Genomic DNA, 56,845 nt, shown 5'->3' with positions numbered 1-56,845 from the left:
AATTGCGTGTAGCCGAGGCGCTTCATCAGCACGGTCCATGCCCCCGCGATGCGGGTGGGGTCCCAACCGGTGGTGGTCGGCTTGCCCGAAAAGCCGTACCCTGGCATCGACGGGATCACGACATGGAAGGCGTCCGACGCGCTGCCGCCATGGGCGGTGGGATTAGTCAGTGGATCGACGATCTTCAGCTGCTCGACGATCGATCCAGGCCAGCCGTGCGTGACGATGATCGGCAGCGCATTTCCATGCTTCGAACGCACGTGAATGAAGTGAATATCCAGCCCGTCGATCTCGGTCAGGAAGTTCGGCAAGGCGGCCAGCTGCGCCTCACACCTCCTCCAGTCGTAATCTGTCGCCCAATAGCGCGCGAGTTTCTGAATGGTCGCGAGCTGTACACCCTGCGAGTCATCCGTGACGGTTTCCCGTTCGGGCCACCGGGTAGCGGCGACTCGCCGGCGAAGCTCGGTGATCGCGTCCGGCGTGAAGCTGACGGCGAAGGGGCGGATGGAATCGCCAGCGCCCGCAGCGCTCAGCGTCCCTGGCATCAGGCTGAGCGCTCCGACCACGGCCGTGGCTGCAATCAGTTCGCGCCGTGTAGTCGATAGAGATGTTGCTGGCATGACATTCTCCGCTAGTTTCAGATCTTTGAATGCGAACACCAAGCTCTACCTTCATGCGTAGACAATCGATTGGACCATGGTATTGACGATACCTTTGCATTGGTTTGCATGATTAGCGATTAACCCCATTCCGGCCCGATAAGGAGCCGTGCACGAAGAAGAATAGAACCCTTCGCGCACGGCGCGGGTCGAACTCGCGACGAAACCGCTTGATTTGCTCTTTGTCGACGACAATTCGCCCAGGCTTGGCCTACGGTGGACGTCTTCAAGGTACCTCTCGAATACAACTTCCCGCTACGATCTGGCTTCTCGTCGCTAAACCGACGCCAAAGTATTGAGGATACCTTCGTCCAATAGATTTGCCTGCTCGCTTGATCGATTCTGGGCATTGCATCCGACTAGCCAGATGTGCGGAGTGACAGGAAAGCGTCATGAAAACACATCGCCGGCCGGTGGTCTCGCCTTCGCCGGTCAGCTTATCGAGACTTCCCGAAGAAGTTTCCCGATGGAGAGAGGACATGATAGAAGAACGGCATCGGACATCGCGGTATCGAAGCATCGACGAGGACACTCCTGCGGTGGCGGGTACTGATCCGCGAATACTGCTCGCCTCGATCGTCCACGATTTCAACAATCTCCTCACCCCGATCGTCACGATCATGGAGGAACTGCAACGTCTGAAGGCAGGCTCGCCGAGGCAGCTCAGACGCATAGATGGAGCGATATTCTGCGCCTTCCGCGCCAAAACACTGGCACGACAACTGCTCGATTTTGCGAACCCTCGGAAACTCCAGCTAGCGGCGGTGGATATCAGCCAGCTTCTGGAAACCCTGGAGCCGGTCCTTGCGAGCGTGTTGCCTACCGCTATCATCATTCGATTCGATATTGCCAACGATCTTCCGCCGGCCTTCATCGACCGGCAGCTAATAGAGCGGACATTGCTCAATCTGGTGCTCAACGCCCGCGATGCGATGCCGGACGGCGGGGAGGTCGTCGTAGCCGCCGCCATGGCTCGCCAGCCTGGCAACCGCACCGCCACGCGCGAACCGATGGTCCGTCTCTCGGTTGCCGATACCGGTATCGGCATGGACCTGGCGACGCTGCGAAGTGCGGGGGTCCCCTACTTTTCGACGAAAACTAACGGTACAGGGCTCGGCCTCGCGATGGTGAGCCAACTGATGGAAAGACAAGGCGGTGGGCTGTCGGTCACAAGCACGCCATACTACGGCACTGCGATTGACCTATGGCTGCGTGTAGTGCCCAGCGCCGCAGCGAGCTGTGGCCTGAAAAAGTCGAGAACTAGGTGCTAGCGGTCGCCTCACGCGCCTCGCACCGCAAGATCGTGATGGCGGTGAGGCGCAAGCTGGCGCCGATCATAGCGGGGGCGTTATTCTGCATGCGAGTCGGCCGTGCGAAAAACGCACTGGTTTTGCGCTGTGAACGGCGGTCCCCGACGGGCCGTGAGAAAGATGCACGGCGACGGCTCCGCCTCAACGCAGCGAGCACGGAGATCTGCTCGTCAGGCGCGCACTGGTCGCTTCCGGGCGCCGTATTCGCTAACGACTCTGCTGCATCGCACCGATCACAGTTGGTATAAGCTCCGAGACCGTTGGATGGATCGGCACGGCCCATTGAAGGTCTCGATATGGCGTGCCCACGTTGATGGCGTCGAGTATACCGTGGATTGCCTCGTCGCCGCCCGGCCCGAGGATAGCGCCGCCGAGGATCTTACCCGTTTCTGCATTGGCGACGACCTTCATGAATCCGAGCGTCTCGCCCTTCTCAATAGCGCGGCCGACACGCGTCATTGGCCGCGAGCCGATCAGGACGGTTAGACCGGCCTTCCGCCCTTCCGCCTCGGTCATCCCGGCGCGTCCCAGCGGCGGGTCGATGTAGAGCGCATAGCCGGGCACGCGGTCACTGACTTTGCGGCTTTCCCCGTCGAGCAGATTGGCGGCAACGATTTCGAAGTCGTTGTAGGCCGTGTGGGTGAAGGCACCGCGGCCGTTGCATTCGCCGAGCGCGAAGACACCCTCGACATTAGTCGCGAGACGGTCGTCGACAGTAATGTAGCCGCGGGCGTCCCGTGCGATTTCTGCCAGGTCCAAACCCAGATCATCGGTGTTGGGGCGGCGTCCGACAGCGAGTAGCACGTGGCTGCCGACCACGTCGCGAGGGTCGCGCGCGCAGTTAAGGCCGACACGGATTTCATCGCCGTGTGGCTCAAAGCGGATGCATTCGGCGTCAAGCCTAATTGCAATACCTTCACGCTCGAGAATGTCCTTAATCGATGCGGAAACATCTTCATCCTCGCGCGAGACCAGCCGAGGTCCCTTCTCCACGACGGTCACTTCGGCCCCGAAGCGGCGGAACATCTGTGCGAATTCGAGCCCGACATAGCTGCCACCGACCACGATGAGGTGGCGAGGCGCCTGGTCGAGCGTGACCATGTCGGTGTTGTCCAGGACCTTGACTTGGTCGATACCGGGCATATCGGGTCTTGCCGCCCGGCCGCCGACATTGATGAAGATACTCGGCGCCGAGAGTAATTCGCCGCCAACCTCGATCTTGTGCGGGCCGACGAACCGGGCATGACCGCGGAGCACGGTGCAGTTCTCCATGCCGGTCAGCCATCTCTCGAGGCCCGAACGCGCGTCGAGCGTTACCTTGGCCGCGCGCGCGTGTACCTTCTTCATGTCAACTGCGATCCCGCCACTGACCGAGACGCCGAAGTCGCCCGCGCGCCGGGCGAAATGCGCGGCATAGGCGCTGGCGACCATGGCCTTCGTGGGCATGCAGCCGGTGTTGACGCAGGTTCCGCCGACGAACTTGCGTTCGATCAGCGCGACCTTCATGCCGGCCGCTGTGAAGCGCCCGACGAGTGAGGGTCCCGCCTGCCCGGCGCCGATGATGATCGCGTCGAAGCTACGGTTCATGACCCGGTCCCGATGATTAGAGCTGCTGCTGTCGCCATGATACGAACCGTTTTCACGAGAACCTCCATTCGTCGCTCAGATGGAATGCGGGGTTGATCAGGAGTGCCGATTGAATGGATCCAGGCGGCCGCAAGGGCGCCCGCACGGAAACCACTCGCAATTCGGTTATAGGCACACAGATAGACTGATATCCGCAGCAAATCTATTGCACGATGGTGTTGCCGATACTTTTGGTTCGGCCCCCGTGCTGAGTACGCGCTGCGATAATGCCGACGCGGAAGCTGTCTTCGTGGCGGCCGCTTGCGATCAGGACTGAGGTTGATGTGGCGCTAGTCGCGCACACTGATGCCAAAGTATTGGCAACACCATCGTGCAATAGATTCGTCTCCACACTTGTACGAATGTGTACGTGCCATTCGTCTGTGCAGACGTGCTTAGTGGAAAGGAAATCACGTCATGAAACTCTTGTCCCTCATCATACAGCCTCTATCAGCGTTTCGCGAATTCGTCGCAACCCGCTACCGGCCGGAGCTTTACTACATGCGCGGCCCTGGACCAGCCTCGCGCCGCATGGTCACGGTCGACGCGAGGCGCGCAATGCCGAGACGATGCGGCGGATGATGCAGTGCCTCGGCGACGAAATGAGCGCCCCGGAATGTGCCGTTTAAGGCGTGAAAGAGTCGAACTTCCACAGCTCGCAACCGCTCTGTGCCGATCTGTTAGAGCGAGCAACGCCAAGTACAGGAGTTCCCCTATGAGACCGAAACAGGCAGTCCGCTGCAGTCTCTACCCGCTCTGCCGCTGTGATGTCGGCTGTGTCGTTGACGACGGCAGCAGGCCCGCACCCAGCAATGACTTCGCAGGCAGAGCGCTTCTGGGCCTGGTCGGGGCTGTTCTGGTCGGCACAGGGGTGCTCCTCATAGCAGCGCAGGCCAGGGCGCATGACGCGTTACCAACCGCTACGCGGCCACAGGGGTGGACTTATCCCTTCTCCTGCTGCTCTGGCTACGACTGCCGTGACGTTGCGTACAATGCCATCGGAGAGCGGCCCGAAGGCTATGTTATAAAGGGCACCGGGGAGGTAATTACATACACAGACAGCCGCATCAAGAACAGTCCCGATGGCGTGTTTCATTGGTGTTCGGTGGCCGGCGCGAATGACGGGCACACCATCTGCCTGTTTGTACCGCCGCGCGGATTCTGAGGGCAAGGTGCGTTTGTCGGGCGGCCCTGGTGAAGAATTCCCGTGGCGCGGCGAAGGTTCGTGTAGATCTGAATGAGGGCCTGCCGCGGCTTCACCATCGTTGACGAAACGCGAAGCGCCCATAGGCTTTCGCTCCACTAGCCCGTCACCATCAGGCTAAAGCCATCGTCCGCCATGCTCGGCCGCAAGGGGTCATCCGGCCCGCGTGTGAGTACGACGCTTGGTTTGCAGACGAGCGCAACGACTACACAGTTCATTTTGAGGCCAATATAGTTCGGGCGTCCTGCTCGTCCGCGTCATGCCATTTCCCATTCAAACAGGTCGCTGCAAGACAGCTTGGTCCACGGGCATCTGTCGCAGGCGCTTACCCGTAGCCGCGAAGATCGCATTGCTCACGGCAGGAACGATGCAGGAAGTCCCGGCCTCGCCCATTCCGCCCGGGGCCTCGGAACTCTGGACGATGTGCACCTCGACAGCTGGCGCCTGGTCCATCCGCAGAATCTGGTAGGTGTCGAAGTTCGTCTGCTTGACTCGGCCGTCCTTCAGCGTGATCTCACCATGGAGCGCGGCGGTGGTTCCGAACATGACTGCACTCTGGATCTGCGCCTGGACAGTGTCGGGATTGACGACCATGCCGCAATCGACTGCGCAGACGACGCGCCGAACGCGAACGGTGCCGTCTTTCGCCACTTCAACTTCGGCAACCTGCGCCATATAGCTCCCAAACGCGTTCTGGATTGAGACACCGCGGCCGACCCATTGGGGGAGCTCTTGTCCCCAACCGGCTTTGTCGGCGGCGAGCTCGAGGACAGCCTTGGCTCGGGGCGATTTACCGAGGAGCGCGAGCCGGTAGACAACCGGATCCTGCTCGGCCGCCACCGCCAGTTCGTCCATGAAACTTTCAGTCACAAAGACATTGTGTGACGGGCCGACGCTACGCCAGAAGGCAGTCGGAATGCCGGGCGGTTCCACCCGCACGTATTCAACATTCAGATTCGGAAGGTCGTAGACAAGGTTGATGGCGCCCTCGGTCGTGTCGGGGTCGAGACCGTTGTTGAACGCGGGCGGTAGCCACCTTGCTATGATGGAGGATCCGGCAAAACGATTGTTCCAGGCGACAGGCATCCCCTTTGTGTCGAGACCGGCCGAGACCCGGTCGAAGAACATGGGACGATACATGTCATGCTGAATATCCTCCTCGCGGGTCCACACGACCTTGACCGGCCCGTCTACATGCTTCGCAATCTCGACGGCGCGAATGACACCGTCTGCCTCGAGCCTTCGCCCGAAACCACCGCCAATCAGATGATTGTGCACGACGACCTTGTCCAACGACAAACCAGCGGTCTCCGCCGCGGCCGCCTGGGCGCGTGCGAGCGCTTGGTTTCCAACCCAGATTTCGCAGCCGTCCTCACGCAAATGAACCGTGCAGTTCATCGGTTCCATGGACGCGTGCGCAAGAAACGGAACCCGGTAGGTCGCTTCGACCTTGGTGACGGCGTCCGCCATCCCACGCTCGATATTCCCGATGCTCTGCGCAACTGCGCCCGGATTGAGCGTTGCCCGTTCGAGCTCGCCGAGGACTGTGCCCGTGTCGAGTTTGGCGTGTGGACCGTCGTCCCATTCAATCACCAGGGCCTCTAGCCCTTTTTTGGCAGCTCCCATGTGATCGGCCACGACGGCCACAGCGTCGTGAAGCCGCACAATCTGGCGCACGCCATTGACGGCTCTGGCAGCCGCATCGTCGACGCGCTTGACGCGACCGCCAAACACCGGCGACTGCGCAAGCGTCGCGATCTTCACGCCTGGCGGGCGTGCGTCGATACCGTAGACCGCCGTCCCATTGACCTTCGCCGGCGTGTCGAGACGCTTCGCCGGGGTGCCAATGAGCGTGAAATCCTGCGGTCGTTTGAGCTCGACGCTTGCGGGAACCGGCATCCGAGCCGCATCGGCGGCAAGTTCGCCGTACCTGATACGTTGGCCGGTGGTCGCATGAACAACTTCTCCGCGTTCGGCGCGGCAGGCCCCCGGATCGACTTTCCAGCGTTTCGCGGCAGCGGCCACCAGCATGATCCGCGCGGTCGCACCGGCATGGCGCAGCGGCTCCCATGCTCCTCGGATCGCGTTCGAATTGCCCGTCGCCTGCACGCCCAGCAAGGGGTTAGCGTAGAGCTTTTCATCGGGCGGGGCGTGCTGCAATTCGACCTGTTTGAGATCCACCTCGAGCTCTTCGGCGATCAGCATCGGGATCGCCGTGTATGTGCCCTGCCCCATTTCGACGTAAGGCATGGTCAGGACGATCTTGCCGTCACTGCCGATGCGAACGAACGCGTTTGGCGCAAAGATATCGTCGGTGCTCGCTTCCGCTCCATCAGCCGGGAACGGCAGGCTGAGACTGAGCAGCAGGCCGCCGCTGGCAGCCACACCTGCCTGCAGAAAGGACCGCCGGGAGAGAGCGTTCACCGCTGGCAGTTGATGCCGGTCGGAAGTCCGGGTCGCCTGTTGGTCGATTCTCATGGTTGCCTCCCTCTCAGCTCGCCGCAGCCTGCTTGATGGCCTCGCGAATGCGGGCATAAGTCCCGCAGCGGCAAATGTTACCCGACATCGCGTTGTCGATGTCAGCATCCGTCGGATTGGGGTTGGTGGCGAGGAGTTCCGCCGCGGACATGATCTGCCCCGACTGGCAGTAGCCGCACTGAACGACCTCCCGATCTAGCCAGGCCTTCTGGATCTTGGCGCCCACCGTCGTCGCACCTATCGTCTCGATCGTGACAATTTCGGACGGGCCGATGCTGTCGACAGGCGTGACGCAGGAACGCGTCGCGACGCCGTCGACATGCACCGTGCAGGCGCCGCAGAGCGCCAAGCCACATCCGAATTTCGTGCCCGTCATGCCAAGCACGTCACGCAGCACCCACAAAAGAGGAGTATCGTTGTCGACATCCACGCTATGCGTCTGACCATTGACTTTAATGGAAAAGGCCATGGTGTATCTCCCTTTGACCATCGTGGTCGGCAACGCTACCGCACGATGGAGCCGAGTCCATTGCACGATGGTATCGCCGATACCTTGGGATTGGTGGGTGCAACGTGCGCGAATGCCGACTGTCTCGGCGCCGGTAGCTGAGGCTCTCTCACCAGGGACCGTGTCCGGATCGCCGTCAAATGCCATCAACATCGATCACCGCCTGAGCGAAGGCGTGTGGCGCTTCTTGCGGCAAATTGTGACCGATGTTGCCTGGGATCATCCGGTGCTGATACTTGCCCACGAACTTCTTTGCATATGCACTGGGATTCGGATGCGGCGCGCCGTTGGCGTCGCCCTCGAGTGTGATCGTGGGCACCCTGATGAGAGGACCTTGCGCGAGCTGCTGCTCCAGCTCATCGTACTGCTGCTCGCCTCCAGCCAACCCGAGTCGCCAGCGGTAATTGTGGATCACGATCGCCACATGATCAGGATTGTCGAAGGCCGCAGCGCTGCGCTCGAAGGTGGCGTCGTCGAAGCTCCATAAGGGCGAAGCGAGCTGCCAGATCAGCCTGGCAAAATCGTTCCTGTATTTCTCGTAGCCGTCACGGCCGCGGTCCGTGGCGAAATAGTATTGGTACCACCACTGCAGCTCGGCCTTCGGCGGCAGCGGCACCATGCCGAGCTGCTGATTCCCGATGAGATAGCCGCTCACCGAGACCATCGCCTTGCAGCGTTCCGGCCACAGGGCGGCGATGATGTTCGCCGTGCGGGCGCCCCAGTCGCAGCCGGCGACAATAGCTCTTTCGATGCCCAGCGCATCCATCAGGGCGATCGTGTCTGCAGCGAACGCCGACTGCTGACCGTTGCGCATCGTGTCGTCCGACAGGAAACGCGTGGTGCCGTATCCACGCAGGTAGGGCACGATCACACGATGTCGCTTCGCTGCAAGCAGGGGTGCGACGTCGATGAAGGTGTGGATGTCGTACGGCCAGCCATGAAGCAAAATGACAGGCGCGCCGTCGGCAGGCCCCAGCTCGGCATATCCGACATCCAGCACGCCTGCATTGATCTGTTTGAGCGATCCGAACGAGTTCGGCCCCCCGCCCGAGGTGGGCGCGTTGGCCTGAATTGTAACCCCAGCGGGGTCCTCTGCCCGCCCATTTGCGGTGAGTTCCGCGGCTGCAACTGCCATTGCCGCGGCGCCCACCAAGAGGCGGCGACGATGAATCTTCTCGGGATTCTTGATCTTGTCCATGACAGGCCTTTCCTCTCGCGATGACTGTGCACGTAGCGACACGGCGTCGGCCAGTATCTCAAGCCGCCGCGGCTTCACTCCGCGTGAATTCAGCAGCGTGCAGTTTTACGAAGTCGGACATGCTCGTCGGCGTCTTGCCGGTGAGCTTGAACAGGTCATCCGTCATGCGGTCATAGCGTCCCTGCACGTGCAGCTCGGCCATCGCGACGAGGTGGTTGACGAGGTGCGCCGGCACTCCAAGCTCTCGCATACTGTCCGTCCACGCGGAGAGCGGTACGTTGCGATAGCCGATCGTTCGGCCGAGAACCTCGGAGAAGACCCGCGCGTAATGGTCCAGATCGGCCGACTCAAATCCGGTCAGATTGTAGACATGACCAATGTGGGAGGCAGGGTCGACGAGGATCACGCAAACCGCGCGCGCCACATCAACAGCCGAGATAGGCGAGGTCCTGCTGTTTCCCAGCGGCAGCGCCAGTTCGTCGTTGTCTCGGACGCCAGCCGCGGCGAGACGCAGGAAAAAGCTTTCGAGGAAGACCGTCGGCCGCACGGTGACGACCGGCAGCCCCGACCAGGCCAATGACTGTTCCGCAAGCCAGTGCAGCTTGTGCTGCGGGCTGTCAGTGGTCTCGGTGATGCTCATCTGCGTTACCGTCATCTGCGACATGTTCACGAATGCCTCGACACCATGGTGGCGCGCCACCGCGGCGAGGTTCACAGTCGCTTCGAGATAAGCCGCCGAGACTGACATTCCGAAATAGATGCGTGCGCAACCTTCCACGGCACGGTGAACCGAGACAAGATCGGTCAGATCGCCCTGCACGACCTCGGCCCCGAGCATTCGCAAGGCCTCAGCCCTTGCATCTTCCCGCCGCACCAGGGCGCGCACGTTATGCCCCTTGGCGAGGAGCATTGCGGTGAGATGGCGGCCGATAGCACCGATGTCACCCGCTGCTCCAGTCACGAGGATCGAACCGCCATTTGCTGATGTCATCGTCATTCTCATTGCGTTCAGCGGGAGGCGGAGCGGCAGGCCGTTCTGCGGTTGATCTCATCCCGATCGACGAAGCGAGCGGAACGCGGCCCTGATCTCGGCGGAAAAGAGTTCGGGCTGCTCCCAGGCAGCGAAGTGGCCGCCCTTGTCGACCTCGTTCCAGTAGATGAGATTGCCGAAACTCTGCTCGCCCCACCGCCGAGGCGCGCGGTAGATCTCGGCTGGGAACACGCTAACCGCGACCGGGACAGCCGGGATGTCGAACGCGTTGAACGGGCCGCCGCCTGCCCGGGCGCCTTCCCAGTAGGACCGAGACGATGATGTCCCGGTATTGGTCAGCCAGTAGAGAGAGATGGCGTCCAACATCTCGTCGTACGTCAGGACTTTCTCTGGTTCTCCGCCGCTGTCGGTCCACTCCGCGAATTTGTCGTAGTAATATGCCGCCATGGCGACCGGCGAATCCGCGAGGGCGTAGCCTATCGTCTGCGGGCTCTGATTCATCATCGCCGCGTAGCCGAAGCCGTCGCGGTAGAAATGCAGGAGCCGGTCGTAGGCGACCATCTCGCTCTCCGAGAAATCCGCGGGTACGGCATCGAAATTGCGTAGGTGCCGGAGGACGTCCGGCGGCACAGTGCCGGGCATATTGACGTGGATGCCGAGGAGACCCTCCGGCGCTTGCACCGCGAGCAGCTCAGAGATGATCGCGCCCCAGTCGCCTCCTTGGGAGACGTACTGCTGGTAGCCAAGCCGGAGCATCAGCTCGTGGAACGCGCTCGCCATCCGAGCAGGGCTCCAGCCGGTCGTCTTTGGATGGCCAGAGAAGCCGTAGCCAGGCATTGTGGGAAGGACGAGGTGAAAGGCATCCTCGGCGCTACCGCCATGGGCCGTGGGATTGGTGAGTGGATCGATGACCTTGAGCAGCTCGATAATGGAGCCCGGCCAACCGTGCGTCATAAGCAGCGGCATGGCGTTGTTATGGGGCGAGCGGATGTGAGCGAATTGGATTTCCAACCCGTCGATCTCGGTGATGAACTGGGGGATCTGGTTGAGCTTCGCTTCGACCTTGTGCCAGTCATAGAGGGTACCCCAGTACTCTACGAGCGGCTTTAGCTTCGCCAATTGGACACCTTGGGTACGGTCACTGACGGTTTCCATGTCGGGCCACCGTGTCGCCGCGATGCGCCTGCGAAGATCTACGAGCGCCTCTTCGGAAACACTGATGCGGAAGGGACGAATTGAATTGTCAGCGGCCTCTGCGCGAAGCACCGATGGCATCAGGCTGAGGGTCCCGACCGCGGCCGTGGCGGCAAGCAGATCGCGGCGCGTGGGCGATAGTGATGTTGCAGACATGGACGACCTCCTCTGTGTTCCCATCTGTCGGATACGATACTCAAATCGGCAATCGGCTGTTATGCAGAGCAAATCTATTGCACGATGGTATCGCCAATACCTTTGGGTTGATGGGCGCGGCAAGCAGGGGTGTCTGGTGATCGACCGAAGGAACGCACGATTGCAGTCTCGAACCGTCGGGGCTGAACGGAGCAGCTTGCAATCGTGCGCAGTCACCTATTGAAGCCGCCGCAACGGCTGCTTAAAGCGGTAGCGGCTTGCCCGACTGCTCCGCCACCATGTATTCGGCGTACCAATCCGGCCAGTTCTCATCTCGCTGGCCGCCGTTCCGCTTCTCGTGCTCGCCGTGAGCGGCCGACGCACGCCGCAAGGCGCTCGCCAGATCCGATGCCGAGGCGAAGCTCGTCGTGTTCGAGTCAATCCGGCCCGGGAATCGGGTGGTGACTTCCTGGAGGAGCCATTCATTGCCATCCGGGTCGCGGAACGTGGCGTAGGTAAAGTAACTGCGCCGTTCCGGGTCCGGGCCGGTGACGGCCGGTTTTCCCGGACCGGCACGGTGGAACACTTCACTCACTTCGACACCACGACCTAAGAGCTCGGCACGAGCCGCCACGATGTCCGACACAACGAGATAGAGTCGATTTGCCGGTCCTGGCGCCGCGGACGGCGTCTCCTTACCGAATTGGATCGAGGCAGGAGAGCCGGGAGGTGTGAATTGTACGCCCCGAAATTCGTCCCCGACGACGAAGTCTGCGTCGAGCCGCCAGCCCAAGTCACCATAAAAGCGCTTGGCGCGATCGACATCCGATACAGAGATGACGACGACCTCGAGCTTCAGGTCGACCGTTCCTGCGGAGTGTGCGACGGCTCTTTTGGACAGAATCTGGTTCATGGTGGTCTCCTTTTCTCCTCTAGTGTTGTTTTGCTGCGCTCTGCTTTCGGCTAACCAGCGGGCCGCCTCAATGGGCGGATGGAGCCGCTAGCACCCGCCGCCCGCAGCGTTCCCGGGAGCAGGCTGAGAGCGCCCACAGCGGCTGTGGCGGCAAGTAGTTCGCGCCGTGTGGGCGAGATCGGTAATGCTGACATGATATGCCCCTCGGTCTAATTGGTCCGTTTGGATGCGAGTTACACATCGACTGTTAGCCGAGGCAAATCTATTGCACGATGGTGTCGGCGATACCTTTGTATTGATAGCAGCGAGAGAACACTGGACGTCTGAAAACCGACAAAGATACAATGGGACGGTCCGCATTGTCGTAGCGCAGCTTATCACTCGCGAAAGATGGCAATGGAGATCCATCTCGGTCGGGTGGCGGAAGTGTTGCCGACCATCGCGTGGACCGCGGGCCTGACGGCAGATCTAGTTTGTCAACCGAGCCCAGCCCGAATATACGGCCTTCGGCTCGACGAAGCTCATGGCTGCAATGAAGCTACTCAATCCGGAAACTTGCTGCGGCTGCTCGAATGCTGGCGATCGATCCTGCGTCCGGCGAGCCCGGCGACGCGCGACGATTCGAAGTGATCACAAATGTGCGCGACTTCGAGGCCTCACACTATGCCGACGGAGCGTATTGGTGCCTAACGCGAATTGAAATATTGAGCCCCGTTGGGGGCGTTGGGCAAGCCCAGAGCATGCCGTCGTGGGCTTGAACGGCAGATCGGAAGGACAGGGCCATTCCTATCCGCGAGAGGGCGGTAGAGAGCGGATCGAATACTCTCTGCGCAGGTCCTGCGCGTCGATCCTCATGCCTTTGTTCAGCTACCAAAATCACTATCATCGCGAAGATTGGAACTGACGGCGAGATCACGTGTCCATCAAGGCGCATCGGGGCAGCGTAATGCGCAAGATGTAAGCGAAAACTCTTCCCGACCTAGGGAACATTGCCGCGAGGCTCGGCCTCGCGCGCTGACTCCCGCATGTCGCGGGCCTAAGTCCGCTCAGTAGCCCATCCTTCAGCGGCGGTCCTAACGCGGTATAGCGCCGCGCCACCATTGCGGAGTCCGATCCACCCCGAATAGCTCGACACTGATCCACTAATCCCAAGGTATCGATGACACCTTCGTACTATCGATTTCGCATCCTTCCTCCTGCATTTTGTCTATTGCGTTGTGCAGAACTGGGTACAGGGAAGTCGAAAAGGTGAATTACTGTGGGTGACGAACGGAAAGTAGCAGTCGTTACCGGCGCGTCGCGCGGTATTGGCGCTGCACTTGCAAGGGCGTACCGGGACCGGAACTACTGTGTGGTCGCAACAGCGCGTTCAATGGAGTGGTCGGGTGACAACGACATTCTGGTGGTGGCCGGTGACATCTCCGATCCCAAGACGGCCGAGCGCGTTATCGCCACAGGAGTGGATCGGTTCGGGCGGATAGACACGCTCGTCAACAACGCGGGCATCTTTATCTCCAAGCCGTTCAACCTCTACACCGAGGAGGACTTCATGGCGGTCCTAGGTGTCAACATCGCTGGTTTCTTTCACATCACGCAACTCGCCGCTCGCGAAATGGAAAAGAAGTACAGCGGCCATATCGTGCAGGTCACAACGAGTCTGGTCGCACATCCAAATACGGCCGTGCCAGCGGCGCTCGTTGCGTTGACTAAGGGCGGCTTGAACGCCGCGACCAGATCGCTTGCTATCGAGTATGCAAGCCGCGGGATCCGGGTGAACGCGGTCTCGCCCGGTGTCATCAAGACGACCATCCATCCGGTCCAGACGCACGAAGCGCTTAGCGCCCTTCACCCCGTCGGACGCATGGGCGAAATCGCCGATGTTGTCGAGGCAATTCTCTACCTGGAATCGGCTGCCTTCGTAACCGGAGAGATCCTGCACGTAGATGGCGGCCAAAGTGCCGGCCATTAAGGAAATTCGTATTGAGCATCCAATTCGCCGAGGAAACAACATGCCTATTGTTACCATTCAAGTGACCCGCGAGGGCACCAAGTCAGGAACAACGTCGGTCACTGCGGAGGAGAAGGCGGCCCTAATCAAGGGCGCGAGCCAGCTCCTGCGCGATGTCCTTAACAAGTCTCTAGACTCGACTTTTGTCATCATCGAGGAGGTCGACACAGACAACTGGGGCTGGGGCGGCTTGCCTACACTCGACTACCGGCGCATGCGCGCAGCGACAGGAAGCTGACCCATGCCTATCGAAACTGACGACATTGCTGGTGATCCGACGTGCAAAAAGCCAGATCCCCGCGCTCAACTAGCTGGAATCAAGCGATGAAGGTGTCCAATATCAGTAAGCTAGCAATACTGTTCGCCGCAACGTCAGTAGCTGGCTTCTCTACCCAGACACTCGCACAAACCTCGAAGCCATCGGGTGACGCCCACGCGCATGTTCTAGCAGCTGAGAACAAGCAGACGGAGAATATCCGCTTGACCCGCAAGAGTGCAGCGTACTGGGAGGTCACCTTCAACAATCCGCCCCTCAACATAATCGGCCCTGCGGAGGTTCGGGAACTAGTTAACATCCTGGACCAGGTTGAAGCGGACCCGAGCGTTAAGGTTGTCGTAATTGACAGCGCGGTCCCAGGCTATTTCATCGCGCACTATGACCTGTTGGAGCCCCTTGAAGATTCCACTGGGATGAAGCCGGGGCCTACGGGCATGCACCCCGTGCCCGACCTCATGGTTCGCCTCAGCCGTCTCAAGGCCGTGACAATCGTATCGATTCGCGGCCGGGCGAGTGGCATTGGCAGCGAACTTGCGCTCGCTGCTGATATGCGTTTCGCCAGTCGCGAGAAAGCGGTTCTGTCGCAATTCGAAGTCGGAGCGGGATTCGTACCGGGTGGCGGCCCAATGGCGCGTTTGCCTCGCCTGGTTGGCCGTGGCCGCGCAATGGAAATCCTGATTGGCGCCGATGATTTGAACGGAGAACTGGCTGAGCGTTACGGCTACGTGAATCGGGCACTTCCTGACTCCGAACTCGACAGTTTTGTCGATGCTTTGGCGAGGCGTATTGCTTCGTTCGATCGGGAAGCCATTGCCGAGACCAAGAACCTGGTTGATCTCGCTAGCCTGCCGCCGGACGCCGAAATGCAACCGGGATGGGACGCATTCATCACTTCTGTACAAAGGCCCGGCGCTCAGGCGCGAGTGAAAGCTCTCGTTAACCAGGGGCTGCAGCAGCCTGGGGACGTCGAAAAGAACCTCGGACACTATACAGCCAAGTACGAAGAATAGCCCGCGAAGATCACGAGAAGCCGAATTAAGAGTAACCGGGCAATGCCGGTCTGGGACACGCCGCAACTAACGGAGACTGACTATGAAAATCCTGATGGTATTAACGTCGCATGACCAGCTCGGGAATACGGGCGAGCAGACGGGTTTCTGGCTGGAAGAGTTCGCGGCCCCCTACTACGTGTTCAGGGACGCCGGAGCCGAGATCACTTTGGCATCGCCCAAGGGAGGGCAGCCGCCGATCGACCCCAAAAGCGACGATCCGGACAATCAGACAGAAGCGATGACGCGCTTCAAGAAAGACTCCGAAACTCAGCACCTATTGGCGAAGACCGAAAAGCTCGGCGACGTGAAAGCGGACGGTTTCGATGCGGTTTTTTATCCGGGGGGCCATGGTCCCATGTGGGACCTTGTCAATGACGAGAATTCGATCCGCCTGATTGAGGATTTTTACAACTCAGACAGGCCGGTCGTCGCAGTGTGTCATGCCCCGGCTGTCCTGCAAAAGGTGACTTATCGGGGTCAACCTATCGTCAAGGGAAAGCGTGTCACCGGCTTCACCAACAGCGAGGAGGAAGCGGTCCACCTGACGGATGTCGTCCCCTTCCTCGTTGAGGACGAGCTGAAGCGTTTGGGCGGCAACTATGAAAAAGCTGGTGATTGGGCCGATTTCACAGTCGTTGACGGTCGCTTGATCACCGGCCAGAACCCCTCCTCATCTAGCTCGGCTGCCAAGGAGTTGCTCAAGCTTCTGCAGGGCTAGTACCGTTTCGGGAGGACAAAGGGGTCATTGGATTGAGGCGTCTTGGTGCTTGCCGAAGGCTATGTCCCAAGCGCCGCCTATCTGAAGCCGTGTGAACTCCATCCAGTCAGTTGATGCCGCGCAGGCATCAGCTTTCCCTGGGACGAGGCGCGCGTAGGCCAGCACGTCGGACTCGGCGTCGTCCATGATTGTCGCCAGCTTCGGCACCTTCGGCCGGATCTGGTCGGCTATGGCGCGCCATTGGGCGAAGGCGGTGGCGATGAGACGACCCTGCGGCAACGCGGCACCTCTGCCATATCGAGGAGCTCGTTGCCGAGCTTCCCGCATCGTGTGCCGACCGGGGCGTGGTGCATGATCCGCGCGACAACACAGCTGCCTATCAGACGAGCTGGCTCGCTGTCCTGAAGAATGACAGGAGGGCCATCATCACGGGCGCAGGCCGCTGCTGAGTAACTCACCGCCCTGCAGCGAGCCGCAGGACGGAGCCGCGTGAGGAGAAGCGGCACTTGGCGCTGCCGACGAGATGCGCCGGCGCCCCCTTCGCTCGATGACGGTCAGCTTCACCCACGTTTCGTGCGTTCTCGCCATGCCGATCTTCAAATTTCTGCAACTTCATCGACAAATACGCTCCACCCGTCTCCGGAAAGATCGGCATTTTCACAGAGCCGGCAGATCCACAGCTGCACGGTGACACACATCGTTTCCAGCTAAATTCCGCTTAAGATACTGGCCACCAATACAGCGGCAGGCACCTCACGGGCGAGCGCTGCTCCTTGTCCGGCCCAGTAGGCACCAAATGCATCGCTGCCTTGCGCCTTGGAGACGGCGTACAGCGTCTTTCCAATGTCGTAGGCCACTGGGTAGCTCGGAACGCGCGGGCCAATCGAGCCAATCTCCATAAAGCGATTAGCCAGTCCGCGAGCAGGCCGCCCGGAAATCGCGGACGTCAGGCGTGTGTCTGCGGCGCGTTCGCTTTTGAGGGCAGCACGATATGCCGAGTCCGCGCCAGACTCGGGGCACAAAATGAAGGCCGTCCCCATCTGAACGGCAGCAGCGCCCAATGTAAGTGCGGCCTTTACGCCTCGTGTGTCCATAATGCCTCCGGCGGCAATCACCGGGAGCCGCGTATTCCGAACGAGCAGACGCATCAGAACGGACATGCTCAGCCCTAGGTCATGTTCGGACAGATCGAACTGACCCCGGTGCCCACCAGCTTCTATTCCTTGGGCGACAATGGCATCGATCCCCGCATCCTCGATCAGACGCACTTCACTGAGATTCGTCGCTGTCGCCAAGGTAATGATTCCGGCATCGCGCAGCGCGTTAATGTGTTCCTGAGGAGGCAGGCCGAAATGAAAGCTTACAATCGCGGGTCTCATAGCGAGGAGCATCCGCAATGCTTCGTCATCCTCGACAAAGCTCTTGTAGATCTCCTTGACGTCGGCCGGAGGCGAAACGTCAAATTCGTGAAACAGCGGGGTAAGATATTCTATCCATGCAGTTTCTAGTACCTGATCCCGCTGCGCCGGAGGATGGCAAAAGACGTTGACGTTGAAAGCGGCCGAGGTGAGGCCGCGGGTCTCCTCTATCATGTGCTGCGCCGCGGCGACAGAACTCGCTCCAATACCGAGCGATCCCACACCCCCGGCGTTGGATACGGCGGCCGCAAGCTGTGGCGTGGAAACACCCACCATCGGTGCCTGGATCACCGGGTGAGTGAAAATGCGGGCGAGGCAGTCTTCCATGACAACTCCGAGCATAAATTGGATGCGGGTAGTGGTTGGCCGATGCCGCGGTGATCACGCGGTTAGTTAGCGGAGAACCTCTTTGCACAGGTGCGTACTTCCGAAGCCGCGTACCGTTGGCGGCGCATGCTGTTGTACTGCTGGAGTGGTGCGCCACAGGATGCGTCAGATCGCACTCCCTGCATCGGTCAATATTGCGCCAGCAGAGGTGACGATCGATGCCAGTTCCTGTCGAGAGTCCGCTCGATGCTGGTCGCAAAGAGCGGTGCTTCGCACTTTATCCGCGCAATCTGTTCAGATGCGGAGGCAAAGATCATCTATCAGCAGACGCAAAACTATCGGACGATGGTGTCGCCAATATGTTTTGTATAGCTGGAGCGGCGGTGGCGCCGCACATCACCCGAGTGGCGCGACGGCCGATCGCCAACAGACGCTCGTGCAGGCGCGTCGTCCCAAACCTGTTTTGGTAATTATCCGAACGTAAAGGCATAGGCTCGTACACCGGCGTCGAAGAACTCAATCTGGAAGGTTCGATCTTCGACTGATCCTCTTTGCCGGACAAGCTGATACATGCGCCCGTCCTGCACGTTTCCCCAGCCTTCGGGGTCAGTGTCAAAACCATGATCGACCCCGGGCGGTGCTCCATCGATCTTGACACGAAAGCGAATGCCTTGACCTTGGACGGCAGGAGCCAACACTAGATGAAGATCGCGGGAATGAAACCGGTACGAAATGCTACCAGATGGATCGTTCAAGGTTGCGAACTCGCTACCAATAGTCCAAATGCCTGCTAGGCTCCAACGATTGAGGGACAGCGCTTGTACCGCCTGATAAAGAGTGGGAGCATCTTCGTTAACGCCACCAGGAGATACGAACGTTCGGCCTAGGGCATAGCCGACATAACTTTCAGGCGAGCGCAGATTCTGTTTATCGGCTGCGGCCTGAGGACCTTCGCCGGCGACGGCTACCAAATCACCTGCTATCTCTTCGCCAGTGGCTTCGGACAGCAGTTTTTGGATCAGGCGTTCAGATTGGTCGTAATCGCGTTCACCGAATACGTGGTGCCGCACCCTGCCGTCGGCGCCGACGAAATGGAATGCCGGCCATGCTCGATTGCCGAACGCCCGCCATATTCCGTAGTCGTTGTCGATAACAACAGGATAGTCGACGCCGAGCAATCCCAATTGCTTGCCCACGTTGACGAAGTGTTTCTCAAAGGCGAATTCGGGCGTGTGCACTCCGATGACCACAAGTCCGCGATCCTTGTATTTCTCCGCCCAAGCCCGGAGATACGGGAGCGCCCTCAAGCTGTTTATGCAGGTATAAGTCCAGAAATTCACCAGAACGACCCTGCCTCGTAAATCTTCAGGGCGAAGTGGTTGCGAATTTAGCCACTGCCGCGCTCCCAGCAGCGAAACCAACGGTCCTGACAAAGTAGGGGCCGCGTGTGCTACAGTACTCAAGGCCCAAGCGGGTTCGTGCCGCGAGGTGCCGATGAGATCTTGTTCAAGACCGGCTGTGCCCGCTATAGACCAGCGAGTCAAAAGGCCAGTGTCGAGTCCGAGCCAGATGATCGCCGCGCCCGCCACTACAACAACGCCAAGGATACGACGGCCGCCATTCCCCAACCACCCCGACCACTTTATGGCGGTGCAAACGCCGGGTAGACGGGTAAGCACAAAACGTGTCATCGGTTGACCCATTCGGAGGTTAGAGGATGCCGGCTAAAGTAGCTTTCTCTGGCTCTGGTAAGTCCTCTTTGGCAGTAAGAGGCTCTGACCCTCGAAGAAAAAATGCGCTACATTAGGTGCGAAGTCCATGATGCTTTGGTGTCGGTCTGCAGGTGGAGTTGGCAATAGCGCGCCACACGGCAACAGGCCCATGCATGTCGCTGGCATGCGAATAGGGTGCAGTAGAAGTAAGGAACAGGCCTGTGAGTTACTTCCACGCATTCCATAAGGTGCACAATGCCTGGACAATCTCGTCGGGCCTCTTGTCGCACCGACCGATGCGAAAGTATCGACGATACCATCGTGCAATAGATTCGTGTCCGTCTTCGGCCCGATAACAATCTTCGGGAGAAACTCCGGATAACATAACTCATTGGAGACCATCACTGAGGTCGCCGACAGGGCGATTGCATAACTCAGGAGAAGGACTTCGCCATGAACATCAAAATTATCTGTCTCGGTACAACGTGTGCTCTTTCCGTCTTCGGCGGCGTAGTGTTTGCCGGCGCACTCGACGTCGTCGACAACATCCGGCCGTTCTACGTTGATGCCAGCATGAAGACGCTCAAGCCGATGCCTGAATTCAAGGCGACGTTCATGGCGATGCCGCAGAACACTCGGGCGATGACTATGAAGGAGTGCAACGACGCGGCGCAGAGCAAGCCTTATGCCGAGTTCTGTGCCAACGTGAACGCCCTCGCGGGAATGAAATAGCTGGTTCAACAAGCCGGTCAGTCACGCGAATGGTAGCGGGCCAAGTGCTCGCCATCAAAGCCAACCGGCTTCGGCCGGGTATGGGTGACTGAGACGGTGGCGCCGTAGTGCAGCCTTTCCAGGCCCCGTAGGAGGGTCCTGGCCGAGCGGTCTCGCCGCCCATCCAAGCCCCCTCGACCGCGAGTCGCAAGCATCCCATGGGTCAATCTTCCGAACAGAGCACGTCACCACCAATGGCGCTGTCATCCTGTCTATTCCGTTCTTTCGCAGACGGCGGAAAGCTTGTTTCCATCCGGATCGCGGACGTAGCACGCATAGAAATTTGCGTGGTGGGGCCGCAGTCCCGGCTTGCCGTCGTCGGTACCACCTGAGGCTAATGCGGCAGCATAGAAGGCATCGACGGAAGCGCGGCTCGGCGCATCGAGAGCCACCATGGAGCCGTTGCCTACAGTGGCGGCCTTCTTGTTGAACGGGGTCGTAACCCACAGGCGACTGCGGCTATCCCCCTCTGCCGCATAGCCTATCTCGACCTCGTCGGCCCGACGGCAGGTATAGCTGAGCGCGCCGAGCGCAGCGTCATAAAAGACACGAGCTCGATCAAGGTCACTGGTACCAAGAGTGATGTAGAGAAGCATGCGCGGTAAACCGGAATTTTGCGAGCCATCGAAACGAGCCTGAAATACTGCTCCGAATTTCGCGTGGCGTTCAAGGCTCCTCCGGGTCCCTTCGACGTTTCTCCCCTGAAAGCATTCGGTAGCATAGCCTCGGCATCTCCCCTCGGTCGAGGCCGAGATCGTGCGTTTTGGGCCGACGCCTGACCGCCAATCGACGAGCTCTTCGGAGGCGCAGTGTACCAGGGATGTTGGCAGTCGCGCGGAGCCTACATTGATGAAAAATGCGTGGCGCCTTTAGCCGGCGCTCATCCACCCGGTTCCATGTCGATGTTGCGGCTTCTCAACGGCAATGCCAAACTCGGCCCGCTGCCCCAGGTGCGGCATAGGCCTTGGCGACTAGTGTCTTGGTCGGCATACAGCTGGTACTGCCGCAGGGGTGATGAGCAGAAATTCGCGCTCGCGTTCAGCCGTTGATGTCGCATGGGGCGCCCGTTCGAGCATTGCTCAGATGTGGCTGGTCAGATGTGACTGGGATGGCTGGCAGAAGTCAGAGCTACCAGAGCTGACATGCCGGGCCGCAGAACATCAAGGTCTGGCTGCCCCAGGTCGAAGATGATCTTGACCGGAATTCGTTGGACTATGTGGGTGAAATTGCCGGTCGCGTTGTCAGGTGGCAAAAGCGCGAACTGTGCTCCGCTGGCCGGCGAGAGGCTCTCGACGCGACCCGTGAATTTCCGCTGGGGGATGCCATCGATTGAGATTTCTATACTGTCTCCTATCCTCAACGCTGCAATCTGCGTCTCCTTGAAATTGGCTACGACCCAGACGTTCCGAGGCACGACCGCGACGAGCAGAGTACCGGCACGGACATACTGTCCGACCCTGGCCTGGCGTTCGCCGACCCAGCCGTCGGCCGGTGACTGCACGACCGTACTTGCGAGTTCGATTTCTGCCAGCGTGAGATCTGCAGCCGCTGCGGCGATGTCGGCTTCGAGCTGCGGGCGCTGGGTCTCGACCACGTTCATCTGCTGCCGAGCGGCGGCTAGGTTTGCCTGCGCTTCGGCGATCTTGGCGCGGGCCCGGAGATCGTCCGCTTCCGCCTGGTCGCTTATCGACTGCGAAGCCCAACCACCTTTGTTCAGTTCTCGAGTTCGCGCGAAATTGCGCGCGGCCTGGTTGGCGTCGGCTTCTGCGCCCTGCAAAGCGGCGATCATCTGTTCAATGACAGCGTGCTGCAAGTCGACCCGGCTGGTCAGATTGGCAAGCACCGAGCGGCGCGTGGCAATCATTGCGGCAGCTTGGTCGACTCGGGCGCGATAGTCGCTGTCATCTATTCGGAATAGGACGTCCCCGGCTTTCACAGCTTGATTGTCCCGTACGGCGACTTGCGTGATGTAGCCGCTGATCCTGGGGCTAATCGGCGTGACATCGCCACGCACGTAAGCGTTGTCGGTCGATGTCGAATGCAGCCTAGTGAACCATCGTCCCGGGGCCATCGAGGTCGAGGCCACGACGAACACTATCCCAGCGACGAGAAGACTGCCCAGCCCAGCACTTAATAGCTTCATGGTGCTTCTCCTATAGCGATCTTCACTGGCCGCAAAGGTGGCGACCGGCCGATCGCGATAATTCCCATCGCGCCGATCAGCAACACGCTAACAACCAGGAGGAAGCCGTCATTGAACGCCAGGACCCACGCCTCGCGCCGTGCAATCGAGGCTAAGAGGGCGGCCGCTCGGGCCGTCGTGCTGTTGTCGTCGACCAGCCGGTTTGCAAACGCTCCCGCGAGCGTCGCCAGGCGATCAGCATTGAGCGCGTTGTAGAGCGATACGTTCTCTGTGATGACGTTGGAGTGAAACTTTTCGCGCTCGGTTACAAAATGGGACACCAGGCCGACTCCGAGGGTCGTGCCTCCGAGCGTCGCTATGTTGAAAGCAAGCGAGGCTGTTGGAAGGTCAGCAGGTTTCAGAGAAGTCGCGCCGACGACCAAGGCTGGTGCCAGGAACAGCAATTGGCCTATCGCGAAGATGACAAATGTCGCTCGCAACTGCTCGGCGGCAACGAGAGCCGTGCCACCAACCACGAACGCCGTACCGATGGCGCAGAGCGCCAGGCCGAGCGCCATGACTACTCGCATGTCGAGACGATGCATGAGCCACCAGACCAGCGGCAGTGCGAGAAGCTGTGGGATTGCAGCCCACAAAAACAATTCAGCGAGTTCCACCGGTCGATAGCCTTGCACCACTGCGAGGAACTGCGGAACGAGGTAGGCGGTCACTACGAGGCCGACGCGAAACACCAGATTGAGTGCGATCGGGATGCCCAATTTGCGCGACGCAATAAGCCGGGGCGATATGATCGGTACGGGCGAAAACCGCACCAGGAACAGGAATCCGGCCCACGCGGCGAGGGAAACCGCGGTGCTCCAGAGGATTATTTCGTTCTCGAACCAGAAACGCCGCGTGCCTTGACTTAGGACAAGCATCATCGTCGCGAGCGCGAGCGACAGCAGGATCACGGCGATCCAATCTGTCTTGAGGGCCGACCAATCAGGGTCATCCTGACGCGGCACCCAGGCCCAGGCCGCGAGGGCTAACGCCGCGCCGAAACCGGCCTGGATCAGGAACAGCATTTGCCAGCCAAGGCTGTCTTCGGCGAACCCCGCTATGACTGGTCCCATCGAGCCGGGGAACAGAAGCACGAAGGCGAGCAGGGTCACGCCGAACGGAAGCCGCGGCCCGCCCGTGACCATAAACACGACGACGAAGGCGGCCGGACCGAACCCGCCGGCCACGAAACCTTGGAGTGTCCGCAGCGCGATCGTCACCCGAATATCGGGGGCTGTGGCACAGGCCAACGCGGTTATCATGAAGGTCGTGGCGCTCACCGTGAGATAGCGGCCGATGCTGAGGAACCTGATGAATGGGCCGGAGGTGACGATGCCGGCGAAACTGGCCATGGTGTAAACCGTGAGGATCCAGGATGTCTCGTCTGGCGTGGAAAAGAGGCCTCCCTGGATGTCGGCGACATTGGCCGAGGGCAATTGCGCTGACACGCCAATGAGCAGCGATCCTGCCAGGCCGGTGGCAAGAAACAGAACCTTGCTTGGCGTTAGCGCGTTCGGCGTCATAACTGCGGCAACTCCTCAATCCAAGGTATTTGGGCCAAAGACGATCAGTCGGACACCACCCGTCGCAATGGTCTCCAGTCCGGGGATCAGACGCGCGGTGTCCCCCGAGACGTCTTCAAACCGCGTCTGTGCTTCGGCCCAAGCATCCGCTAAACGCAACCGCGCGGCGCCAGCCTTGGGTCAGATGAAGATCCTTGCTCCGGCGGTGAGCCAGCGCGGCCCGGCAGCCCCTGAGGCCGACCCGTGCGCCTGGCCGAGAAGGCCGTTTGCGACCGACAGATCGATTGCCCTGCGTCCACATGGTGATGACCGCGATTCTGTCCTGATCGGCCCCCTGGGTCTCGGCATTGCTCGCCTCGCGTTGACCGTGACCATGCGGCGCGCGTTGGCTGGTCCGGGGCCGCGCAGGGGTGAACCTCGGGGCGGTAAAGAGGCGCGACGAAATTGCGATACACTGATAGAGGCTGCGTGATGACAATAAGAGTTTCATGACGCGATTTCTTTCCTGAGCACGTCTGCATGGTCGATGCCGTGTACAGATTCATGCAAATGTGGAGGCAAATCTATTGTACGATGGTGTCGCCAATACTTTGGCATCAGTCTGCGTCGCTAAGGGCGGCATCAGGTAGTGCAACCCCGTTCATTTTCGCGATCTAGATGATGTAGTGAGCGAGTTGGCCCAGCGTTGGCTAATAGCCTGCGAAAGCGGATCAGCAATCAAGAGATTCGTGTACAACCGTTTAGCCCGAACGTGGAGAGCGCAACTGTAAGTCAGCCATGTCGCGTTCCACATCGCGGTCACGCGATCTTTGCGCATGCGAGCGTCGATGTGCCCAGGCCCATGCTGTCGCATTGCGACTGGTATCTATCTTCATCAACGGCATCGCCTGCTCGCCGAACCAGACTTATCCAAAGGTATTGGCGACACCATCGTGCAATAGAGCCGACGAGCGTGACAGCGACAATACCGCAAAGAAGTGCCACAGCTGCGAAGAACTTCTTATATTCATTTGAAGCCTCCTGTGTCCTCAGCAATGTTGCAGTGCTTGCGCCTGCTGATCGGCGTCGAGCCACAGCATCGCGTTCACTTGATCACCACGAGTGGCTTGTTCTTTTCGACGATATAAGTGGCGAGTTCGGCCGCGTTGCCGCTGCCGACGTTCTTGACCGCATGGGTCGTTCCTTTGGGGATAAACAGCACGTCGCCGGCTTCGAGCGTCACCGGCGGCTTGCTCTCGAGCGCATACTCCAGCGAACCTTCGACGACATAGACGATTTCTTCGCCGGGATGCGAATGCCTAGGGGCTACCACTCCGGGGGCAAACTGGACGAGCACTTGGATAACTTCTCGTCCGGGGATGCTGAGATCGTTTCGCAGGAGGTCGATGCGCTGGACTCCACCCAGTCGGGCCTCCTCGGGCTGCGCGACGGCCAGTGTCAAACCGGTCCCGACGATCAGCACGGCTGCCACCATCATTCGAGCCCTTTCCATGTGGACCTTCCTTTTGGCCTCGCTTTGAGCTGGCGATCAGTGTGCCGGCCGAAGTGATCTGAAAGCGGTGCGCAGTTCGGCTGAGAAGAGCTTTGGCTCTTCCCAGGCAGCGAAGTGTCCGCCCTTGCTCACCTCGTTGAAGTAGATCAGGTTGCGATAGGCGCGCCGGGCCCATGTCTCGGGCGCTGCATAGACCTCCTCCGGAAATACCGTGATCGCCACGGGGAGTGAGATCTCGGCGGTCCTCTGCGCCGCCGCGAGAAGGACGCTCTGGCCCATGGTCTCCCAGTAAAGCCGGGCTGATGACGTCGCGCTGTTCGTGAGCCAGTATAACGTGACGTCGTCCAGCATCTCGTCTTTGTTAAGCCAGCGCTCGGGCTCACCGTTGTTATAGTCGTACATCCAGGCCGCAAGCCCGGCTGGAGAATCCGTCAACGCGTAGCCGATCGTTTGCGGTCGCGTGCCCATCAACGCCGCGTAGGCCCTGTACTTTTTGTAGAACGTATCGAGCGAGCTGAACGCTGCGCGTTCCTTCTCGACGAGGCCCGCCGGTGCAGGCCCGCCGGCGGCGAGCACCGCGGCTACTTCGGGCGGTATCGTCGCCGGCAAGTTGATGTGGATTCCGAGCAATCCCCTCGGCGCCTGGCGAGCCATCGCGCTCGAAACGGGAGCGCCCCAGTCGCCGCCCTGGGCGACGTAGCGCTCGTAGCCTAGACGCTTCATGAGTTCGGCCCAGGCGCGAGCGATGCGGTCGGGCGCCCAGCCCGTGCCATTTGGCTTGCCGGATAAGCCGTAGCCCGGCATTGAGGGCAGAACCAGGTCGAAAGCATCCTCTGGGCTTCCGCCATGAGCCAAAGGATCAGTGAGCGGGCCGACGGTCTTGAGCAGCTCGAAAACGGAGCCAGGCCAGCCATGCGTCATGATTAGCGGCAGGGCCTCGGGATGCTTCGACCGAACGTGAATGAAGTGGATGTCGAGCCCGTCGATCTCGGTCATAAACTGCGGAAGAGCATTCAGCTTGGCCTCTCCCTTGCGCCAGTCGTATTCGGTTCCCCAGTAGCGGACGATCTCCTGCAGTCTTGCAAGCTGTATGCCCTGCGACCGGTCATTGACCGTTTCTTGGTCCGGCCACCGCGTCGCGGCGATGCGCTGACGAAGCTCGGCGATTTCATTCTGCGGGATTTTGATGGTGAATGGGCGGATGGAATCGCCAGCGCCCGCCGCTCGCAATGCTCCGGCAAGCAGCCCGATGGCTCCTGTGGCAGCCGTCGCGGCGATCAGTTCGCGCCGTGCGGGCGTTAGTGATATTGCTGACATGACATCCTCGGTGTGTCGGTCGTAGCGCGTTTGTTTATGGGCGGACCGGGCTCAAACGACCCGGTCCGCGCCTCGGGAGGAGAGCGGGGCGGCAAGCAGCCCGCTCGCTTCAGATCTCTTGGCGCAGCGGCCGGAACCCTGCTCTAAGCTCGGCGGAAAAGAGCAGCGGCTGCTCCCAGGCCGCGAAGTGGCCCCCTTTGTCGACCTTGTTGTAATAGATCAGCTTGGAATACGCCCGTTCAGTCCAACTCCTTGGGGCTTGGTATTGCTCGCCAGGAAAGACGGTTACGGCCACTGGGATGGAAACGCCCTTGGCGTTGAAAAAGCCACCCTTGTACTCCCAATAGAGTCGCGACGCAGAGACGCCCGTATTTGTCACCCAATAGAGCGTGATGTTATCGAGGATCTCGTCCCGGGTCAGTTCGCCGGTCGCGCTCGTGGTCCGATCCAGAGCCGAGGCGATCGCTGCAGCCGGCTGGCCATCAGCATCATTGTGGTCAAGAAGCCAGGCCGCTAGGCCCACGGGTGAATCCGCAATGCTATACAAAGTTTGCGGGCGCGACGCCATCATCCGTGCATAGGCGACCTGCTTGAATGTGGCGACCAGCTGCTCGTACGCGCGCTTTTCGTCGGTCGAAAGACTAGACGGCGGCGGGCCGCCGGCCTGAGCCGCCTTGTCAATCTCGTCTGGAACGGTGGCAGGCATGTTGGTGTGGATGCCGAGCAATCCCGCAGGCGCCTGCAAGCCCATCTGGTCGACGACAAACGCGCCCCAGTCGCCGCCTTGGGCGACATAGCGGGTGTAGCCGAGGCGCTTCATCAGTTCTGCCCAGGCCCGGCCCATGCGCTCGGGGCCCCAGCCGGTCGTGGTCGGCTTGCCTGAAAACCCGTATCCCGGCATCGATGGGATCACTACGTCGAAAGCATCCGATGCGCTCGCGCCATGTGCCGTGGGATTTGTCAGGGGATCGATGATCTTCAGTTGCTCGAAGACCGAGCCGGGCCATCCGTGCGTGACGATCAGCGGCAAGGCGTTTTCATGTTTCGAACGGACGTGCATGAAATGGATGTCCAGCCCGTCGATCTCGGTTATGAATTGCGGGTAGGCGTTGAGCTTGGCCTCACCGTTGCGCCAGTTGTAATCTGTCGCCCAATAGCGCGCGAGCTTCTGAATAGTAGCGAGCTGGACCCCTTGCGATGAATCGGCAACCGTTTCGCGATCAGGCCACCGCGTCGCGGTGATGCGCTGGCGAAGCTTGGTGATCTCCTCCTGCGGGATGTCGACAGTGAATGGGCGGATGGAATCGCTAGCACCCGCCGCCCGCAGCGTTCCCGGGAGCAGGCTGAGAGCGCCCACAGCGGCTGTGGCGGCAAGTAATTCGCGCCGTGTGGGCGAGATCGGTAATGCTGACATGATATGCTCCTCGGCCTAATTGATCCGTTTGGATGCGAGTTACACATCGACTGTTAGACGAGGCAAATCTATTGCACGATGGTGTCGGCGATACCTTTGTATGAGCCATTGGATGTAAGGAAAACCTGCTTCCAGCACAGGCAAAAGCGATCTGCCGAGGCAGATCAGCGCCCGTCGCGGGAATCGCTGGACGCGGAAGAGCGAGTTTCGGAAAGGAACATTTGGGCTTGGTGTTTAAGCTCCCTGTCGCTCTGATCCCCGCAAGGCCTACCCTTCCCGGGCGGCCCGTCTTTGGCCCTCCCGGACTGTAGAGGCAGCGGCTCGATGTGCCGACCGGAATGCGCCTCCACAGTGTCGCTTAGCACTTAAGCGACACCCTATTACTGGGCGCGACTGCGCGATGAACTGCTCAACGAGACGCTGTTTACTTCGCTGGCTCAGGCACGCGTCGCCATCAGCGCGGCGTAGCATCGCTTCCGTGTGATAAGCAGGTACCCCACTACAGCTACCGACACGAAGGCCAGGAACGCGAAGCTGCCGTGAGAGGTCACATCCCGTCCCATTTCTTCCAGCCACGGCGGGCCGATGGATTGGTGGGGTCGCCGGCGCTGCGGAACGCTATCAGTACCGCCCGATCAAAACCCGTTGTGTCGCCCTCAATGACTTCTTCTGCTAGGAGACGGAAGCCGAGAACAAGCCCGCCTGCCACAAGCAGAAAGAAGATCGGCCACATACCGTCGCTGCGGATGCCTCGAAAACGCCGCCGGAGGGGTTGGGTGCTTTGATCTCCATGCATCTCAACCTTGTTTGGAAGGGCTGCAGCGGGCGGCCGATAGGAACAATCGTGATCCACCTCTCTCGTTCCACGGATCACATCGCCCTGACGGGGCTTCAGATTACTCCGCGTTAGCGTTCGCCAAGGTATGGAGGGCAGGCGCAAGGCGCTTTGCCAGCTTCGCCAGCGTCGACCGGGAACAGTTGGTCGCCTTCACGGTGGTGTTCCACCGGCGATCAGACCGTGCTCGCTCCTCGCGCCGAGGACGGACCTTGATTTGCGATTTGCCAGACGCGGAGCCGGGTTACGGAAAAGCCCGCCGCCCGAGCTGCGCGGCGGGCTTTTTGGTCCATCAACCCACTGTAGACCGTCTGGCCACGACTAGGTCAGGATAATCACGATCTTGTAGGTATTCGGGTCGACGATGACGATCCGGCCGTCGGCGAGCACGAAATACTCATAGCCTTCGTAAGCCGGAACGATCTTGACGATGCGCGCCGGCAGGCGATGCAGCCGGACCTTCTTTCGCGGAACCTCGACACCGACAGAGATGTCGAAATCGACGCTGGAAACCGGTTGGACGTTCGTCTCCTTGATGACCTGCGTGATCTCCGTCTTCTGTTCAACGGTCACATTGTTGATGGAAGCGGTCGAACTCTGGTCTTGCGTCTGCGTCGAGGCATTGCCCTGAGTCTGCTCGGTGGTCGTGGTCCCAGTCTTGCCCTGAGCCTGCTCCTCGGTCTTCATCTTGGTGCTGCCCGTAGCCTGCTGGTCAGTCGTGCTGCCGGCCTTGCCTTGGGCCTGTTCGTCGGTCTTCATCTTGGTGCTGCCCTGGGCCTGCTCGGTGGTCGTGGTTCCAGCCTTGCCCTGAGCCTGCTCCTCGGTCTTCATTTTCGTGTTGCCTTGGGCCTGCTCGGTAGTGGTGGTTCCGGCCTTGCCTTGGGCTTGCTCGTCGGTCTTCATCTTGGTGTTGCCCGTGGCCTGCTGGTCAGTCGTTGCGCCAGCCTTGCCCTGGGCTTGCTCGCCGGTCTTCAGCTTCTTGTTGCCTTGCGCCTGTTGATCAGTTGCAGCGCCGGCCTTGCCCGGAGCCTGCTCGCCCATTTTGGCGCCGTTCTGGCAATTGGCAGTGCCGGCTGCACAATTGGCGCCGGACTGGTCGTCGGTCGACTGCTGCGTCTGGGCAAGTGCCGCTCCGCAGCTGACGCTGATTGCTAGCAAGCTGGTGATCAGAACGCCTTTCATGAGAGATCTCCTTGGAAAATGCGTCCCTTCACCGCGTAAAACCGCGGCTAAAAAACTTTGTTCCAAACTAATGGAGGGAAACGGCAAGCGATCCGAGTGGCGGAACAAGCTCCACCTGATGACGTTACCGGCCTATAGCAACCCCGCTGCGAACAGCATAATCAGGATCCATGAGGTATCGATGAGGTATCGATTGAGGATTTCCCATTGCTAGTCTCCATTACGCGTTGGGCCAATCAACCCCTTCACTCGCAAGCCACCACCAGCGTCAATGTCGAGGTTACCCTGCTTCTGGAAGCCGTCCTATCGCATGCGCGGCCGGGCTAGCTGAACAGCGCGCTCAGCCGTTGTCGGCCGGCCTATTGGCGAAAGCAGCTCTTCGTGCATCATCGCCCGCGGAAATCATCAGTGCTTCAGGGTACATAAAGCCCTCATTTTCAAAATGATCCTTCAGGAACTCGCATTCGCTCACTCAGGATCGGGCAAAACGGCGACGCGACCGACTGGCATGACACGGTGGGCCGGTGCAGCCCGATAACATATCGATCCGAGTTGGCTGCTCCCTTGGTTTCTTTGGCTGCGTCAGATGGCAAAGAAATGACCTGTTGCTGCCTGACGTTCAGTACCCGAAACCGTGCCTTTGTGATGTCCATCATGTTGCGCTGGCGCAACAAAGGCCCGCGGGCGGTCCGGATTGTGTCAAATGACGACTGGTCAACAAGACTCAATCCGTCACCTTCCGGCCGCTGCGCCGCCTGCGCTCAGGGGCCGGGCCTCGCAATGTACCTTCGGGCATAGGGGATCAATCGAATGCATGTCATTGCAAACAGAAGGCGGCCACTCATGCGTGCGAAATGGACGGCGTCAACGGCCCTGATCCTGGTCGGGCTGCTGGCCGACGCCCAAGCTTGGCGGCGTTCGAGGGTTCTAGTCCCGCTTTGGGACAATCGGATTGGCGTCTGAATTGCCCCTTTGAGACTCACCAGAGTGCATCCACAGCGCTTGCGAAGGGGATGGAAATGGGGTTTAGCCGAGGTTTTGGAGGAGTCAGGCAGACGGCTGAGTTCAACTCCTTGGCATTGGTGGAACGCAAATATCTCTCGATAGTTGTGGGAACGGGTTGCGGATGTAAGATGTATAGGTCGCTCCGAAGAGCTACTCTGAAGCTGAAACACCATACCGGCATCTTTATGCCTGTAGTCTGGCTGCTTGGGGTTTACGTGCTGGCCGCAATCGTGCTGTTTTCTCTGCGGTTGATCAACGTGTTCTAGGATTCGCCCGCAAACGAAGAAAAAGCCCGCCGCACCCTTCGCGGTGGGCTCCGGTCCGATACACCGTGGCGGGGCCGCCGCCTATCGTCCCAGTGGTAGCTTGGAGGCCGAAATAAGTTCTTCCTCGTCCTGTATCCCGGCCATGTAGTTCGCAATGATCCGGGACGCGAGCGCCTCACGTTGATGCTCAGATTGCGCATCGACCTTCAAGCCTTCGAATACGCGGCCCAGCAGCGCCATCTCGGATGGCCTGAAAACACCAGCATCCTCGGCTTTTCGATGTATCGGCGTGACAACCCCCGTTCGCCACAGGACCTTGTTCGTGCAGAATTACCATACACCAAAATCGCCGCCGCCGGTCCCTGAAACCGCAGGCACCGAAAACGACAAAACTTCCAGAGGATTTTGGCTGCCAGTGGGCAGCGGAGGCTCTTTGTGTGCGGCCGCTGGCGCTCCGCATTGAGCTTCGTGCCTCACCGCACCACCACAGCCACAAGGAACGCGACGGCCTCTCCGCTCGCTGATTGCTGTTCGAATCGAGCGGGATTTTTGGCTATCAACAACTGGTAGCCGAAGGCGGAGCACAGCGTAAGGTCCAGCCGATCGAGCATTGAGGTGCTTCGGTTGAGATCGATCCGAATTGACAGAGGGCGGCGAGCGACTCTTAAAGCACCTTCTTCATTATGCGAGCCTCGCGCAGCAACGACGGGCGATCGTACCCGATCATATTGATGAGGTCTCGCGCCTGGTTCTCCGAGATGCCGGTCTCTTCGGCCAGGTAACGGGCTTCGGATGTGTCCCGCTCAGCACGGCGGCACGGTCGTCATTGTCGTCGAACATGGTGATGAGTTGTCCCTTCTCACGTTCGCCTCAATCCTTGAAATGGAGAGTTGTTCCGCAGCGCACGCAAAAGTTTGATCCAGATGTTCCTCGACCAGCACGTCAGCAGCATTACCACCAGCTGTAGGTCATGCCCGGATTGTCAGTCCTGACCGGAACCGGAAGAGAGAACCGCCGCCTATCCTTCGCGCTATTCGCGAACATCGAAAAGGACGAATAGCCCGATCGCGGTTGCGGTGAAGACAGTCATCTCCACCAGTTCGCAATCGGTCTCGTTGAGGTAGGGGCCAAGTTCCCGAACAAAAGCGATGGTCGCCTTCACGGAATGATGTCTCCAGCCCGAGCCCCGTAGATGGCTTCCTGCACAGCGACCGGCCAGGCCGGCAAGTGTCGCACCGGTTGCGGGCCAGCTAAGGCTCGGCCGATACGATAAGGCAGCCAGTCAGGGCGCTCGCTGGCCGGCAAGCGGGATACTCGGCCGCGCTCGCCGACCGTGTTCCATGAGCGATGTCCGGCATGCGTCAAAAGCGGTCGGCCCGCACCCTTAGGGTCACCCGCAGCCCGCTTCAACCGGCAAGTCCGGGAGTAGGCCTCGCGGTCAACGCGTTATGCCTCAACGACTGCTTCTCGCCAGGCCGATCGCGCCGGCAGCAACCGATAGTTTACGCCTCGATGTGGACGTCCGACCTCACGACGACACCCTCCAAGTGCTCATCGAGAACCAGTATTCCCTCCAGAACTGGATAAATTAGCAGTTTCTTAAGTGCCTTTGGAACTTTGTAGCTTGCGTTCCATTTTCAACCGCATGCGAGAGTCTGTGGTCCACGACCCTGGAATGACGGTGAACAGGTCACCGCCTCGCTACTCGCTGGTCCTGCCCATATACAATGAAGAACAGGTGCTGCCTCGGCTGATCGAGCGGATCAGTTGCCTGATCGGCCGGCTGGACGGAGAAACGGAGGCCATCTTCGTCGATGACGGAAGCCTCGATGGAAGTGTCGAATACCTGCGAAAGGTGGTTGCCGCCGAGCCGTGCTTTCGGCTGATCGAATTTTCCCGTAATTTCGGCCACCAGATGGCGATTACCGCCGGTATGGATGCCGCTGCGGGCGATGCCGTCATCGTCATGGATGCCGACCTGCAGGACCCGCCGGAGATCGTTCTCGATCTGGTGGCAAAGTGGAAGGAAGGCTTCGAGATCGTCTATGCCCGCCGAGTCAAGCGCGACGGCGAATCCTGGTTCAAGCGCTTTACGGCAAGTCTTTTCTATCGCCTGCTGGAGAAAATGACGTCGGTCGATATTCCGCGCGACGTCGGCGACTTTCGCCTGGTCGGCCGCAAGGCGCTGGAAACCTTCAAGCATATGCCCGAACATGACCGCTTCGTCAGGGGCATGTTCGGCTGGATGGGCTTCAAGCAGACGGCAGTGCCATTTGAGCGCCACGCGCGAACCCTGGGCCAGACCAAATACCCATTCTGGAAGATGATGCACCTTGCGGTTCACGGCATCGTCAGTTTCTCCGAGAAGCCGTTGCGCTTGGCGCTCTGGGGCGGATTGGCCATTTCCGCGCTTGCGGTGGTCTTTGGTGCCTACGCCATGTTTGCCTGGTTTTTTGAAGCCGGCATCATTGCCGGGTGGACATCCACGGTGGTGATCGTGTCGCTCCTGTGCGGCATTAATCTTTTCATGACCGGCGTGGTCGGGCTCTATGTTGGCAGCATCCACGCCGAGGTGAAACGCCGCCCGCTGTACGTGATCGATCGGCTCACCGGTTTCGACGAGGCGATGCGTGCCGTCTCTGGTGAGCGCCGCCGATCGTTTCACAAGCCCAGGAGTGGAGTCCCCGCCAATGGGCGAACTCTTCGACAGCTATAATTCCAACTACGGCGAGGCGGTCGAAGGGTCCATCCGGTTTTCCGGACTCAGGCACGACTTCTTCCTTGTCGCCAAGGCGGACCTGCTGCGGCGTCTGGTGGTCGAGCGAAAGCTTCGGCAGGGTGGGTCGGCTGTAAGGGCGCTGGATGTCGGCTGCGGCATCGGTTCGCTCCACCCCTATCTCGACGGCGCTTTCGACAGCCTCGATGGCTGCGACGTCTCGCAAGACTCGATTTTGCGCGCCAGCCAACACAATCCGCGTGTGGCCTACAGGACCTGCAGCACGCAGGGGCTGCCTTATGAGGACGGCACGTTCGATCTGGCTTTCGCCAGTTGCGTCGTCCATCACGTTCCGCCCTCCTCCTGGCTCGATTTCTTCCTGAAAATGCGGCGCGTCGTGCGGCCAGGCGGGGTCGCCTGCATCATCGAGCACAATCCCTATAATCCGATGACGCGCCTTGCGGTGTTCCGGTGTCCCTTCGATCACGACGCAGTCCTGCTCAAAGCCGCCAGAGCAAGGTCCCTCTTTCAGGAAACAGGCTTCAGCGACATCCGCTCCGAGCATTTTCTGCTGCTACCCTCGGCAACGCCCTTGGCCAAAAAGGTCGAGCGCCTGCTTTCTGCCCTGCCGCTTGGAGCCCAGTATGCGTGCAGTGCGCATGTCTGAGCGCCGTTCCACCGGCGACGCCGGGCTGAGGCTGATGGCGCGCTTCGGGTCGGTCGGCATCGCTGCAACGATCATATATGCAGTGATGGCCACCGCTTTGGTCGAATGGCAACGGTTCGGCCTCTCGCCGGTCGGTGCCTCGCTCGCAGCTTATACCGCTGCCGCCCTGTTTTCTTATCTCGCGCATAAGTTCGTGACCTTCGCGTCGAGCGGATCGCATCGATCGGAGGCTCCGCGTTTTCTCTTGCTGACGGCAACCGGCTTCGCGGTGGCTTACGCGGCGCCGGCGCTTTTGACGGCGAAACTCAGTCTGCCGCCGATCATTGCCATCCTGGTTACATGCTTGCTTGTTCCGGCGATCAATCTCCTCATGCTCGACCGCTGGGTTTTTGCGCAGCGAAGACGCGGCCAGCGGCGCGATCGCCCGCCCTAATCCGCGTCAATGGGATCAAGCCGGAGCGACAACAATTTGATGGAGCGCTTATAGATGTTGCTGGCGGCAGGAGTTTGCGGAATGCCGTCGAGGTAGTCGAAAGCGATGTCGAGTGTCGTGGCCTCGGCGAGAGCCGGCGGTGGGATGACGAACGTGACCGTGCGTGGCTCTTTGCCGGACAGCGTCACCGCATGCACCCGAACGCCGTTCACCGAGATCACAACCCTTTGCGTGATCTGTGGCGGACGAATGACGGCGGTCATTTGCAGCGTGGCAGTCAGGCCGTCGCGAAGCGGCGGTATGTCCAGGCGAAGCCGCGAGGTCTCGCCCAGCGAATGGGTGCCGTCGGCTACCGGCCCCGACCAGCCACAGACCCTCATGCCGGTTGCCTTTTTGGCTCCGTCGGACCGGAACGACACCGTCTCGCCAAGTGTGTAGCTGCCGACCGCATCGCGATTGAGGCAGGTCGTCGTCCGGTCGATATAATAGGCGCGATAGTCGGCATTGACGTCTGGATTGAGAGCAAGCGCAAGGATGATGATTTCCGCCCCGGCCAGAACCGCCGCCAGCGTGTAACCGCCAAGCGAGGCCGCGCGCCGATGCGGGCCCGGAGTGCTAGACCAGGGCAAGATAGCCCCCGATCCACGCGACGGTCATGAAATAGCAGGCGCCCAGGAAGAGACCCAGAGCCGCAAGAAAAGTCAGCTTCGACGCCGACAACAACGTGGCCAGCAACATTGTCAGAGGCGCAAGCCCAACGACGTATCTGACCATCGAGGCCAGGTTCGTGATCAGCGGCAGGATGATGCAGCAGGCGCAGAACAGCGCGGCGCCATATTGCCTGCGAACCGCCAGAACCGCCGATAGCGCCAGTCCTATGAGTGCGGCGAGCGCGCTCCATTGCGGCGCCGTAGGCAGCCATCCAGTCGTCGGAACGGCCGAGAGTCCATCCCATATGAAGGCGAGCGGATTGCCCGCCACCCGTCCAAACGCGCGCTGGACGTGCAGGAAGGCAAAGCCGTCCCCGACCGTCAGATAGAGGAACAGGATGTAGGCGAATAGACCGGCAGGCGAGATGAGAATTGCAACGAGCAGATCCGGTCGGCCAAGCACCCAGCGTGGGAAAGAAAGCATCGATCCGCCCTTTGCGCGGTAATCCCTGAACATCTGAATGACGGTCGCAAATACAACAAGCACTCCGACGAGCCTGGTTGCCGACAGGAGAGCCGATGACAGCCCCGCGGCCAGATAGCTGGAGCGTTTGAGTGCCAGAAAAACGCACGACGTCAGGAGCACGAAAAGAGGTTCGGTCAAGAAAGTCGTGAAGTGAAAGGAGAACGGGCCGCTGAGCAGAAAGGCGCAATACAGCACATAAGCGCGTATGTTCTTCTCGAGCAGCGGCCACGCCACCAGGCAGGCGGCGTAGCTGCATGCAAGCGATGCGATCGATGCGACCAGTATCGTCGAAAAAGGGAAAACAGACCGGATGGCCGCCACCAGCATCGGATAGAGCGGAAAGAAGCCCCACCGTCCGACATTGCTCTGGCCTGGAATGGGAAAGCGCTCATAGCCATGTTCGGAAATGCCGACATACCACGCGCAATCCCAGCGGCAGAGCGCCTGGGCATAGGCCGCGAAGCCGGGTTCTGCCGAAACCGAAGCAAAGGCGGCATAGCGGATGGACAGTCCACTGACGGCGAACAGCAACGGCACCGCCACGACGGCGACCGCAATATAGCGACCGCCGGCGTTCGGACGCGCGACAGCTTCGAGCGCCAAAATCTGCCTCCACCCGTTCAAGTGGCTGGCGCCACCCAACGCTAGATGACGCGCGCCCTGGCGAATTCAAGGCATGCAACGCGGCTCAAATTGGTGATACCGGCGATCCGGCGTCCCTGAGCCAGACCAGCATCTCGCCGGGGTCGCGGTTGTCCCCGGCGAAGTATGGCACGGCGGTGACTTTTTGCCTCCTCGACCGCCGGCGGTTCGGTGCGGTAGAGCCCCTCCTCCCAGTTTTCGAAAGCCTTTGGCAGTAGCCGAAAGCGTGACGACGCCGCCCAAATATGTGGAGCGCCAAGGATTAGACGCGTCCGCCATCAACCTCCCAAGACTTTACAGGTGAACCATCCGTTCCGTTGCGTCACGTTTGTCCCGGTGGGCGAACATTCTGTGAGACCTCGTCCAGAGCGCGGGCTTGATCGCTCAGACTAGACTCGCCAACGCGTTGCCGTCCTCAAATAGCGAGAACCGTCCTTATCGCTACGGGCCACTTGCCGGCGCAGGCATCGCAGACGGAAGTCAATACTCATTTCTGGGGATGGAAATCTCGCGTGCAGATCGGCGCAGTTGGTCAAGAGGAGTGATCGTCATGACCGTTATTGCCCATAGCATCGCCAGCGTTGACAGCCATGCGGATGTTCAGCGAGTTGTCGCGATCGCGAGCAAATCGGACGGGGGGATGACTCCTTTGCTTCTGCTGTTGGATCGTACGGGGACATCGATCAATATCCATGAGGTACCGGTTCAGGACTACCCGTTGGTAGTCTCCATCGCCCGTTGGGCCAATTAGCCCCTTCACTCGCAAGCCATTACCAGCGTCAATGTCGAGGTTACCCTGCTCCTGGACGCTGTCGCATCCGAAGCACGGCCGGATTAGCTGAATTGCGGACTCAGCTGATGTTAGCGGGGCCCACGCGTTATGAACGGGGCCCCACTCCTCCTACTGCTTTGTGCATTCCACACTGCCAATTATGCGACTTTCGAAGCACAAATCATGAACATCCGTTGGGCCTGAACTTGCTAACTCAACGTCGGCTTTGCGCCTCATGTCAGACGCTAGAGTCACCTTCTTCGTTGCCTGTAAGCAGACATTCGATCGACTGAGGCGATAGTTGACTTTTCCATACGTCCATTTGGACAACGCTATCGCGCGTGGTCGCCTTAGATCGAATGGTGGCGAAACAGCCACGTGTAACTTGCACCCAGCTAGGCCTTGCGAGCGAAGCCGGAAAGCGCAGGGCAAGCACTTGGCGGTTACGCGAGATCAGCACCAACACCGCGATGGCCGCCAGGTAGGGCAGGGCCCGATAGCTGCTCCGACGGGGCCTGAAGGCCCGCGCCTGTCCCTGCAGGATCGTCAAGCCGCCGAGCAGGACGCGCAGCGGGGCGCCATGTCGCGAACACTGCCAGCGCCAGCGCTATCCAACCTTTGCCGGCGGCCAGTCTGATTCTCGTTAAGCAGTCACTAAAGCAGTCAGCCCGCCTGCGGCCGGACGGCCGCCGCGAGAGCGCTTATGCGGCTGCGAGACCGGCAGCAGGATCCGCCGATGATCACGCTTTACGATTACGAGCCGTCCGGCAATTGCTACAAGTTGCTCACAGCGGTTATTCCCTGCTCGAAGCGGTCTCTTCGACGTTTGCGGGAGATCATCCGCCCTTGCAACGGTCGGTCATGGACCTTCGCATTGCCTGACCGATACTTCCGTTTGATGGTCGCGCAGGCCGCGGCGGCGCAATTTGGTGTGCAGACGCCGTGTGGCCGTCCATGGAGGCACATGCCAATCCACGTGGTCCAGCGGCGGAGGCGGCCGATATGGCCGTGGCAAAGGCGATCAACAGGAGACGAACATGAGCACAAACATGAACGTGGACGACATTTCCGCTCGAGCGGGGCCCGACGAGCTGGTTCCATCGCGCTACGCACTTAAGATCGGCGAGATTGACGTGCTCGTGGTCAGCGATGGGATCCTACCAATTCCAGCCCCGACCATCGCATACAACGTCGACCCGGCCGTCCGGACAGCCTGGCTGGAGGACGAATTCCTCTCGCCGGAGACGCTCGAGTGGCCGCTGAACGTGGCTGTGGTGCGCAGCGGCGACCAAACCATACTCGTCGACGCTGGGCTGGGGGCGGACCCGGAGTTGCACTTGCCGCGGGCTGGGCAGTTGATCCATCGACTGACGGCCGCTGGCATCGATCTGGCATCAGTGACTGACGTGGTGCTGACCCACATGCACATGGACCACATTGGCGGGCTGCTCATCGACGGCGTGAAGGAGCGGCTGAATCCGCACCTGCGGATTCACGTTGCAGCCGCTGAGATCAAGTTCTGGGAATCGCCCGATTTCTCCCGCGTGTCCATGCCGCAAGGGTTTCCAGACGCGCTTCGGCGGGCAGCCAAGCGATTCGTCAATGAGTACCGCAGCCAGCTGCGCCCGTTCGAAGACGAACACGAGGTGGCGCCGGGGGTGGTCGTCCGTCGCACAGGCGGCCACACCCCCGGGCACAGCGTGGTCCGTCTGGCGTCAGGCGGCGACCGGCTGACGTTCGCCGGGGACCTCGTGTTCCAGGTCGGATTCGACCATCCCGACTGGCACAACGGCTTCGAACACGACCCCGAGGAGGCGGCCCGCGTCCGCGTTAGTCTTATGCGGGAACTCGCGGCGAACCGCGAGCCGCTGGTGGCCACTCACCTGCCGTTCCCGTCGGTCTGCCATGTGGCGGTCGACGGCGACGCCTTTCGTTGCGTACCGGCGGTTTGGGACTACTGACCGCTTGCCGGGTGACGACCAACCTAGCCAATCTCCGTCGAGAGCCACCGCGCCATGATCATCTGTTCATGCAATGTGTTGAGCGATCAGGATGTCCGCTCCGCCGTCGAGGCGGGGCGGACGCGCTCGATTAGTCAGGTCTATGGCTGTCTCGGCTGCAGTCCCAAGTGCGGCCGTTGCGTGTGCGCGGCATCCTGCAACGGCTGCGCGCGGTCCTCCCAATCGTGACTCGGCTGCCGCAGGCCGGCTTTCTGGGAGTGACGGCCGCTTGTTGGGTCAAGATCGAACCACGACGAACACACGAGTTTGAACAACTGCTCGAGCGCCAAGGAGTCGCGGGTTGACGAAGGGGGCACGGACGCTGTCGCGCTGCAAAATGCGCGAGGGTTCGATTAATAGAGCGTTACCGCTTCCCCACACTCGCGGATCCCTGCGATTTTTCCATGGACATGATGTATTGTCTCGCTGCTGCTAAAGAGCAGTGGCGAACGGGAAAGTCTGACCGTAGACCGACTACGTTTTCCACGACGCGAGCCGCAGCTTTGCGCTGCGCATCTCGGTCGAAGAGTTCGATTTTGCTATTTGGCCGAAAGTCGCCCTCTCCGCCGACCTCACGCTGCTGATGAATGTGGCCTTCTGATCGCTCCCTGGCCGCATGTCGGTTGGCTAGCAGATGAGACACTGTCTCCTTGCTGACTAGAGTCCCCAATCTACGGATGCATCTATCCTAGACCTTCGCATGACATGACAGATGCTTCCGTTCGATAGTGTGGGCCTGCGCCCCGATGCATTGTCCGAACGACGGGAGCTGATGCGCCAGCGGTTGTCCGCTCGGTCAGGCAATCAACGCCGAAACGCGAACGAGGAAGTCGTCATGAAGATCGTGGTTATTGGTGGCACCGGGCTGATCGGCTCGAAAACAGTCGAGAGGCTGCGTAACAAGGGCCATGAAGTCTTCGCCGCGTCACCGAACGGCGGCGTCAACACCATTACCGGCGAAGGCCTCGCGAAAGTGCTCGCCGGAGCGCAGACCGTCATCGACCTGGCAAATTCGCCCTCCTTCGAGGATAAGGCAGTTCTGGAGTTCTTCGAGACCTCCGGCCGGAACTTGCTCGCAGCAGAAAAGCTGGCGGGCGTGACGCACCACGTCGCACTTTCGATCGTGGGGGCCGAGCGTCTGCCCGATAGCGGCTACATGCGCGCCAAGATTGCCCAGGAAAAGCTCATTCGGAGCTCCGGCATCCCCTACACCATCGTCCACTCGACGCAGTTTTTCGAGTTTCTTGGCGGCATCGCGCAGTCAGGAACGGTCGGCGACATCACCACAGTCCCGAGTGCCTATTTTCAGCCAATCGCGTCTAACGACGTCGCGGACATCATGACCGAGGTTGCGCTCTCGCCGCCGGTCAACGGCGCGATCGAGATCGCGGGTCCGGAGCCGGTCCGCATGAGCGAGCTTGTCGCGCGGTTTTTGAAGGCTACGAACGATCCGCGCAACGTTACCGCGGATCCCCATGCGCGATATTTTGGCACGCTGCTGGACGACCACTCGCTCGTGCCAAGCGACCATCCGCGCATCGGCACAACGCGCTTCGAAGACTGGTTCAGCCACGCCTCGCTCCACGGATGATGTGTGGACCGCGCGCCTCAAGGTCAAGCAGGACGAGACAATCCTGAAGCTCAACCTCCTTCGGGTCCAGCTATGAGACCGGCAGAAATAAATGCAGGAAATGATGAAATGCCTTACCATGTAAGAGAACAAGCTGACGGCAATGGTTCCTCTGGATTCTACGTCTACAACGACGAGAAATACATCGCCGGCCCGCGGTTCGAAGGTTGTCAGGTTACGAACTACATCGAGACACTGACTGATTGCCGCTATATTAGCAAAGGCTGACAGAACCACGGTCATGCGAGGCCGCAGAAGTAACGGCAAACTTGTACTGCGCGAGAAGCGCGATCATCAACCCCATCTGCTCGCGCCGCGTCCCCTCGGCGAGAGCCTGATCGCCGGCCGTCCCATCGGCTGGCGATCCCCCATCACAACTAGGAGCCAAGACAATGATCAGGACTACACTCCTCATCGCTGCTGTCGCAGCCATCTCCGCAACCGGCGCTCTGGCCGACGATTCGCACGGCCCCAGGGCCACGCTGGTCTACGACCAGCCGCTACCCAACGTTCCAGGCAAGAGCATCAAGGGCGTGCTTGTCGAATATGAGCCCGGCGGCAGTTCCCAGGCGCACACTCACGCAAAGTCGGCATTCATCTATGCCACGGTCCTCGAAGGAGCAATCAACACTCAGGTCAATCACGGTCCGATAAAGACTTATCGGGCCGGCGAAAACTTTTCTGAGTTTCCGGGTGATCATCACACCTTCGAGGAGAATGCCAGCAAGACGGAACGCGCGCGCATGCTTGCCGTCTTCGTTGTCGATACGAACGACACCAACCTGACGACATCCGAAAAATGAGCTCGACAGCAGGCGATCTCTCGGAGGATTTTGATGCAAATCGAACAACTCAACTCGATGACGAAGGCTCGCCTGATGGTGCTCGACGCCAATGCAGCGGTGCAAGTCGCTGCTCTTTCGCTTTCGAAGCCCGGTATTGGCCTCGTCGTCGTGTGTGACGACAATGGAGCGGCTGCAGGCGTGCTAAGCAAATCCGACCTCATCCGCCACCTCACCGGCGCAGGATCGCCGACGCCGCCGGCCTCGGCCGCACAATGCATGGATTTCCATAGGGTGCAGTCGGGACGTGGTGGGACTAGGTTACTGAGGTGAGTCCATCAGTCCAGATTCAATTGCTGAGAGCAAGTTGCTGCACGAAGCGCCAACAATCCCCTGAAGGGAGGTCTGCGCCGTGACTGATCATATTGTCTTCGTGGTAGATGATGACGAGCGCGTTCGGGAGGCTCTGAGCGAGTTGCTCGCTTCACACGGACTGCGTGCCCTCGCCTTTGGATCGGCTGGGCACTATGTCAGCGCGGACAAGCCAGACCTTCCAGCCTGCTTAATCCTCGATGTCGAGTTGCCGGATATCAGCGGGCTCCATTTGCAGAAGCAGATCGCGGGAAGGGATCATCCACCGATCGTCTTCATAACAGGGCATGGCGACATCCCGTCATCCGTCCGGGCTATCAAGGATGGCGCGGTAGATTTCCTGACCAAGCCTTTCAGCGATTCTGATCTCATGGCCGCAATTCGCGTGGCGATCGCCCGCGACCGAGAAATCAGATCGGAGCGCGCTGAACTTGGCGTGTTGAAGCAGCGCCATCAGGAACTCACGCCACGCGAGCGTGAGGCGCTGCCGCTTGTGGTGAGTGGCCTGCTCAACAAGCAGGCCGCCGTCGAGCTTGGGATCAGCGAGGTCACTTTGCAAATCCACAGAAGAAACGTCATGCAGAAGATATGGCAGCGTCCCTTGCCGATCTCGTGCGTATCGCCGAGCGACTGGAAATACCGATAACCCACTCGCGCCGGGCGGCAGGGAGTGAGCGTGAGTAAGCATAAACCTATTGTGGCGGTGGTCGACGACGATCCAAGACTTCTCGAGTCAATGGAGGAGCTCCTCGAATCCGCTGGCTATGTGGCCCGTAGCTTCTCGTCGGCGCAACAACTGTTGATCTGCGGGCTAACGGGGCTCGATGTGCTGATCACCGACATCGGAATGCCTGGCATGGATGGCTTTGAACTTCGTGACCTGGTGAACAGGGCACGCCCGGAGCTGCCGGTCTTCCTGATCACAGGTCGTCACGAGATAGTCGATCAGGACCGAGCGAAGGGGATGAGCGGGTTCTTCCGGAAGCCCTTCGATGCCCACGCCCTACTTGCGGCCATCGGCGAGACTTGCGCAACCATGACGCGGAGGACGGACATGAGAGTTGACCAGCCGCTCTTATGGAGATCGGCGCCGTTATCGCAGCAGCGGAAGGGTGAAGCGGACCCGGTGCTCGTCTTTATTGTCGATGACGATACGTCTGTTCGGGAGGCCCTGTCGGAATTGATCCTGTCGGCGGGTTTCCAGCCAGTCTCCTTTGCCTCGACCCGCGAATTGCTTGACTCCGATGTGTTGGACAGTCCAGGTTGCCTCATCGTCGACGTGCGCATGCCAGGAGCGAGCGGTCTCGATCTGCAGCGTCATCTGGCCCAAAACGGCAATCCCAAGCCATTGATATTCCTGACCGAGCATGGCGACATTCCGATGACTGTCCAAGCGATGAAGGCCGGCGCGGTGGATTTTCTCACCAAGCCTGTGCGGGACCAAACCTTTGCACTCATCGTCGTTCGAACATAACAAGAACACGGTCGCGCTGCAATGGCGATCGGACGGAGGACCGATGTGCAATGACTATCGATTGATGGTGGATGTCGCTTCGATCGTGGAGGACTTCGCCGACCTCAAGATCAAGATCCGTTTCGGCGAGGGCGCGCCGAACATCGAGGCGCGCGAAGACATCAAGATCACGGACATGGCGCCGATCATCAGGACGATCGAGGGCGTGCTCGGCGAGGGCGACTTGATGCAACGGCGCTGGAGCTGGCCCGGACCGAACAAGCGACCCGTCTATAATTTCCGTTCGGAGGGCCGGGAGTTCTCGTCGAACCGGTGCCTGATCGTGGCGGACGGCTTCTACGAGTTCACCGATCCGGAAGACCCCAAGAAGAAGCGCAAGGACAAGTGGCTCTTCACAAAGAAGGAGGAGCCGATCTTCTGCATCGCTGGCATCTGGCGTGAAATGCCTGAGGTCGGCGAGGCATTCACCATGCTGACGATGGAGCCAGGACCCGACATCGCGCCCTACCACGACCGGCAGATCGTCATCCTCGATCGCAGCGCGTGGGCGGATTGGCTCGACCCTTCGGTGTCGGCGAAGTCGCTGATAAAGTCCCTTCCACCCGGCACGCTGCAGGTGGAGCAAGTCGGATGAAATGAAGCGATCGGCGACCGATGCCGATCAGGGATGGGGTACGGAACGCACCACCTGCCGGGCCGGCTTGTCCTGCCGCTCACCTTGATACGAGACCTGGCGCAGGAGATTGTCTTCCGTCCAGGTGAGATAGGTGACCTCGACCACCACTTCAGGCCTGACCCAATGTACGCGCGACAGCTCAAGCGGCGAGCCGAACCGGCTCTCACGTGGCGGTGGGGTGTCGAGGGGCATTCGATCTACCTGAAGTGGTTCAAGGCGGCCAGCCAACCGCTTGAGCTCTGCAATCGTGATGCCAGTGCCGGCGCGGCCCGCATACATCAGACGACCATCATCGGTGTAGTAGCCTAGAAGCAGCGAGCCGATGTGCGGCCGGCTTCCAGTCGGATCGGTCCAGCCGACGACGATGAATTCCTCTCTGTTGAGACACTTTGACTTGACCCATAGGCCGCGATTGCCGGATGCATAGGCGCTGTCGATCCGCTTTGAGATAGCGCCCTCGAGTGCAAGCCGACAGGCGTGCTTGCGGAACGCAGGCCCGTCATCGATGACGTGGTCGCTGAAGCGCAGGCTAGGCATATCGGACGAAAACAGGCCTTTCAGTCGCGCCTTGCGGTCGATGAGCGGCAGCTTCGCAATGCTTTCTCCGTTGAGGAACAGAAGGTCGAAAGCAAAGAAGACAAGATCGCCCGTGCGGCCTTCGTCCATGGCGGCCTGCAGGCGGCTGAACGAGGTGACGCCGTCCGCCCGGACAGCGCACAGCTCCCCGTCGACATAGGCGTCTTTCACCGGGAGCGCGCGCAGGGCCGCTATCGTCGCTCGATAGCGATGCGACCAATCGAGGCCGGTGCGGGTGAGCAAGCGGATGTCGCTGCCGTCGATCCGCGCGTGCATGCGGTATCCGTCGTACTTGATTTCGTGAAGCCAATCGGGGCCGTTGGGCGCTTCGTCGACCAGGCGCGTCAGCTGAGGCTCGGTCCATTTCGGCGGATGCGTTTTATTCGGCTTTGTGGGATTCACCGTCTTGCGCGCCAATTGAGATGAAGCGTCGTCATGCGGGCCAGACTACCACATGAAGACGGTATATCCGCTGCAGCTTCTATCGGAAATCCCGCGTCTTCACCTTGATGCGGTCGATGTGCGTATAGGGATCGACGATATCGCGCGCTTTCGGCATGCCACGCGGATCGACGCCCGATCCGCCATGATGGGCCTCGTCACCACGGCCGTGTGGCAACGGAAATGGCGTGCCGCGCTTTCCCACGCTGGCGAGTTCGGCCGAAACATCGGTCAACTCGTGGGCGACGAGATGCACCACCTCCCCTTCCCGCTGGATGCGGCCGCGCACGCCGAGCATGGCCGACGAGAGAAGCACGCGCCGAAACTTCTCGAACACCTTGACCCAGACGACGACGTTGGCAGCTCCGGTCTCATCCTCCATGGTGAGGAACATGACGCCTTTGGCCGAGCCCGGCCTTTGCCGGACCAATACCAGGCCGGCAGCCTCGAGCCAGCTTCTGTCCCGCGCCTGCATGGCCTCCTGACAGGTCACGATGCCGCGCCGGCGTAGATCGGCACGCAGAAACGACACCGGATGGCTGCGCAAGGTCAGCCCGACATGTCCATAATCCTCGACAACCTCGCGACCGGCTGTCATCGGCCTGAGCGTGATGACGGGCTCGTGGATCTCCGTCACCGTTTTCTGTTCGCGGGACGTAGCGGCCGCAAACAGTGGCAAAGGTTCGTCGCGCAGCGCCTTGATCGCCCAGAGTGCGTCGCGGCGGGCAAGGTTAAGATCCGGCAGGAAGGCATCGGCCCCGGCGAGCTGGACCAGCGACGCTGCCGGTACGCCGGCACGGCGCCACAGATCGTCGACTGAGGAGAAGGGCTCGTCGGCCCGCGCTGCGACGATTGCGGCCGCGTCAAAATTGGCGAGACCCTTCACCATGCGCAGGCCGAGCCGGACAGCGAAGCGATCTTCGACATCGGTCGGCTCAAGCGTGCAATCCCAGCGGCTGGCATTGACGCAGACCGGGCGCACCTCGACGCCATGATCGCGAGCGTCGCGCACGATCTGGGCCGGCAGATAAAAACCCATCGGCTGTGAGTTCAAGAGCGCCGCGCAGAAGACATCGGGATGCCAGCATTTCATCCAGGACGAGGCATAGGCGATCAATGCAAAGCTGGCGGCGTGGCTCTCGGGGAAGCCGTAGCTGCCGAACCCTTCCAATTGCGAAAAGGTCTTTTCGGCAAACTCGGAGGTATAGCCGTTGGCGATCATGCCGTTGATGAGCTTTTCACGGAACTTCGAGACGCCGCCGGTGTGCTTGAAGGTAGCCATGGCGCGCCGCAGCTGGTCGGCCTCGCCGGCGGAAAAGCCGGCGCAGACCATGGAGACCTGCATCGCCTGCTCCTGAAACAGCGGCACGCCGAGCGTCTTGCCGAGCACGCGCTCGAGCTCCGGCGTCGGAAACGTCACCTCTTCCGTCCCGTCGCGGCGGCGAAGATAGGGATGGACCATGTCGCCCTGGATCGGACCAGGTCGAACGATCGCAACCTCGATGACAAGGTCGTAGAAAGTCCGAGGCTTCATGCGCGGCAGCATCGACATCTGCGCGCGGGATTCGATCTGAAACACGCCAAGCGTGTCGGCCTTGCGGATCATCGCATAGGTGCGCGGATCCTCGGCCGGGATCATCGCCAGGTCGAGGGCGATGCCCTTGTGCTCGGACAGGAGATCGAATGACTTCTTCATGCAGGTCAGCATTCCGAGCGCCAGCACGTCGACCTTCATGAATTTCAGCGCGTCGATGTCGTCCTTGTCCCACTCCACGACCTGGCGGTGCTTCATCGCCGCCGGCTCAATTGGCACGAGATCGTCGAGCCGGTCATGCGTCAGGACAAAGCCGCCCGGATGCTGCGAGAGGTGACGCGGCGTGCCGGCAAGTTGCGCCGCGAGTTCGAGGGTCAGACGCAGCCGCCGGTCGCCGAGATTGAGATTGAGCTCCCTCGCGCGCTGCTCATCGACCGCCTCACCATGGCCCCAGACCTGCGAGGACAGGAGTTTCGTCATGTCCTCGGGCAGGCCGAGTGCCTTGCCCACATCGCGGACCGCGCCCTTGGTGCGATAACGGATAACGGTGGAGCAAAGTGCGGCATGGTCGCGGCCATAGGTTTCGTAGACCCACTGCATGACGATCTCGCGCCGTTCATGCTCGAAATCGACATCAATGTCGGGCGGCTCGCGCCGTTCCTGCGAAACGAACCTCTCAAACAGGAGGTTGTTGCGTTCGGGATCGATGGAGGTGATGCCGAGCACATAGCAGACCGCTGAATTGGCGGCCGAGCCGCGGCCCTGGCAAAGGATGTCCTGGCTGCGGGCGAAGCGGACGATCGAGTTGACGGTCAGGAAGTACGGCGCATATTTGAGCGTCTCGATCAGCCGCAGCTCGTGCTTCAGCATCTTGATCACCTTGTCGGGCAAGCCCTCGGGGTAACGGCGGGCCGCACCTTCCCAGGTCAGTTTTTCCAGCGCCTGCTGGGCCGTGAGGCCCGGCATCGTTTTTTCCTCGGGGTATTGATAGGCGAGCTCGTCGAGCGAGAACCGGCAACGGCCGGCGATTTCGACGGTGCGCGCCAGGGCCTCAGGATAACGGCTGAACAGCCGCGCCATTTCATCGCCCGGTTTGAGATAGCGGTCGGCATGACGTTCACGCCGGAAGCCGGCGTCGTCGATGGTGACGTTGTGGCGGATGCAGGTAACGACATCCTGCATCATGCGGCGGGCCGGCTCGTGGAAGAGCACGTCATTGGTGACGACGCTCGGCACGCCCATCGCTGTCGCCAGGTTAGCCAGCTCGTAAAGCCGGAGCTGGTCGTTCGGACGCCTGCGCAAGGTGAGCGCCAGATAGGCGCGATCGCCGAAGATCTCGCGCAGCCGCCGCAAACGAACGGCACAAAGATCATCGGCTTCATCCGGCACCAGGACCGCGATCAGTCCTTCGCCATAGGCGACGACATCATCCCATTCGAGATGGCATTTTGCTTTGCCGGCCCTTCCCTTGCCGAGCGATAGCAGCCGGCAGAGGCGCGAATAGGCCGGTCGGTCGGTCGGATAGACCAGGATCGACATGCCGTCGGCGAGATCGAGACGGCAGCCGACGATCAGCCGGACGCCTGTCGTCTTTGCCGCTTCATGCGCGCGCACGATGCCGGCGAGCGAATTGCGATCGACGACAGCGAGCGCTTCGATGCCGAGCAGTGCCGCCTGCGCAAACAGCTCCTCGCAGGATGATGCTCCACGCAGGAACGAGAAATGCGAGGTCACCTGCAACTCGGCATATCGGGTGGCGCCTGTCATCCGAAGATCCCGTGCATGAACCATTTATGCGATCCGGTCGCGGCGTCTTCGCCATCGCCGGCGCGGTAGACCCAATAGCGCTCGCCATTCTCGTCCTCGACCTGGAAATAGTCCCTCACCGCCGCGAGCTCGGCGTCGCGTTTCCACCATTCCCCGAAGACCCGTTCCGGGCCGTCCGCACGCTTCACGCGCCGGCGAACGCCGCGCCAGGTGAAGGTCACGGGCGGATGGTCGGGAAGAAGTGCTACCGTCTCGATCGGCTCGGGCCGCGGCAACAGCCGAGTTGGGCGCGGCCAATGGGCGGGCCAGCCCTCGCCGGTATCAGGCGCCATTGGGGCAATGCGTTGAACCGAGCGTTCGGGAACGTCGCTCTGCACCCGGGCGAAGCGATAGAGCCGGTCCTCGCCGACACGGTTGGCGAGGATGTCGATCACATCCGAAACGTCGGGTTCGGGCGCCTCGGCGAGCGAGGAGATCGTCTGCTTCGCCCGCAGCGGCTCGGCAACGGTCGCGGCAAGCCGCATCAGCTCGATGCCGAACCCTGGATCGACAGTTTCTATTTTATCTGTGAGAAGCCGGGTCAAGCGCTTGGTATCGCGCACCGGCGATGCAGTGCCGACACGGATCGCCTCGATGCGGTTATCGACGCGGAAGAACAGAAGATCGAGGCGGCGCGCCCCAAGCCCTCGCCTCTCGAGTTCAGCACAGAGTTCGGCCGCCAACTTGCCAGTATAGCGGGCGATCGTCTCTGCCGCGCCGATCGGTTCGGCAAAATTGCGGCGGACCTCGACAATTTCCTGCGGCCGGATCGGCTCGATCGGTTCGCTCACTCGTCCAAAGGCCTGGTCGAGACGGCGGCCAGGCTCCGGACCAAAACGCAAGGCGAGCGACGCGCGCGGCGTGCCGCCAAGATCAGCGATTGTCTCGAAGCCGAGCCGTCGCAGGCCATCGATCGTCACGGCGGGTAAGCGAAGCGCCGCGATCGGCAGTGGCAGGATCGCTTGTGCAATGGCATCGGGTGGAACTACAAGCCTCCGCCGCGTGCCGAAGCGCGCCTGCGCGTGGGCTGCACCCCAGGTATCAGCGACCGCGGCACGCGCGGATAGACCGGAGCCGCCAAGTCGCTCCACCATATCGGTGAGCATTGCCGCCTCGCCGCCGTGCAGATGGTCGGCGCCGGTCGTATCGATCACAATGCCGTCCGGCGCATCGGCAGCGACGATCGGCGCGTAGCGGCGCAGAGCCCACAGCGCCAACCGCTCGAGCGCCATGGCGTCGGCATCGGGCTCGGCATCATGGACGATCAGGCCCGGGACCAGCGCCTGCGCCTTGCTCGCCGGAATGCCGATGCGCAGGCCTGCTGCGTGTGCTGCAGCATCAGCGGCAAGCACGACACGGCGGCGCCCGTTTCGGCCGATGAGGACGAGCGGCGTCTCAGGCGGAGGCGCGGCGTCGCCCGATTTCCTTCTGAAGCGGTCTGTCGGCCACATCGGAAGGAAGAGCGATACGACCCTTGGCATCGCATGCCTCCACTATGAAATCTGCGCTCTCTCCTGCACGACATCGGATCAGTTCGAGTTGCCAACGCGCTCGCCCGACCCCCTGAACAGGCAATGGCGTCGACGGCAGGACCGACACCCGCCAGCGTGTCTCGGCGGCGGTCGGCTGACCAAAATCGGTTGCTTCAGTCTGTCGCCGCCAGCGGCGAATGGCGATGCCGATGGCGCCGGAGCTTTCGGCGGCAAGCTGCAGGCGCCGTGAGGCCGTCATCGACAGCCGGGCTATCTCGGCAACGACAGCGCCAAAACCGCCACGAAGACCCTCTTCGAAGCAGGCGAGAACGGATTTCTCGTCGCCGGCTTCGACATAGATCACCCTTCCCGGAGGCAGGCCGGCCTGTTCGATCGCCGGCGCGAACAGATCGGGCCGGGTAACGCACCACAGCACCTTGCCGACAGTGCGTGCGGCAATACCGGCAGCGAAGAGTGCCGCGGCCGCGCCATCGACAGCGCCATTCCCTCCGCCTGCGACCTCGTGCAGACCGCCAAAAGCCAGTCCCCCTCCCGGCAAAACCCTGTCGATTGCGGTCACTCCAAACGGCAAAACGGTGCGAGCGCGCGCGTTTCCGCCTTCGAGACGCGCAATGCGTTCTCGAAGCTCGGAAATGGCAGCAGGGGGCGCCGATACACTCATCTGACCCTTGAAACGCGGAAAGCCTGTGATGTGTTCTACATTTGTTCTCGTCGTGGCTGAGAGTCAACCGGGATGATGTCGTGCCCCTGCGGAAGGAGGCATTCGATGCTCGGGCCACATCTTCAATGCAAAATGCGAGTTCCATTTTTGGAAAAGGCCATGCAGATCCACATGCAGCGCATCGTCGGGTCGTTCGTCGGCTCCGCCTACGGCGCCGGGCAATTCTACAGCCGCGCGGTCACCGAGGCCCGTGATCTGACCACGAAACTCTCCAACGACACCAGAGACGAGGACCTGGACGGCCCGGTAGGCTTCGATAATCGCGCCCAACGCAGGCGCGAGTTCGCAGCCGACATGGGCCTGCAGGCCCACGTGCTTCGCATGGCAGCCGAAGGTGCCGTCTCGGCTTACGAGGACATCACAGGCGAAACCTGGAAGCCCTACGCTCGCCCGGTCGAGCAGCCTGCAAACTCGGTCGACCAAAGGCCGCAACGGTCCAAATGGCAGCCTTCGAATAGGACGATCGCGGGGCTTTGCCCCGCCTTCCTTCAGCGTCCGCAACGCCATTGCGACCTGGGTCTGAAAAAGAAAAAAGGGCCGACGGCAAACCGCGGCCCATAACGTGTGAAGGTGATGGACCTCTAGAGGGGAACAGCTGCTGCGGCGGAACTGGGAGGAAGCCGCCATGTGCATCAACTGAAGTCTGTATGCACGAATCACGCTGCACTTAATTTTTGTGCAGGGCAGCTATGCGTTCGCGGCTCGTTTGACCGCAATCGTCGCGCTGGCGGTTTTCGCTTTGATAGGCCGTTCAAGCCAACCCTACCCGGTGATCAACGGCAACTTATGTAGCCACCGATCCGTGGCGACTTGATCCAGCACGAAGGCCGCAACGTTTTCGCGCGAAATGGAGCCTCCGCGGAACTGGTTCAAGTTCGTGAGCGTCTGGATCGTGGTGCGTGCAGGCTTGTTGTTGAGAACTGAAGGACGGACAATAGTCCAATCCAGATCGCTGCCCTTGATGATTGCCTCCTGACGATTCTTGTCGGCGTAAACCTTGCGCAGGAGCAGAGGGAAGATCAGCTTGTCGAAGAGGAAACCGTCGTGCCCTGCGCTGTCGCCCGCGCCCATACCGGTGATGGCGACGAGACGCGAGACGTGTTCCGCTTTCATGGCGCTGACAAGCGCTCGGGTCGCGGTCGAAAGAAGGGTGACTTCGCGAAATGGGCTTGCGGGTGTGCCGAGCGCGCTAATCACGGCATCGCGACCCTTGACGGCCTGGCGCAACACCTTCTCGTCACGGGCGTCTCCAACGACGATCTTCACTCCCTTCATGTTTGCGGCCTTTTCCGGCGAGCGCACCAGGAGGGTGACATCGTAGCCACGGCTTACGGCCTGGCTGACGATATGGCGGCCGGTCGGCCCGGTGGCACCGAGCACCAGGATATTCGGTACGGCGGCGAAACGTGTTTCAGGGACGGGTGTGGTCATGATTTTGGTCCTCTTGAAAGCCTGGCGCGCCCTCAGGAGGCCGCCCTGTTGGTTTGGATGCTGGTGATAATCAGAGGCGGCCCTCTGCGAGCAGTTCGCGGGTCCGCTTCAGCGTCGACAGCAGGGCCGACTTGTAGCCCTTGTCGCTGTCGAACTGCGTCTGCTCGGCCTGTTCCTCTGGGCCATCAGCCTCCTTGCCGCGCAGGCCGAGGTAGCAGTAGAACTTCAGCTGCAGTGCGCCGGCTTCGTCCTCGAAAAGCTCATTGATAATGGCCCCTTCGCGTGGGCCGGTCGCCTGGAAGAAGGTGACCTTGCTCTGCGGCTCGAGGGTGATGATCTCCCTGATGTCAGAGCCGGCGATGGTGGCTTCGCGCACGAAGTGGGTATCACTTTCCTCCACGACATCGCAGCGGGTGCAGAGACCCGGCGGGAGGAACAGGCGCGCGTCGCGCGCCTTCAGTTCCAAACCCTTCCATACTTGCTCCCGGGTGAGCTTTGTTTCGCCTTCCGGATGCACCGGGACGGTTGCGGTCGAATAGATCATGTTGATGGTCCTTTGTTTGAAATTGTGGCTGATTGCCTCAGGCAGAGGCAGCGGTTTCCGAAGCAAAGTCGCGGTAGGAGCGGAGCGGACGTCCAAGAAGCGTCGTCAGGCGCTCGACATCACTGCCCTCGGGCAGCATGCCATCGGTCAAAAATCGCTCGCCCATCATGCGCATGTCGTAGGCCATCCATGGCGGCATGAACTGCTTGAGGTTCTGCTCGAAGGCAGCCGTATCGCCGCCGCCATAGTTGATCTGGCGAGCGAGCACGTCCGACCAGATCGCGGCGATATCCGCTCCGGTAAGGGTATCGGGACCGACCAGGTTGATGCGAGTGATCGGGAGCGGCTGTGCGGCCTGTTCGCGGCGCAGCAGCTCAAGGGCAGCAACCTCCGCGATATCGCGAACGTCGATCATGGCAAGCCCCTTGTCGCCGACGGGCATCGGGTAAACGCGGTAGCCAGCGATGACGTCCTTGATCGTCAGATCGTTCTGGATGAAGTAGGCCGGACGCAGGATGGTAGCGTGAAAGCCCATCTGCTCGATCATCCGCTCGACGCCGAACTTGCCGGCGAAGTGCGGCACGTTCACGTAGACGTCCGGGTGAATGACTGACAGGTAGACGATCCGTTCGACGCCAGCCGAGCGGGCGACGTTGAGGGCGATCAAAGCCTGGGTGAACTCGTCTGGTGCGACAGCGTTCAGCAGGAAGAGCGTCGAGACACCGTCGAAGGCGGTACGTAGGGAGTCGACGTCCAGGAAGTCACCTTTGACGACGGCAACACCTGCCGGGAAATTGGCCTTGGAGGGGTCGCGGACGAGAGCGCGGACATCAGCGCCGCGTTCGACGAGGTGATGGATGACTTGGCCGCCGATAGTGCCGGTGGCGCCGGTAACGAGAATGGTCATGGGATTTTCTCCGGGTTGGTATTGCTTGACACCCGGAATATGGCTGGTTCATTCTTAAACCAATAGGCTGTTAACTTGGACACTTCGTCTCACAGGTGGAACGATTATGGATCTCGTCGCCCTTGCCGATTTCAACCTTGTCGCGCGTCACGGTGGCTTCGGCAAAGCGTCGCGGGCGTCCGGCCGTCCCAAAGCGACCTTGTCCCGACGGGTTACGGAACTGGAGGCTGCCCTTCAACTTCGGCTCTTTGAACGTGGCGCGCGCAACCTCAAACTCACCGAGGAAGGACGCGCCCTTCATGAGCGGACAGCCTCTCTGCTGACGGAGCTCGACGAAACGGCGGCCACGATCGCGGCGGGCGGGGACAAGCCGCGCGGCAGGTTACGGATCAGCGCGCCGCTGCTGTTTTCGCAGACCGCCATGGGCAGGATCGCGGCGGGCTTTGCACTGAAATATCCCGACGTGCGGTTGGAAGTCACGACAGAGGACCGGGCCGTGGACATGATCGAGGAAGGTTATGATCTGGTCATCCGGGTCAATCCGGACCCAGACGAAAGTCTTGTTGGCCGAGCCTTTCTGCATGATCGCCTGGTCGTCGTGGCAAGCCCCGATCTGCCCCGGCCGGCGGCAGATCTCTCGGTGCCAGGTGTCGTGCGTGGGGCCAGCGATCGGCAGACCTGGAACGTCGTGACTTCAGAAGGATCCGCGACGATCGGGATCGAGCCCATTCTCGCACTGTCGTCCCTCATCATGGTTCGGGATGCCGTGCGAACCGGCGTAGGCGCTGCTCGTATGCCGATTTCGCTGGTGAGTCACGACCTGGCCGACGGCACTTTACTGCACTGGGGTGATATCGAGGGTTCCGAGATCGCGCTGTGGGCGCTTTACCCGTCGCGGCGTCTGTTGAGCGCGCGTGTATCTGCCTTCCTGGATTTTCTGAAGCAGGCTTTTCCCAACGGAACGCCCGATGAACTGGCGACCTACATCGGCAAGTGAGGGGCCAAAGCAGCCTGCTCCACATTTTGCAATCGGGCCGGCGTTACCCAGCGGTGTTTACCCGCGAATAGGCGCCGGGCGGCATTCCCACATGCCGACTGAACGCGACGCTGAAGGCGCTTGCCGAGCCATACCGACGCGTTGCGCAATCTCCGCCGTGGCAACATCCTTGCGAAGGAATTCCTTCGCCAGCGCCATGCGCCAGCCGATCGCGTATTCCATCGGGGCCACGCCAACCTCCCTCCGGAAACGATCGAAGAAGGTCGAACGGGACATGGCAGCATCCCGCGCGAGTGTTTCCACCGTCATGCTGCGACCTGGATCCGCGTGAATCCGGCGCAAGGTCGGTGCCAGCAGCGGATCGGCCATACCGCGCAGGAGACGGGGCGGGGCCGCGGCGCTTGCCGTTGAACGCAAAGCTTCGATCAACAGCAACTCCAACAACCGGTGAAGCACCATCTCACGGGCGGTCCGGTCGGCTCTCGTTTCGTCGTTTATCATCCCGACCAGCATCATCAGCCGCTCTTCGCCCTGGACGTGGATAACCTCCGGTAGCAACGAGACGAGAAGAGTCTTGTCATCCGAGCCAAAGGCACAATGGCCAACCATCGCCTTGATTTCGCGGTCGCTTCTGGGTCTCCGAGCCGGAAGACACCCGGGCTGGTCTCAAGACGTTGGGCAAGGGCTCTGCGAGGAGGCGGTTCCAGGCTGCTCATCGTGAAAGAGAAGATTTCCGGAACCAGCACGAAGTCGCAGGCCATCAGCAACATCGGAGCAGCTGCCCCATGTCGAACTCGTCGCGGACGATTCCGGACATCTCCTCCCGGCGGAGCGCGAAGCCGTAGTCGAACAGGAAGTCGTCGCCGTAGCCCGACACGTAGGGCATCGTCCACCCGCGCTGTGCCTTAGTCGCCACCAGCTTCTCCAGCGGCGCCCGCGACATCGCGATGAGCGTCACGTCGCGGTCGTTCACGTGCGTGACCATGCCGCCCAGCCCATCGCCGACCGAGGTGCAGCCCGGGCACGCCATCTTCCAGTCCTCCCCGAACATCAGGTGATAGATGAGGAGCTGCGAGCGGCCATCGAACAGCTCCGGCAAGGACTTCGGCCCGTCGTCGGTGGCGAAAGCGTAGTGCTTCTCGACCGGAACCAGGGCAACTCCCGCCGCTGGTGACGCGCCGTTCGTGCGCCGCCAGCTCCCGCTCGGCCGCCAGCAGCTCCTTGCGGGCGGCCTGCCACTCCTGCTCAGTCGCGACCTCCATCCGACCTCCCTATGTTCGACCTCGTCCTTGTTAAAACCGCGCGGCAGCGGAAAACTCATCGGCACCTCGAAGTCGACG

At 60.7% G+C, this 56,845-nt stretch carries 49 protein-coding genes and 7 pseudogenes (1 of these 56 running past the window's edge); 23 read left to right on the top strand and 33 right to left on the bottom strand.

Features of this window, described 5'->3' with window-relative positions; translation table 11 throughout:
• Positions 1-620, bottom strand: partial view of an epoxide hydrolase family protein gene (locus tag NKI17_RS20095; protein ID WP_352906741.1) — the beginning only. It extends 667 nt beyond the left edge of the window; 620 of the gene's 1,287 nt are visible here — the first part of the coding sequence; the start codon lies at positions 618-620; its stop codon lies beyond the left edge, outside the window.
• A 431-nt stretch (positions 621-1,051) separates the two neighbouring features.
• Between NKI17_RS20095 and NKI17_RS20090 the strand changes: the two genes are divergently transcribed.
• Positions 1,052-1,930 (top strand): two-component system sensor histidine kinase NtrB, encoded by an 879-nt coding sequence (locus NKI17_RS20090; protein WP_352906696.1) that lies wholly within the window; start codon positions 1,052-1,054, stop codon positions 1,928-1,930.
• A gap of 246 nt (positions 1,931-2,176) precedes the next feature.
• On the opposite strand, the gene NKI17_RS20085 is transcribed toward NKI17_RS20090, so the two are convergent.
• The 7 genes from NKI17_RS20085 to NKI17_RS20055 form a co-directional block, all read right to left on the bottom strand.
• Entirely contained in the window at positions 2,177-3,556 is a 1,380-nt protein-coding gene (locus tag NKI17_RS20085; RefSeq protein ID WP_352906695.1) for an FAD-containing oxidoreductase, read from the bottom strand.
• Positions 3,557-5,072: 1,516 nt separating this feature from the next.
• On the bottom strand, positions 5,073-7,277 hold the full coding sequence (locus NKI17_RS20080; protein ID WP_352906694.1) for a xanthine dehydrogenase family protein molybdopterin-binding subunit: 2,205 nt from the start codon (positions 7,275-7,277) through the stop codon (positions 5,073-5,075).
• Positions 7,278-7,290: 13 nt separating this feature from the next.
• Entirely contained in the window at positions 7,291-7,746 is a 456-nt protein-coding gene (locus tag NKI17_RS20075; RefSeq protein ID WP_352787669.1) for a (2Fe-2S)-binding protein, read from the bottom strand.
• Positions 7,747-7,921: 175 nt separating this feature from the next.
• Positions 7,922-8,983, bottom strand: a complete 1,062-nt coding sequence (locus NKI17_RS20070; protein ID WP_352906693.1) for an alpha/beta fold hydrolase — start codon at positions 8,981-8,983, stop codon at positions 7,922-7,924.
• A 58-nt stretch (positions 8,984-9,041) separates the two neighbouring features.
• Complete coding sequence (locus NKI17_RS20065) at positions 9,042-9,974, bottom strand: NmrA family NAD(P)-binding protein (protein WP_352906692.1); 933 nt, start codon at positions 9,972-9,974, stop codon at positions 9,042-9,044.
• A gap of 57 nt (positions 9,975-10,031) precedes the next feature.
• Entirely contained in the window at positions 10,032-11,324 is a 1,293-nt protein-coding gene (locus NKI17_RS20060; protein ID WP_352906691.1) for an epoxide hydrolase family protein, read from the bottom strand.
• 241 nt (positions 11,325-11,565) lie between these two features.
• The gene (locus NKI17_RS20055; protein ID WP_352906690.1) at positions 11,566-12,216 is read right to left on the bottom strand and encodes a VOC family protein; all 651 of its coding nucleotides are present in this window, start codon (positions 12,214-12,216) and stop codon (positions 11,566-11,568) included.
• Positions 12,217-12,612: 396 nt separating this feature from the next.
• On the opposite strand from NKI17_RS20055, the gene NKI17_RS20050 reads away from it, so the two are divergent.
• From NKI17_RS20050 to NKI17_RS20030, 5 genes are all read left to right on the top strand, one after another.
• Complete coding sequence (locus tag NKI17_RS20050; protein ID WP_352906689.1) at positions 12,613-12,846, top strand: hypothetical protein; 234 nt, start codon at positions 12,613-12,615, stop codon at positions 12,844-12,846.
• Positions 12,847-13,474: 628 nt separating this feature from the next.
• Positions 13,475-14,185 (top strand): SDR family NAD(P)-dependent oxidoreductase, encoded by a 711-nt coding sequence (locus NKI17_RS20045; RefSeq protein ID WP_352906688.1) that lies wholly within the window; start codon positions 13,475-13,477, stop codon positions 14,183-14,185.
• Positions 14,186-14,225: 40 nt separating this feature from the next.
• Positions 14,226-14,462 (top strand): tautomerase family protein, encoded by a 237-nt coding sequence (locus tag NKI17_RS20040; RefSeq protein WP_352906740.1) that lies wholly within the window; start codon positions 14,226-14,228, stop codon positions 14,460-14,462.
• An 86-nt stretch (positions 14,463-14,548) separates the two neighbouring features.
• Positions 14,549-15,511: an enoyl-CoA hydratase/isomerase family protein gene (locus NKI17_RS20035; protein WP_352906687.1), complete on the top strand. Its 963-nt coding sequence runs from the start codon at positions 14,549-14,551 to the stop codon at positions 15,509-15,511.
• An 82-nt stretch (positions 15,512-15,593) separates the two neighbouring features.
• Positions 15,594-16,271, top strand: coding sequence for a type 1 glutamine amidotransferase domain-containing protein (locus NKI17_RS20030; RefSeq protein ID WP_352906686.1), 678 nt, complete (start codon positions 15,594-15,596; stop codon positions 16,269-16,271).
• 153 nt (positions 16,272-16,424) lie between these two features.
• Here NKI17_RS20030 and NKI17_RS37020 read toward each other — a convergent pair.
• A pseudogene (locus NKI17_RS37020) lies at positions 16,425-16,604 on the bottom strand (IS256 family transposase); the annotation flags it as partial.
• Between NKI17_RS37020 and NKI17_RS20020 the strand changes: the two are divergent.
• A pseudogene (locus NKI17_RS20020) lies at positions 16,568-16,720 on the top strand (zincin-like metallopeptidase domain-containing protein); the annotation flags it as partial. The pseudogenes NKI17_RS37020 and NKI17_RS20020 sit on opposite strands and share 37 nt — an antisense overlap.
• A gap of 258 nt (positions 16,721-16,978) precedes the next feature.
• Here the strand turns inward: NKI17_RS20020 and NKI17_RS20015 are convergent.
• Positions 16,979-18,016: an NAD(P)H-dependent flavin oxidoreductase gene (locus NKI17_RS20015; RefSeq protein WP_352906684.1), complete on the bottom strand. Its 1,038-nt coding sequence runs from the start codon at positions 18,014-18,016 to the stop codon at positions 16,979-16,981.
• Positions 18,017-18,486: 470 nt separating this feature from the next.
• Positions 18,487-19,707: a redoxin family protein gene (locus NKI17_RS20010; RefSeq protein ID WP_352906682.1), complete on the bottom strand. Its 1,221-nt coding sequence runs from the start codon at positions 19,705-19,707 to the stop codon at positions 18,487-18,489.
• A 474-nt stretch (positions 19,708-20,181) separates the two neighbouring features.
• Here NKI17_RS20010 and NKI17_RS20005 point away from each other — a divergent pair, with 474 nt between their 5' ends.
• Entirely contained in the window at positions 20,182-20,460 is a 279-nt protein-coding gene (locus NKI17_RS20005; RefSeq protein ID WP_352906680.1) for a hypothetical protein, read from the top strand.
• A gap of 251 nt (positions 20,461-20,711) precedes the next feature.
• Here NKI17_RS20005 and NKI17_RS20000 read toward each other — a convergent pair whose 3' ends face one another.
• The 10 genes from NKI17_RS20000 to NKI17_RS19955 form a co-directional block, all read right to left on the bottom strand.
• A complete protein-coding gene (locus tag NKI17_RS20000; RefSeq protein WP_352787490.1) occupies positions 20,712-21,095 on the bottom strand; it encodes a VOC family protein in 384 nt (127 codons plus the stop codon).
• 497 nt (positions 21,096-21,592) lie between these two features.
• Positions 21,593-22,642, bottom strand: a complete 1,050-nt coding sequence (locus NKI17_RS19995; protein WP_352906678.1) for an HlyD family secretion protein — start codon at positions 22,640-22,642, stop codon at positions 21,593-21,595.
• On the bottom strand, positions 22,639-24,204 hold the full coding sequence (locus tag NKI17_RS19990) for an MFS transporter (RefSeq protein ID WP_352906676.1): 1,566 nt from the start codon (positions 24,202-24,204) through the stop codon (positions 22,639-22,641). The genes NKI17_RS19995 and NKI17_RS19990 overlap by 4 nt, the downstream gene beginning before the upstream one ends.
• A gap of 1,084 nt (positions 24,205-25,288) precedes the next feature.
• Complete coding sequence (locus tag NKI17_RS19985; RefSeq protein WP_352906675.1) at positions 25,289-25,696, bottom strand: cupin domain-containing protein; 408 nt, start codon at positions 25,694-25,696, stop codon at positions 25,289-25,291.
• 36 nt (positions 25,697-25,732) lie between these two features.
• A complete protein-coding gene (locus NKI17_RS19980; RefSeq protein ID WP_502894556.1) occupies positions 25,733-27,013 on the bottom strand; it encodes an epoxide hydrolase family protein in 1,281 nt (426 codons plus the stop codon).
• A 109-nt stretch (positions 27,014-27,122) separates the two neighbouring features.
• Positions 27,123-28,427, bottom strand: coding sequence for an epoxide hydrolase family protein (locus tag NKI17_RS19975; RefSeq protein ID WP_352906672.1), 1,305 nt, complete (start codon positions 28,425-28,427; stop codon positions 27,123-27,125).
• A 547-nt stretch (positions 28,428-28,974) separates the two neighbouring features.
• Positions 28,975-29,160: a hypothetical protein gene (locus NKI17_RS19970; protein WP_352906671.1), complete on the bottom strand. Its 186-nt coding sequence runs from the start codon at positions 29,158-29,160 to the stop codon at positions 28,975-28,977.
• Between the two features lie 423 nt (positions 29,161-29,583).
• Positions 29,584-30,444 (bottom strand): DUF1236 domain-containing protein, encoded by an 861-nt coding sequence (locus tag NKI17_RS19965; RefSeq protein WP_352906669.1) that lies wholly within the window; start codon positions 30,442-30,444, stop codon positions 29,584-29,586.
• Positions 30,445-31,796: 1,352 nt separating this feature from the next.
• Positions 31,797-31,955, bottom strand: a complete 159-nt coding sequence (locus NKI17_RS19960) for a hypothetical protein (RefSeq protein WP_352906667.1) — start codon at positions 31,953-31,955, stop codon at positions 31,797-31,799.
• Positions 31,956-32,745: 790 nt separating this feature from the next.
• Complete coding sequence (locus NKI17_RS19955; RefSeq protein WP_352906665.1) at positions 32,746-32,877, bottom strand: hypothetical protein; 132 nt, start codon at positions 32,875-32,877, stop codon at positions 32,746-32,748.
• A 513-nt stretch (positions 32,878-33,390) separates the two neighbouring features.
• On the opposite strand from NKI17_RS19955, the gene NKI17_RS19950 reads away from it, so the two are divergent.
• The 3 genes from NKI17_RS19950 to NKI17_RS19940 are packed head-to-tail and all read left to right on the top strand — an operon-like array spanning position 33,391 to position 35,531.
• Positions 33,391-34,431 carry a glycosyltransferase family 2 protein gene (locus tag NKI17_RS19950; RefSeq protein WP_352906739.1) on the top strand — a complete coding sequence of 347 codons (1,041 nt, stop codon included), beginning with the start codon at positions 33,391-33,393 and terminating at the stop codon, positions 34,429-34,431.
• The gene (locus NKI17_RS19945; RefSeq protein ID WP_352906663.1) at positions 34,406-35,098 is read left to right on the top strand and encodes a class I SAM-dependent methyltransferase; all 693 of its coding nucleotides are present in this window, start codon (positions 34,406-34,408) and stop codon (positions 35,096-35,098) included. The genes NKI17_RS19950 and NKI17_RS19945 overlap by 26 nt, the downstream gene beginning before the upstream one ends.
• Positions 35,091-35,531 (top strand): GtrA family protein, encoded by a 441-nt coding sequence (locus NKI17_RS19940; protein WP_352906661.1) that lies wholly within the window; start codon positions 35,091-35,093, stop codon positions 35,529-35,531. Before NKI17_RS19945 ends, NKI17_RS19940 begins: the two co-directional genes overlap by 8 nt.
• Here NKI17_RS19940 and NKI17_RS19935 read toward each other — a convergent pair.
• The 3 genes from NKI17_RS19935 to NKI17_RS19925 all read right to left on the bottom strand — a co-directional run bounded on the left by NKI17_RS19935 (position 35,528) and on the right by NKI17_RS19925 (position 37,482).
• A complete protein-coding gene (locus NKI17_RS19935; RefSeq protein WP_352906660.1) occupies positions 35,528-36,160 on the bottom strand; it encodes a hypothetical protein in 633 nt (210 codons plus the stop codon). The genes NKI17_RS19940 and NKI17_RS19935 overlap by 4 nt on opposite strands.
• A complete protein-coding gene (locus NKI17_RS19930) occupies positions 36,147-37,310 on the bottom strand; it encodes a putative hexosyltransferase (protein ID WP_352906658.1) in 1,164 nt (387 codons plus the stop codon). The genes NKI17_RS19935 and NKI17_RS19930 overlap by 14 nt, the downstream gene beginning before the upstream one ends.
• Positions 37,311-37,395: 85 nt before the next feature.
• Positions 37,396-37,482: a hypothetical protein gene (locus tag NKI17_RS19925; protein ID WP_352906738.1), complete on the bottom strand. Its 87-nt coding sequence runs from the start codon at positions 37,480-37,482 to the stop codon at positions 37,396-37,398.
• 417 nt (positions 37,483-37,899) lie between these two features.
• On the opposite strand from NKI17_RS19925, the gene NKI17_RS19920 reads away from it, so the two are divergent.
• The 10 genes and pseudogenes from NKI17_RS19920 to NKI17_RS19875 all read left to right on the top strand — a co-directional run bounded on the left by NKI17_RS19920 (position 37,900) and on the right by NKI17_RS19875 (position 45,013).
• Positions 37,900-38,100 (top strand): hypothetical protein, encoded by a 201-nt coding sequence (locus tag NKI17_RS19920; RefSeq protein ID WP_352906657.1) that lies wholly within the window; start codon positions 37,900-37,902, stop codon positions 38,098-38,100.
• Between the two features lie 1,058 nt (positions 38,101-39,158).
• A complete protein-coding gene (locus NKI17_RS19915; protein WP_352906656.1) occupies positions 39,159-40,082 on the top strand; it encodes an MBL fold metallo-hydrolase in 924 nt (307 codons plus the stop codon).
• A 54-nt stretch (positions 40,083-40,136) separates the two neighbouring features.
• Positions 40,137-40,310: a (2Fe-2S)-binding protein gene (locus NKI17_RS19910; protein ID WP_502894555.1), complete on the top strand. Its 174-nt coding sequence runs from the start codon at positions 40,137-40,139 to the stop codon at positions 40,308-40,310.
• 646 nt (positions 40,311-40,956) lie between these two features.
• Entirely contained in the window at positions 40,957-41,712 is a 756-nt protein-coding gene (locus NKI17_RS19905; protein WP_352906737.1) for an SDR family oxidoreductase, read from the top strand.
• Between the two features lie 431 nt (positions 41,713-42,143).
• A complete protein-coding gene (locus NKI17_RS19900; RefSeq protein WP_352718760.1) occupies positions 42,144-42,554 on the top strand; it encodes a cupin domain-containing protein in 411 nt (136 codons plus the stop codon).
• Between the two features lie 33 nt (positions 42,555-42,587).
• The gene (locus NKI17_RS19895; RefSeq protein ID WP_352906654.1) at positions 42,588-42,866 is read left to right on the top strand and encodes a CBS domain-containing protein; all 279 of its coding nucleotides are present in this window, start codon (positions 42,588-42,590) and stop codon (positions 42,864-42,866) included.
• A 79-nt stretch (positions 42,867-42,945) separates the two neighbouring features.
• Positions 42,946-43,589: pseudogene (locus tag NKI17_RS19890) on the top strand (response regulator transcription factor).
• 52 nt (positions 43,590-43,641) lie between these two features.
• Positions 43,642-43,929, top strand: a pseudogene (locus tag NKI17_RS19885) (response regulator); the annotation flags it as partial.
• Positions 43,930-43,959: 30 nt separating this feature from the next.
• Positions 43,960-44,352: pseudogene (locus NKI17_RS19880) on the top strand (response regulator transcription factor); the annotation flags it as partial.
• 70 nt (positions 44,353-44,422) lie between these two features.
• On the top strand, positions 44,423-45,013 hold the full coding sequence (locus NKI17_RS19875) for an SOS response-associated peptidase (protein WP_352906652.1): 591 nt from the start codon (positions 44,423-44,425) through the stop codon (positions 45,011-45,013).
• A 27-nt stretch (positions 45,014-45,040) separates the two neighbouring features.
• Here the strand turns inward: NKI17_RS19875 and ligD are convergent, their stop codons facing one another.
• The 4 genes from ligD to NKI17_RS19855 form a co-directional block, all read right to left on the bottom strand.
• Positions 45,041-46,033: a non-homologous end-joining DNA ligase gene (gene ligD / locus NKI17_RS19870; protein ID WP_352906650.1), complete on the bottom strand. Its 993-nt coding sequence runs from the start codon at positions 46,031-46,033 to the stop codon at positions 45,041-45,043.
• Between the two features lie 79 nt (positions 46,034-46,112).
• On the bottom strand, positions 46,113-49,373 hold the full coding sequence (locus NKI17_RS19865; protein ID WP_352906648.1) for an error-prone DNA polymerase: 3,261 nt from the start codon (positions 49,371-49,373) through the stop codon (positions 46,113-46,115).
• On the bottom strand, positions 49,370-50,893 hold the full coding sequence (locus NKI17_RS19860; RefSeq protein ID WP_352906646.1) for a Y-family DNA polymerase: 1,524 nt from the start codon (positions 50,891-50,893) through the stop codon (positions 49,370-49,372). Before NKI17_RS19860 ends, NKI17_RS19865 begins: the two co-directional genes overlap by 4 nt.
• Positions 50,808-51,566, bottom strand: a complete 759-nt coding sequence (locus NKI17_RS19855) for an ImuA family protein (protein WP_352906644.1) — start codon at positions 51,564-51,566, stop codon at positions 50,808-50,810. The genes NKI17_RS19860 and NKI17_RS19855 overlap by 86 nt, the downstream gene beginning before the upstream one ends.
• A 150-nt stretch (positions 51,567-51,716) precedes the next feature.
• Here NKI17_RS19855 and NKI17_RS19850 point away from each other — a divergent pair.
• Positions 51,717-52,084: pseudogene (locus NKI17_RS19850) on the top strand (hypothetical protein); the annotation flags it as partial.
• Positions 52,085-52,388: 304 nt separating this feature from the next.
• On the opposite strand, the gene NKI17_RS19845 reads toward NKI17_RS19850, so the two are convergent.
• The 3 genes from NKI17_RS19845 to NKI17_RS19835 form a co-directional block, all read right to left on the bottom strand.
• A complete protein-coding gene (locus tag NKI17_RS19845) occupies positions 52,389-53,057 on the bottom strand; it encodes an NAD(P)-dependent oxidoreductase (RefSeq protein ID WP_352906643.1) in 669 nt (222 codons plus the stop codon).
• 70 nt (positions 53,058-53,127) lie between these two features.
• Positions 53,128-53,601 (bottom strand): SRPBCC family protein, encoded by a 474-nt coding sequence (locus NKI17_RS19840; RefSeq protein ID WP_352906642.1) that lies wholly within the window; start codon positions 53,599-53,601, stop codon positions 53,128-53,130.
• 37 nt (positions 53,602-53,638) lie between these two features.
• Positions 53,639-54,508 (bottom strand): SDR family oxidoreductase, encoded by an 870-nt coding sequence (locus NKI17_RS19835; RefSeq protein ID WP_352906640.1) that lies wholly within the window; start codon positions 54,506-54,508, stop codon positions 53,639-53,641.
• Positions 54,509-54,614: 106 nt separating this feature from the next.
• Here NKI17_RS19835 and NKI17_RS19830 point away from each other — a divergent pair, with 106 nt between their 5' ends.
• Positions 54,615-55,505 carry a LysR family transcriptional regulator gene (locus NKI17_RS19830; RefSeq protein WP_352906639.1) on the top strand — a complete coding sequence of 297 codons (891 nt, stop codon included), beginning with the start codon at positions 54,615-54,617 and terminating at the stop codon, positions 55,503-55,505.
• Between the two features lie 43 nt (positions 55,506-55,548).
• Here the strand turns inward: NKI17_RS19830 and NKI17_RS19825 are convergent.
• Together NKI17_RS19825 and NKI17_RS19820 are read right to left on the bottom strand one after the other, a co-directional pair.
• A pseudogene (locus NKI17_RS19825) lies at positions 55,549-56,278 on the bottom strand (helix-turn-helix domain-containing protein); the annotation flags it as partial.
• Positions 56,266-56,826 carry a DUF899 family protein gene (locus NKI17_RS19820; RefSeq protein ID WP_352906736.1) on the bottom strand — a complete coding sequence of 187 codons (561 nt, stop codon included), beginning with the start codon at positions 56,824-56,826 and terminating at the stop codon, positions 56,266-56,268. The gene NKI17_RS19820 and the pseudogene NKI17_RS19825, both read right to left, overlap by 13 nt.
• Positions 56,827-56,845 lie beyond the last annotated feature (19 nt).

Origin of the sequence: Mesorhizobium sp. M0816 (assembly GCF_040320005.1) — a bacterium.
GTDB lineage: Bacteria > Pseudomonadota > Alphaproteobacteria > Rhizobiales > Rhizobiaceae > Mesorhizobium.
Note: the sequence above shows the minus strand (reverse complement) of the source record. Positions and strands in the feature narration are given on the sequence as shown.

What these genes read in the sequence shown, in the direction of transcription:
- NKI17_RS20090 (WP_352906696.1), top strand. Translation starts at nt 1,052, where the DNA reads ATGAAAACACATCGCCGGCCGGTGGTCTCGCCTTCGCCGGTCAGCTTA.
- NKI17_RS20085 (WP_352906695.1), bottom strand. Translation starts at nt 3,556, where the DNA reads ATGAACCGTAGCTTCGACGCGATCATCATCGGCGCCGGGCAGGCGGGA.
- NKI17_RS20080 (WP_352906694.1), bottom strand. Translation starts at nt 7,277, where the DNA reads ATGAGAATCGACCAACAGGCGACCCGGACTTCCGACCGGCATCAACTG.
- NKI17_RS20075 (WP_352787669.1), bottom strand. Translation starts at nt 7,746, where the DNA reads ATGGCCTTTTCCATTAAAGTCAATGGTCAGACGCATAGCGTGGATGTC.
- NKI17_RS20070 (WP_352906693.1), bottom strand. Translation starts at nt 8,983, where the DNA reads ATGGACAAGATCAAGAATCCCGAGAAGATTCATCGTCGCCGCCTCTTG.
- NKI17_RS20065 (WP_352906692.1), bottom strand. Translation starts at nt 9,974, where the DNA reads ATGACATCAGCAAATGGCGGTTCGATCCTCGTGACTGGAGCAGCGGGT.
- NKI17_RS20060 (WP_352906691.1), bottom strand. Translation starts at nt 11,324, where the DNA reads ATGTCTGCAACATCACTATCGCCCACGCGCCGCGATCTGCTTGCCGCC.
- NKI17_RS20055 (WP_352906690.1), bottom strand. Translation starts at nt 12,216, where the DNA reads ATGAACCAGATTCTGTCCAAAAGAGCCGTCGCACACTCCGCAGGAACG.
- NKI17_RS20050 (WP_352906689.1), top strand. Translation starts at nt 12,613, where the DNA reads ATGGAGATCCATCTCGGTCGGGTGGCGGAAGTGTTGCCGACCATCGCG.
- NKI17_RS20040 (WP_352906740.1), top strand. Translation starts at nt 14,226, where the DNA reads ATGCCTATTGTTACCATTCAAGTGACCCGCGAGGGCACCAAGTCAGGA.
- NKI17_RS20035 (WP_352906687.1), top strand. Translation starts at nt 14,549, where the DNA reads ATGAAGGTGTCCAATATCAGTAAGCTAGCAATACTGTTCGCCGCAACG.
- NKI17_RS20030 (WP_352906686.1), top strand. Translation starts at nt 15,594, where the DNA reads ATGAAAATCCTGATGGTATTAACGTCGCATGACCAGCTCGGGAATACG.
- NKI17_RS20015 (WP_352906684.1), bottom strand. Translation starts at nt 18,016, where the DNA reads ATGGAAGACTGCCTCGCCCGCATTTTCACTCACCCGGTGATCCAGGCA.
- NKI17_RS20010 (WP_352906682.1), bottom strand. Translation starts at nt 19,707, where the DNA reads ATGACACGTTTTGTGCTTACCCGTCTACCCGGCGTTTGCACCGCCATA.
- NKI17_RS20005 (WP_352906680.1), top strand. Translation starts at nt 20,182, where the DNA reads ATGAACATCAAAATTATCTGTCTCGGTACAACGTGTGCTCTTTCCGTC.
- NKI17_RS20000 (WP_352787490.1), bottom strand. Translation starts at nt 21,095, where the DNA reads ATGCTTCTCTACATCACTCTTGGTACCAGTGACCTTGATCGAGCTCGT.
- NKI17_RS19995 (WP_352906678.1), bottom strand. Translation starts at nt 22,642, where the DNA reads ATGAAGCTATTAAGTGCTGGGCTGGGCAGTCTTCTCGTCGCTGGGATA.
- NKI17_RS19990 (WP_352906676.1), bottom strand. Translation starts at nt 24,204, where the DNA reads ATGACGCCGAACGCGCTAACGCCAAGCAAGGTTCTGTTTCTTGCCACC.
- NKI17_RS19985 (WP_352906675.1), bottom strand. Translation starts at nt 25,696, where the DNA reads ATGGAAAGGGCTCGAATGATGGTGGCAGCCGTGCTGATCGTCGGGACC.
- NKI17_RS19980 (WP_502894556.1), bottom strand. Translation starts at nt 27,013, where the DNA reads ATGTCAGCAATATCACTAACGCCCGCACGGCGCGAACTGATCGCCGCG.
- NKI17_RS19975 (WP_352906672.1), bottom strand. Translation starts at nt 28,427, where the DNA reads ATGTCAGCATTACCGATCTCGCCCACACGGCGCGAATTACTTGCCGCC.
- NKI17_RS19970 (WP_352906671.1), bottom strand. Translation starts at nt 29,160, where the DNA reads ATGTGGCCGATCTTCTTTCTGCTTGTGGCAGGCGGGCTTGTTCTCGGC.
- NKI17_RS19965 (WP_352906669.1), bottom strand. Translation starts at nt 30,444, where the DNA reads ATGAAAGGCGTTCTGATCACCAGCTTGCTAGCAATCAGCGTCAGCTGC.
- NKI17_RS19960 (WP_352906667.1), bottom strand. Translation starts at nt 31,955, where the DNA reads ATGGCGCTGCTGGGCCGCGTATTCGAAGGCTTGAAGGTCGATGCGCAA.
- NKI17_RS19950 (WP_352906739.1), top strand. Translation starts at nt 33,391, where the DNA reads ATGACGGTGAACAGGTCACCGCCTCGCTACTCGCTGGTCCTGCCCATA.
- NKI17_RS19945 (WP_352906663.1), top strand. Translation starts at nt 34,406, where the DNA reads ATGGGCGAACTCTTCGACAGCTATAATTCCAACTACGGCGAGGCGGTC.
- NKI17_RS19940 (WP_352906661.1), top strand. Translation starts at nt 35,091, where the DNA reads ATGTCTGAGCGCCGTTCCACCGGCGACGCCGGGCTGAGGCTGATGGCG.
- NKI17_RS19920 (WP_352906657.1), top strand. Translation starts at nt 37,900, where the DNA reads ATGACCGTTATTGCCCATAGCATCGCCAGCGTTGACAGCCATGCGGAT.
- NKI17_RS19915 (WP_352906656.1), top strand. Translation starts at nt 39,159, where the DNA reads ATGAGCACAAACATGAACGTGGACGACATTTCCGCTCGAGCGGGGCCC.
- NKI17_RS19910 (WP_502894555.1), top strand. Translation starts at nt 40,137, where the DNA reads ATGATCATCTGTTCATGCAATGTGTTGAGCGATCAGGATGTCCGCTCC.
- NKI17_RS19905 (WP_352906737.1), top strand. Translation starts at nt 40,957, where the DNA reads ATGAAGATCGTGGTTATTGGTGGCACCGGGCTGATCGGCTCGAAAACA.
- NKI17_RS19900 (WP_352718760.1), top strand. Translation starts at nt 42,144, where the DNA reads ATGATCAGGACTACACTCCTCATCGCTGCTGTCGCAGCCATCTCCGCA.
- NKI17_RS19895 (WP_352906654.1), top strand. Translation starts at nt 42,588, where the DNA reads ATGCAAATCGAACAACTCAACTCGATGACGAAGGCTCGCCTGATGGTG.
- NKI17_RS19875 (WP_352906652.1), top strand. Translation starts at nt 44,423, where the DNA reads ATGTGCAATGACTATCGATTGATGGTGGATGTCGCTTCGATCGTGGAG.
- NKI17_RS19865 (WP_352906648.1), bottom strand. Translation starts at nt 49,373, where the DNA reads ATGACAGGCGCCACCCGATATGCCGAGTTGCAGGTGACCTCGCATTTC.
- NKI17_RS19860 (WP_352906646.1), bottom strand. Translation starts at nt 50,893, where the DNA reads ATGCCAAGGGTCGTATCGCTCTTCCTTCCGATGTGGCCGACAGACCGC.
- NKI17_RS19855 (WP_352906644.1), bottom strand. Translation starts at nt 51,566, where the DNA reads ATGAGTGTATCGGCGCCCCCTGCTGCCATTTCCGAGCTTCGAGAACGC.
- NKI17_RS19845 (WP_352906643.1), bottom strand. Translation starts at nt 53,057, where the DNA reads ATGACCACACCCGTCCCTGAAACACGTTTCGCCGCCGTACCGAATATC.
- NKI17_RS19840 (WP_352906642.1), bottom strand. Translation starts at nt 53,601, where the DNA reads ATGATCTATTCGACCGCAACCGTCCCGGTGCATCCGGAAGGCGAAACA.
- NKI17_RS19835 (WP_352906640.1), bottom strand. Translation starts at nt 54,508, where the DNA reads ATGACCATTCTCGTTACCGGCGCCACCGGCACTATCGGCGGCCAAGTC.
- NKI17_RS19830 (WP_352906639.1), top strand. Translation starts at nt 54,615, where the DNA reads ATGGATCTCGTCGCCCTTGCCGATTTCAACCTTGTCGCGCGTCACGGT.
- NKI17_RS19820 (WP_352906736.1), bottom strand. Translation starts at nt 56,826, where the DNA reads ATGAGTTTTCCGCTGCCGCGCGGTTTTAACAAGGACGAGGTCGAACAT.